Origin of the sequence: uncultured Croceicoccus sp., from assembly GCF_947496385.1 — a bacterium.
Taxonomy (GTDB): Bacteria; Pseudomonadota; Alphaproteobacteria; order Sphingomonadales; family Sphingomonadaceae; genus Croceicoccus.
The window spans coordinates 282,670-340,340 of sequence record NZ_CANMCP010000003.1 but is presented as its reverse complement, the minus strand read 5'-3'; the positions used below and the strand labels follow the sequence as shown (position 1 = coordinate 340,340).

Sequence of the window (57,671 nt, the reverse complement as noted above, 5' to 3'; positions counted from 1 at the left end):
CCGACCGTCTCGAGCGCCTTTTGCGTGTCGGCAACCCAGCCGCGCGCGTGCAGCCACGGATCGAACCCGATGCGCGCACCCTTCGCGACATTCTTCGCCAGCCATTGCCCGTGGCTGGTCGCCGGCACGTTTTCATAGTCCCAGAACTTGCCATCGACCTGTTCGCGCACCTGGAGCGTATAGCGCCCGTCGACGAACATCGCGGCCTTGTCGCGCAGCACGATGGCGCTGCCCGCGCTTCCGCCGAACCCGGTGAGCCAGGCGAGCCGCTGGGCATAATCGCCGACATATTCGCTCATGTGCTCATCGCTGATCGGCACGACGAAGCCGTCGAGATCGCGGCGTTTCAATTCCTCGCGCAGGGCGGAGAGGCGGGCTTCGTGGGTGTGCATCAACATGGGCGTTACCTTGTCGGAATATCGGGCCGAGGTTCAATCGGCGGTTTAATCGGCGGGCGCGCTTGCAGGGGCAGGGGCGCGACCATAGATGCCCAACATAGACACGCCGGCCCGCGCTTTAAAGCGCAGTCGGCACGCCGCCTGTGCGCATGAACGTCGCACCGGGCCGGATACCGCCATTGGAAAGGCATTTTCTTGACCGACACCACCCCCGCGACGCAGCCCCCCATCGCTCGGAAACAGGACAATCAAACGACCCATCACGGCATTGCGATCACCGACGAATATGCCTGGCTGCGCGATGCCGGCTATCCCAAGGTGGAGAACGCGGACATCCTCGCGCATCTCAACGAAGAGAACCGCTGGTTCGAAACGCGCATGAAACCGCACGAAGCGCTGGTCGAGGATCTGTTCAAGGAGATGCGCGCCCGGATCAAGGAAGCCGACGCCTCCGTCCCGCAGAAGGATGGCGACTGGTATTACTGGATCGAATATCTCGACGGCGCGGAGTACAAGCAATGGTGGCGCAAGCCCGCCGCTGGCGGCCGCGATGGCGAGGAGGGCAAGCAGCTCATCCTCGACGAGGCGGCCCTCGCCGAAGGGCACGAATATTTCAGCCTCGGCGCCTTTTCGGTGAGCGCGGACGGCACGATGCTCGCCTATGCGACCGATACCGACGGGTCGGAACGCTATGAGGCGCGGTTCCGCGATCTTTCCACCGGCGCCGACCTGCCCGATGTCATTCCCGGCACGCTGGGGTCGCTGGTCTGGGTGAAGGGCGACAGCGGCATCGTCTATTCGCTGGCCAATGAAAACTGGCGCACGGACAATGCGCGGCTCCATTGGTTGGGCCGGCCGGTTGCGGAGGATACCGAGCTCCTCCACGAGGATGACGAAGGTTTTCGCGTCGGTTCGGGCCTCTCCGCGACGGAGGAATGGCTGATCATTTCGACGAGCGATCATGAAACGAGCGAGGCGTGGATCGTGCCCGCCGACGATCCGGAGGCCGAACCCGTGCTGATCCGCGCGCGGGAGAAGGGCGTCGAATATGATATCGACATGCGCGGTGACACGATCTTCGTCCATACGAACGACACCCACGAAAATTTCCGCCTCGCCACGGCGCCGCTGTCCGATCCCGCCGCATGGACCACGCTGATCGCAGGGTCGGACGATTTCTACCTGACCGGTTTTGAACTGTTCCGCGATTTTCTGGTGATCGAGGGGCGCCGCGACGGGCTCGACCAGATCGAGATCCGCTCCTACGACGATCCGGCGGACGTGCGGCCCATCGCCTTTCCCGAGGCCAGCTTTGTCGCCAGCCTCGGCAATAATCCCGAATATGCCGTCGATACGCTCCGCCTGTCGTATAATTCGATGGTCACGCCGGGCACCGCCTATGATTATCACCTCGCCGACCGGCGGCTGGAGGTGTTGAAGGTGCAGGAGATCCCGTCGGGCTACGATCCTGCCCAATATCGTACCGAACGCGTGACGATCACCGCGCGCGACGGGACCGAGGTTCCCGTATCGCTGGTGATGCGGGCCGATACGCCGAAGGACGGTTCCGCGCCACTGCATCTCTATGGCTATGGCGCCTATGGCATCGCGATCCCGCCCGGTTTTTCGACCACGCGGCTCAGCCTCGTCGATCGCGGTTTCATCTATGCCATCGCGCATATCCGCGGGGGCGACGATCTGGGCCGGCGCTGGTATCTCGATGGGAAGCTGGAGCGGCGGACCAACGCGTTCACCGATTTCGTCGATGCGGCGAACGGGCTGATCGACCTCGGCTATACGCGCAAGGGCCGGGTGACCGCCTCGGGCGGATCGGCGGGCGGCGAGCTGATGGGCGCGATCGTCAACACCGATCCCGACATCTGGGGCGCGGTGGTGGCGCATGTGCCCTTCGTCGACGTGCTCAACACCATGCTGGACGCATCCCTGCCGCTGACGCCGGGCGAATGGCCCGAATGGGGCAACCCGATCGAGGACAAGGCCGCCTTCGAACTCATCCGCAGCTACAGCCCCTATGATAATGTCACGGCACAGGATTACCCGCCGATGCTGGTCACCGCCGGGCTGAACGATCCGCGCGTGACATACTGGGAGCCGGCCAAATGGGTCGCCCGCCTGCGCGATCGCAAGACCGACGACCATGAATTGCTGCTCAAGGTGAACATGGGCGCCGGGCACGGGGGCAAGTCGGGCCGGTTCGATTCGCTGCGCGAAGTGGCGGAGGAATTCGCCTTCATCCTGTGGCAGATGGGCATGACGAAGGCGGCGTGATGCGAAAACTTCTTGCCTTGCTGCTGTTTGCCGGGCTGCTTTTCGGCGGCTGGTACTATGCCTCGCCCCGCTATGCGCTGCATCGGCTGGAGCAGGCGGCGCGCGATGGCGATGCCGCCGCGTTGGAGGAGCGGGTCGATTTCGCTGCGCTGCGCGGCTCACTCGTAAGCGAACTCGATGAAGAGATCGATGCACGCGGGGGCTCGCCGCTCGAACGGCTGGGCGCAAGGATCGCCGGCGTTGCGGCGGGGCCGGTGGTGGACCGGTTGGTCACGCCGGAGGGTGTCGCCCGGCTCCTGCGCGAAGGGCGCGCCGGGCCGGTCGTGATGCGTCCCGAGCGCGGCGACGATGGCCGCGAGGCGGAAGCGCCCGACCTGCGCATTCTTCGGCGCGGCCTCGACGAATTTCGCGTGACCGGGGCGGCGACGCAGGGTGCGCCGGCGCTGATCTTTGCGCGGGACGGGCTGGGATGGACGCTGGTCGGGGTGGATCTGTGAGCCGTTTTACCATGCGCTTTACTGCGCGGGCCGAACATATCGACATCATGGGCCATGTGAACAATGCCGTGTGGCTGCAATGGGTGCAGGACATCGCGGGCGCGCACTGGCACGAAATCGCCACGGCGGAGGAGAACGCGGCGGCGATCTGGCTCGTGACGCGGCACGAGATCGACTATCGCGGCAATATTGCACAAGGGGAGAGCGTCATCGCCGAAACCTGGGTGCCGGATCGCCCCGCCGGTGCGCGGTTCGACCGCATGGTCGCATTCCGGCGCGAGGCGGACGACGATGCCGCAGGCGGACGGGCGCGGCCCATCGTGTCGGCGCGCTCGACCTGGGCCATGCTGGACCGCGAAACGCGCCGTCCCATGCGTGTGCCGGCCACGCTTGCGGACCGGGTGCTGACGGCGGATTAGGCGCCGGCGGGGCCGTTGTCCTCCGCGCGGCGCCCGCGACTTGTCTGCGGATTGCGGCGGTCCGCCGTGCGGCCGGGCGCCGAGAAGAATTGCATGCGTTCGCTGATCATCCGGTCGCGGCCGCTGTTCTTCGCTTCGTACAAAAGCCGGTCGGCATGGGCGTAGAGCTGCCGCATGCTCGTCCTCGTGCCCGGCGGCGTATCGACCAGTCCCATGCTCGCGGTGACGACGAGGTCGATGCCGGGCATCTGATTGGCGACGCGGATGGGAATGGCGCTGCGGATGCGTTCGCAGCGTTCCTGCATCGCATTGCCCCGCACGAGCAGGACGAATTCCTCGCCCCCCATGCGGAAGGGAAGGGCCTCGTCGTCGCTGCTCAACACCTTGGCGACTTCCTGCAGGACGCGGTCGCCGGCGGAATGGCCGAAGCGGTCATTGACCTGCTTGAAGAAATCGAGGTCCAGCACCGCGAGGCCGGTAAACCCCTCGGCCCTGAGTTCGGCGAATTTCTGCTCCAGCGCGCGGCGGTTGAAGATCCCGGTGAGCGCATCGCGGTCGACGAGGCCGGACAGCATTTCGAGCCGGGAGCGGGCCTGGTCGTGATCGCGGCGCAGGATGTCGAAACGATCGACCACGCCCAGCGACGTCATCAGCACCTCGAACGCGAGGGTCAGGAAAAACAGCTGCCCGACCCATGGCGGGCTTTCGGAAAGGCCGACGCCCTTGGCGATGCGTTCGAGGCCGAGCAGCAGCAACGGGGTCCAGCCGATGATCTGAAACCACACCGCGCGCGAACCGCGGCGGCGCGCCTGCATCATGGCGGCGACGTAAACGAAGGTGAGGGGGAGGAACCCCGCGCTGAACATGGTGAGCGAAACCGTGCGGAACATGGGCAGCGGCAGCAGGATCGTGCCCAGCACGGCAAACGTGGTCCACCCCGTGACGACGAGCGCGCGGCGCATGCCGGGGCCGAGCATGCCGGGCTCCAGAAAGCGGACCGTGAATTGCGTGCCGAGAAACGCGGCGGTCAGGAAGCTGAACGGGTAGAGGAACAACAGCACATGGATATTGGGCGTGAGGAGATAATTGCCGAGCCCGCTCGCGATCTTGATGTAGATCAGCATGCTGATGACGGCGGCACTGTGCCAGATGATGAAGGTCTTGCGCAGCACGCGGTAGAACGCGAGATTGTAGATCAGCGGCACGAGCATCAGCCCGCACAGAAACGCCATCAGCAGCATGGACCCGCGGCCCCGGCCGAGCGACATCGCGCCGTCGTTTTGCGCCTGTTCCAGCATCGCGTCGGATGCGATGGCCCGGTTCCACGGTTTGGTGACCGTCACGATCAAGGCGTCCGCGCCGCGCAGATCGGGCAGCGGAAGGGCAAAATTCGGCCCGTTCACGAACATGTCGATATCGTCGAGCGTGTAGCGCGCAACCTCCTTCGTCCTATCGCCGCGCCGCACCGCCATCGATAGCGTGTCGAAACGGGCGACGTGGCTGACGAAATGGGTGGCATGCGCCGCGGCGGCGAGGTCGTCCGAATCGAACAATATCCGGACCGGCCCGGTGACCGACCCGTGACCGACGGGTTCGCATAGCCATTCGCCCCCGTTGGTACGGGCCGTGCCGGGACCGCCCCCATCGGGACTGCCTACGCCGGGACTGGCCGCCCCGGCATCGACCGGACCGAATGCAAAACACGAAGCCCTCACCGAATCCACCGGAAGCGGATGCGCCAGCGCGAGGCCCACGACGCCGATCCCGCCGGTTACCGCAGCGAGAAAAGCAAAGAGAACGAATATCAGCCGAATCGACATCGGACGGGCGTATAGGACAAATTTACAGCCTTCGAGTTAACGCATTCCCCGAAAAGACCGTTAGCGGGGGATCAGCCGATAGCCTGTGAAACCGGCAAATATTCGTATCCCAGTTCTTCGGCCACGGCGCGATAGGTAACATGTCCATTATGGACGTTAATACCCTGCGCGAGATGCGGATCGGCCTTTGCCGCGGCTTTCCACCCGTCTCGCGCGATGGCGAGCGCATGGGGCAGCGTCACGTTGTTCAGCGCATAGGTGCTGGTCCGGGCGACCGCGCCGGGCATGTTCGCGACGCAGTAATGCACGATGCCGTCCACGATATAGGTCGGGTCGTCATGGGTGGTGGCATGGCTGGTTTCGAAACAGCCGCCCTGGTCGATCGCGACATCGACGAGCACCGCGCCCGTCTTCATCGACGACAGCATGTCGCGCGTGACAAGCTTGGGCGCCGCCGCACCGGGAATGAGCACGGCGCCGATAACGAGATCCGCCTCGCAGACCGATTCGAACAGGTTCGCCTTGTTCGAAAAACGGGTCTTGGCCCGGCTTTCGAAATGATTGCCCAGCCGTTCGAGCTGCTCCGGGCTGCGGTCGAGGATGGTGACATCCGCGCCGAGGCCGACCGCCATCTGCGCCGCGTTGAAACCCACGACCCCGCCGCCGATCACCGCGACCTTGCCCGGCATGACGCCCGGCACCCCGCCGAGCAGCGTGCCGCGCCCGCCGTGCCGCTTTTCAAGCGCGGTGGCGCCGGCCTGGATCGACATGCGGCCGGCGACCTGGCTCATGGGTTTGAGCAGGGGGAGCTGCCCGTTCGGTCCCGTCACCGTTTCATACGCAATGGCGGTGACGCCCGACTTGACCAGATCGGCGGTCTGCGCCGCATCGGGCGCGAGGTGGAGATAGGTGTAGAGAATCTGGTCGCCGTGCAGCTTCGCGCGTTCTTCGGCCTGCGGTTCCTTGACCTTCACCACCATGTCGCAATCGGCAAAGATCGGGTCCGGGCCATCAACGATCTTCGCGCCCGCATCGACATATTGCCGGTCATCCGCGCCGATGCCGTTGCCCGCCCCGCTTTCGACCCAAAGCTCGTGGCCCGCGGCGACGAGTTCGTGCACGCTCTCGGGCGTCAGGCCGACGCGATATTCGTGGTTCTTGATTTCGCGGGGGGTGCCGATGCGCATGGGGGAGTGTCCTGTCGATGAATTGTCCTGTCATGCCATCATACGCGGCATGGGGCGTAATGTTTCGCCTATTTCGCCTTGCTACACGGCATGAAGTGGGAATAATTCCCGTTCGCCACACAAAACACGGGAAGATCATGCATGGACCGCCACGATGTTGCCCTGATCGAAGCGTTGCAGCGCGATTCATCGCGGCCCATCGCGCAGCTTGCCGAAACGCTCGGCCTCTCCGCCTCGGCGTGTCACCGGCGGATTCGTGCACTGGAATCGCGGGGATTGATCGCGGGCTATATCGCACGGGTGAATCCGCGCGCGCTCGGCCTCGCGATCGAGGCGTTCGTCGAAATCACGCTGGTCAGCCAGAGCCGCGAGACGATGGACCGGTTCGAGACGGCCGTGGGCGATTTCGACGATATTCTCGAATGCCACCTGATGAGCGGCGCGCATGATTACCAGCTGCGCGTGGCGGCGGCGGATCTGTCCCAATATGACCGGATCCACCGCGAATGCCTGTCACGCCTGCCGGGCGTGTCGTCGATGCGGTCGAGCTTCTCCATCCGCCGGATCAAGCGGATGCGCGCCTATCCGGTCCCGGACGGGGCGGGCGGTTAAAGCACCTGCCCGTCCTTGTCGCGGTAGATTTCGCGGCGCCCGACATGGTTCGCCGGCCCGACCAGGCCGTCCTTTTCCATCCGCTCCACCCATTTGGACGCGGTGTTGTAGCCGACGCCCATCTGCCGCTGGATCCAGCTGGCGGAGACTTTCTGTGCCTCGAACACCATCTGGCACACCTGCATGTACTTGCGGTCGTCGGGATTGTCCGCCGCCCCGTCGAGATCGTCGAAGCTGAAACCGCCGCCGTCCTCCGGCTCCTCGGTGACCGAATCGACATATTCGGGTGCCCCCTGCGCGCGCCAGTGATCGGCGACCGCCTCGACCTCCTCGTCCGATACGAACGGGCCATGCACGCGGGTCAGCGGTTTGGAGCTCGCCTTGTACAGCATGTCGCCCTTGCCGAGCAGCTGTTCCGCGCCCTGATCGCCGAGGATGGTGCGGCTGTCGATGCGGCTGGTCACGTGGAACGAGATGCGGGTCGGCATGTTCGCCTTGATCACGCCGGTGATGACGTCGACCGAAGGACGCTGCGTCGCCATGATGAGGTGGATGCCCGCCGCGCGCGATTTCTGGGACAGGCGCTGGATCAGCACCTCGATCTCCTTGCCCACCGTGATCATGAGGTCGGCAAGCTCGTCCACGATCAGCACGATCTGCGGCAGCACCTCGTAATCGAGCTGCTCCTCCTCGAACAGTTCCTCGCCCGTTTCGGGGTCGAAGCCGGTCTGTACCCGGCGGCCGAGCGGCTTGCCCTTGGCGGCGGCGGCCTTCACCCGCTCGTTGAAGCCGGTGAGGTTGCGCGCGCCGATGCTGCTCATCATCCGATAGCGGCGCTCCATCTCCTCCACCGCCCATTTCAGTGCGCGCACCGATTTCGCAGGTTCGGTGACGACGGGCGACAGGAGATGCGGAATATCGTCGTAGCTTTTGAGCTCCAGCACCTTCGGATCGATCAGGATGAGCCGGCATTCCGCCGGCGTCAGGCGATAGAGCAGCGACAAAAGGATGCAGTTCAGCCCCACCGACTTGCCCGAACCGGTCGTGCCCGCGACCAGCAGGTGCGGCATCGCGGCAAGGTCGGCGACGATGGGTTCGCCCGCGATATCCTTGCCCAGGATGATCGGCAGCATGCCCGAATGGTCGGCAAAGGCGGCGCTGGTGATCAATTCGCGAAAGGCGACCATCTGCCGGTCCGCATTGGGAAGCTCGATCCCCATGACGGTCTTGCCAGGAATGGGCGACACGCGGGCGGAAATCGCGCTCATGTTGCGGGCGATGTCGTCGGCGAGGCCGATCACGCGCGCGGCCTTCACGCCGGGGGCGGGTTCCAGCTCGTACATGGTGACGACGGGGCCGGTGCGCACGGCGGTGATCTCGCCCTTCACCTTGAAATCGTCGAGCACGTTTTCGAGCAGGCGTGCGTTGCGCTCCAACGCCATCTTGTCGAGCTTCGGCACGCTGTGTTCGGGCGGCTCGGCGAGGAGTTCGGGGCTGGGGAGCGCGAAATTGCTGTTGAAGAAATCGCCCTGGCTTGGCCGGGTGCGCATCTCGGCGGGTTTGGGCGGCGCGGTGGGGTCGGAGATTTCGGGCGCGCGGCGGGGCGGGCGCGGCGCGGTGTCGGCCTCGTCACTGGTGAAATCATCGTCGCCCGATGGGGCAGCGGGCGCGGCGCGGCGGCGTTCCGTCTTCGGTTCGTGCGCAATATCCTCGCGCGGCGCATTGTCGCGCGCGGGGCGCAGGCGGTGCAGCATCGCGGGCAGCGTCATCAGCCCGCGCCAGTCGATCGCGAACACCCGCCCGGCAAGGACCACCCCCGCCGCCAGTGCCGCAATCGCCAGCGCCAGGATGATCCACCCCGCATAGGCCGCCCCGGCCAGCCCCGCGACCCCGGTGATCAGCATCGCGCCGCCCAGCCCCGCGATCCCGCCCATCCCGGCAGGAAGCCCGCCGACGGGATTGTCGAACACAAGTGCCATCACGGCCGACAGCAGCACCATCGACAGCAGCAAAAGGCCGAGCGGCCGCCACCAGCGCGGGCGCGCGCCATCATCCTCCGGATCCGCCAATTGCCACAGCCGCCGTGCGAACACGTAGAGCAGCGGCAGCAGCAGCGCCGCGACCGGCCCGAACAGCACGAGCAGCCGTTCCGCGGCAAAGGCGCCGGCCTGCCCCATCCAGTTGGCGACATCGGTGCCCGCCGCCGTGCTGGGCGAGGGATCGGTCTGGCTATAGCTGAGCAGCGCGAGCGCCAGGAACAGCGCGAGCGCGAAGAGCGCGGCGGCCCCTGCCATTTCCAGAGTGCGGCTTACGCTGCGCTGCCATGCCGCGCGCCAGTCGGGCGCGCCCCGTGCCGTGGTCGCCATGCGGCCCCCCATTGAACGAACGATCGAACGAAATCGCCGCGATTATGCGCCGCGCCGGGACTCCGCGTCAAGAAAGCGGCGCCCGCTTGCGACGAATGTGCAAAACTCGCCCCGCCGCCCGCCCGCTCAGCCCGTCGATCGCGGCCCAGCCATGCGGGACGAGCCGGCCCGCCCGCGCCGCCGTCATCCCGCCCAGAAATGCGACCGGCATCGCCGCCCGGCGCGCCAGCAACAGCGCCCGCGCCGGGCCGAGCGTCGCGCCGCCCGGATGCGAGCGGGTGGCGAACACGGGGGACACGAAAACCATGTCCGCGCCCGCCCGCCGCGCCATGCCCAGTTCGCTCAGCGAATGCACCGTCGCGAGCCGAAGCAGGCCGGGCGCCGGGCGCAGGGCCGACGGCGGCCCGTACATCGCATCCGCCCCCCACGCCCGCGCCAGCGCCGCATCGCCCGACAGCGCCACGACATGCCCCCGCGCGCGTGCCAGCTTCTGCAGCACCCCGAACCGCCGCCGGCGTTCTTCGGGTGCGAGATGATAGTGCCGGAACACGAACCCGCTGCCGCGCGGCAGGCGGCGCAGGCTGTCGGCAAGCGCAGCATCGTTGCGCACATCGGACAGCAGCCAGACGCGCGGCAGCTTCCCGCGTTGCAAAGGGTTTCGCCATGTCACCCATCCGCTATAGCATTGCGGCATGACGACACCACTCACCGAAACGAAGGCGCGCATCGCCGCCGCCGCCCAACTGTCCCGCCGAAAGCCGGACGATGTCACGCTCATCGCCGTGTCCAAGACGCATCCCGTCGATGCGATCCGCCCGCTCCTCGACGCGGGCCACCGGGTGTTCGGCGAAAACCGGGTGCAGGAAGCGGCGGAGAAATGGGACGTGCTGCGCCGCGAATACGATGGCGTGGAACTGCACCTCGTCGGGCAGTTGCAGTCGAAGAAGGCGGACGATGCCGTCGCGGTTTTCGACATGATCCATTCGCTCGATCGGGAAAGCCTCGTGAAGGCACTGGGCAAGGCGATGGCAAAGGCGGAGCGCACGGTGCCCTGTTTCGTGCAGGTGAACATCGGCGACGAGGATCAGAAGGGCGGCTGCGCGATTGCCGACCTGCCGGCGCTTCTCGCCATGGCGCGGGACGAAGGCGTGCCGGTCGCGGGGTTGATGTGCCTCCCGCCGCAGGGGATCGAACCCGCGCCGTTCTTTGCGCTGCTCGCCAAGCTGGCACAGGATCACGGGCTCGATGCGCTGTCCATGGGGATGAGCGCGGATTTCGAGACGGCCGTGACGCTGGGCGCGACGCATGTGCGGGTGGGGACGGCGCTGTTCGGGGCGCGCGACTGAGCGGCGCGGCACAGGCCATGCTGGAACGCTGCTCCGCCCGGTCGGTTGATCGGGCAAAGGAGCATTGCACCATGGCCAATACCACGATTACCCACCACCCGGCTGCCGATGGCGGCGAATATCACGCCGCGGTCGAAGGCGCCGACGCGATCGGGCGCCTGACCTATAAAAAGCGCGGGGAGGATGTGCGCGTTGCCGATCACACGCTGGTCCCCCCGGCGATCGGCGGGCAGGGCGTTGCCGCGCAGCTGGTCGAGGCGCTCATCGCCGATGCGAAGGAAGAGGGTTTTCGCATCGTACCCCAATGCAGCTATGTCGAGGCGGCGTTTCGCAAGCATCCCGAATGGAGCGATCTGCGCGCCTGATTCGCTGGACGCACGATTTCGCCGGGCGCGCGATCCGGCCCGCTTCCGCATATTCCGCATGGGCGGGGCGGGGCGGTTGGGCGCCGGATTGCGATTTCGGGGGAAATGGTGCTGCTGGGGAGGATTGAACTCCCGACCTCGTCATTACCAATGACGCGCTCTACCACTGAGCTACAGCAGCACGTGCCGACCGCCGGGCCTTGCGTCCGCCCGGTGTCGAGGGCGCGCTATTGGCGGGCGGCTGCGTCATTGTCAAGGCGCTTGCGATGTGCGGACAGGCTTGCCATCACATACGCATGAACGATGCTCCCGTTTCCCATGGCGAAAAACCCGAAGCCGAGCCCCGGCCCGACACCCTTTCGCGCGAAGAACGCCTCGCCGCGCAATTGCGGGCGAACCTGCGGCGAAGAAAGGCGCAATCGCGCGCCATCGACGCATCGAAGCCGCAGACGCCGCCCGACTGACCGTGCCGTGCGTGCCGCTGGCGTTATCGTTCAGCTTTTCAACATGCGGGATGCTTTAATTGCAGCGCCCATGATTTCAGGAAATTCAATGATCCGTAAAGCAACGCTTGCCTTTTCTGTCGCCGCCATCGCGATGGTGCCCGCCCTTTCCGCCCATGCACAGGAGCGGCAGGCGCCCGCCCCCGTCCTGACCACGCCAGAGGCGCAGGATGCGTGGACCTATGCCGAACCGGCCGAGGCGCGGGTGAGCCATGTCTCGCTCGACCTCGTCACCGATTTCGACCATCGCCGCATTTACGGCACCGCGACGCTCGACATTACCGCCGCCGACGATGCCGATACGCTGGTGCTCGACGATGCGGGTTTGCAGATCGGCGCCGTGACCGATGGCGAAGGCCGGGCATTGCCCTACGAACTCGGCGCGGCAAAGAATGTCGACGCCATGGGCGAGGCGCTGGGCCGTCCGCTCACCATCGCGATCGGCGATGCGCGGCAGGTGCGGATCGACTATGTATCGGCGCTCGATGCGAGCGCGCTTCAATGGCTCCCGCCCGAGGCCACGGCAGGCGGCGAGAAGCCGTTCCTCTTCAGCCAGGGCCAGCCGATCAGCAACCGCAGCTGGATCCCGACGCAGGACAGCCCCGGCATCCGGCAAAGCTGGGACGCGCGCATCACGGTGCCAGAGGGGCTCGTGCCCGTGATGAGCGGCGTGCGGCAGGCCGATGACATGCACGAATGGGGCAATGGCTGGACCAGCTATCGCTTCGTCATGGACAATCCGGTGCCGCCCTATCTCATCGCGCTGGCGGTGGGCGATCTTACCCATCGCGATCTCGGCCCACGGTCGGGCGTGTGGGCCGAGCCGTCGATGGTGGATGCCGCGGCCGAGGAATTCGGCGATGTCGAGGCGATGATCGACGCGGCGGAGGATCTTTACGGGCCGTATCGCTGGGGCCGGTACGACATGCTGCTACTCCCGCCGTCCTTCCCCTATGGGGGCATGGAAAACCCGGTGATGACGTTCCTGACGCCCACGCTGCTGACCGGCGACCGGTCGAATACCGATGTCGTCGCGCACGAGCTTGCGCATAGCTGGTCGGGCAATCTGGTCACTAATGCGAGCTGGCGCGACAGCTGGCTCAACGAAGGGTTCACCACCTATTTCGAAAACCGCATCATGGAATCGCTCTATGGTGCGGAGCGGGCGGCGATGTATGCCGATCTCGACCGGGGCGCGATGATCGCGGACATCGACGATGCGGGCGGCATGGATGCGCCCTCGACCCGCCTGCATGGCGAACCGGGCGAAACCGCCGGGCAGCTCGATTATTTCAAGGGCAGCACCTTCCTGCGCACCGTGGAAAAGGCGGTGGGGCGTGACCGTTTCGACGCCTGGCTGCGGTCCTATTTCGACCGCTTCGCGTTTCAGCCGCAGACGAGTGCGGGGCTGATCGCGGACATGCGCGCCAATCTTTTGACCGATGCGGAATTCGCGGCCATCGGGGTCGAGGACTGGATCTACGGACCCGGCCTTCCCGACAATGCCGTGCATCCCGAATCGGAAACATTGAAGGCCGTCGATGCGCAGCTTGCCGCGTTCAACGCGGGCGGTCCGGCCTCCGCGGTCGATACCGAAGGCTGGGCGACGCAGCAATGGCTGCGCTTCCTGCGCGGGATCGACCGGACGCAGGATGCCGCGCGCCTTGCGGAGCTCGATGAGGCTTTGAACCTTTCGAACAGCGGCAATGCCTATGTGCAATCGGCGTGGTTCGAACTGGCCATCGCCAATCGTTACGAACCTGCGGTGCCGGCGATGCGCGCGTTCCTCGACAATGTGGGGCGGATGCTGCTCATCCGGCCGATCTATGCCGGGCTTGTGGAGCAGGGCGATTGGGGCATGGAAATCGCGCGCTCCGCCTTTACGCAATCGCGGTCTGGCTACCACCCCATCGCCGCCAATATGGTGGAGGGGATCCTGGCCTCCGAATGACGGCATGAAACGGGCGCGGCGGGGGCTTTACCATTTCGCCGCGCCCGTTAATCTTTGGGCGCGTTAATCTTTGGCCCCGTTAATCTTTGGCCAACGCTCACCATGCTATCGGGGAAGACATGCTGGGACTGAACCTTACGAACATCCGGCGGACGGCGATGTCCGCACTTGCCGCAATGGGCCTTGGCGCCGCCGGTCTCGCAATGACCGCCGGCGCCGCGCAGGCGCAGAGCTTCGAGGAATTCTTGAAGAGCGAGAACGGTGCCGTTCTCGACGGGCGCGAACGGGTGCGCGACGTGCCGCCCGCGCTGCGTCAGGCGCTCTTTGCCGTGGCGCAGCCGGACAATGGGCGCATCGGTGTCGCCGCGCTCGATCTCAACACCGGGGCGGAGGTTTCCATCCTGGGTGAGCAGGCCTTTCCCATGGCCAGCACGTCGAAAATCGCGATCGCGGCGACGTTCCTCGCCGGTGTGGATGCCGGGCGTTACAGCCTTCAGCATAAATACCCGTTGATGATCCCGGTCGCGTCGAAGGCATTCTCGACGCCCGTCGCCCCGGTGAAGCCGGGCATGATGCTTACCGCGCAAAGCCTGATCGAGCTGATGATCACGCGCAGCGACAACACCGCGACCGATGCGATGCTGGCCGCGGTCGGCGGGCCGAAGGCGGTGACCGCCTGGCTGCGCAGCGCCGGCATCGATCGGCAGCGTATCGACCGCGACATCGCGACATTGGTGCGCGACGATGGCGAGTTCGACCCTGCATTGGTGGTGGATGAGCGCGACAGCACGCCGCCCGCTGAAATGGTCGAGCTTATCGCCGGACTGTATCAGGGCAAATGGCTCAGCCCCAAGAGCCGCGACGTGGTGATCGGCGCGATGACCCGCACCGTGACCGGGCGCAGCCGGATCAAGGCGGGTCTGCCTTCCGGCGTGGAATTCGGGCACAAGACCGGCACGCTTAACAATACGGCGAGCGATGTCGGTTTTGTCGAAATGCCCGACGGGCGCGTGATCGTCATGGCGATCTACGTCACCGGGCAGGGCGGTCGGGCACAGCGCAGTCAGAAGATCGCGTCCATCGCGCGCACGCTCTACAACGGGTTTGCCCAAAATCGCTATGCCGGGAACGAGGCGGGCCGACGCGCCCCTTGATCCACCTGTGCATCATGGGGCCGAGCGGTTGCGGCAAGTCCACGCTCGGCCGCACGCTTGCCGGAAGGCTTGCGGTCCCTTTTATCGAGGGGGACGATCTGCACGGGCCGGCCAATGTTGCGAAAATGGCGGCGGGTCGCGCGCTCGACGATGCGGACCGGATGCCGTGGCTCCGCGCGCTGGGGCATGCGCTCGCGGCGTCGGATGGCGCGGTGGCGAGCTGTTCCGCGCTCAAACGTGAATATCGGGACGGGTTGCGGGCGGCTTGCCCGGATGTGCGGTTCGTCTTGCCAGAGCTGACCATGGCGCAATTGCATGCGCGGATGACCGGGCGCGAGGGGCATTTCATGCCGCCGGCGCTGCTCGACGATCAATGCGCGGTGCTGGAACGGCCCGATGCGGACGAAAACGCGATTCTGGTTAAGGGCGACATGCCGGTGGAGCGTCAGGTCGAGGCCGTCCTGTGCGCGCTTTGCCCAGAGCCGGAATAGGGCGCGAACAGGCCGTAATCGTGCGATCGGCGCGGTGCCTGGCCGGAATGCCGGCACGAAAAAGGGCGCGAAGGATATCCCTCGCGCCCCAATTCTTTACGCGAATGCGTAAGGATTAGTCGGCCTGCGCTTCGGCAACCGTCTCGTCCTGCATGTCGGCTTCGGCTTCGGCAGCAGCCTGGTCGACGTCGGTGGCGACATCGTCAGCCATCATCTCGGTCTCGGTGCCCAGCTCTTCCATCTCGGCGCCAGCGGCGTCCAGATTGGCTTCGGTGTCAGCAGCCATCGAGTCAGCGGTCATTTCCGCGTTGTCTTCCGTGCCTTCCGAGCAAGCGGTCAGGGTCAGAGCGGAACCGGCGATGGCAGCGGCGAGAATGATCTTACGCATAGATATGCATCCTTATTTCGTTGAACATGGGCCGCGATGGCGGACCGCATGCGAACCGACCTTCACGGGCGGGCTCTGCAACCGTAAATAAGGGCGAAAATAAGGCAGCGCAAGCGATATTTCACGAGACGCCAGATTTTCTTAACCCCACAATGTGACAGGAATAGGGCGAACCGTCATTTTTCGCATAGGGCGCGCGCCGCCCGGCAATGCGGTTCGCCAAGAATGGATGACCTTGGCCGCGCCCGGTGCTACTCGGGCGGGCATGAACGATCTTTCCCAAAGGGCCGGCGATGACGCGGCGGGCCGAAAACCGCATCTCTACCTCGTCGATGGCTCGGCCTATATCTTTCGCGCCTATCATCGCCTCCCGCCGCTGACCAATCCGGAGGGTACGCCGGTCGGCGCGGTCTATGGCTACACCACCATGCTGTGGAAGCTGGCGCAGGATCTCGACGAGGCGGACGGGCCGACGCATCTCGCCGTGATTCTCGACAAGGCGTCGCATTCGTTCCGCAACGATCTCTATCCCGATTACAAGGCGCATCGCCCGCCCCCGCCGGAGGATCTGAAACCGCAATTCCCGCTCATCCGCGATGCGACGCGGGCCTTTTCGCTCGCCTGTATCGAAGAGGACGATCTGGAGGCGGACGACCTCATCGCGTCCTATGCCCGCGCGGCGACGCGGCGGGGGTGGGACGTGACGATTGTGTCCTCGGACAAGGATCTGATGCAGCTCGTCGGCGCGTGTTCCGGCGCGGACGACGGCGTGGAGGGCGGATGCATCGACATGCTCGACACGATGAAGAACGCGCGGATCGAAACCGCCGAGGTGGTCGAGAAATTCGGCGTGCCGCCCGAAAAGCTGGGCGATGTGCTCGCGTTGATGGGCGATGCGGTCGACAATATTCCCGGCGTGAAAGGGATCGGGCCGAAAACCGCCGAAAAGCTCATCAACGAATATGGCGACCTCGAAAACGTGCTGGCCGCCGCGCCGGACATGAAGAAGTCCAAGATGCGCGAAAACCTGATCGAGCATACCGAGATGGCGCGCCTGTCCCGCCGCCTCGTGGCTTTGCGGGAGGATTGCGACCTGCCGACGCCGATCGAGGATTTCGCGCTTAACGGCATTCCGCCCGAACCGCTGGCGCAATTTCTCGAAACCCACGGCTTCCACAGCCTGCTGAAACGGCTGGGCAACGGGGCGGGGAGCCCGTCGCGCCCGACCGATCTCAACCCGGCGAAACCGCAGACCGCGGGCGAGAAAACCGGCACGCGCCAGCCGCTCGCCGACATGCCGAAGCCCGATCTCGACAGCTATGAATGCGTGCAGAGCGTCGAACGGCTCGACGCGTGGATCGAGCGTGCCCTTGCCGCGCGTGCCGTCGCCATCGATACGGAAACCAGCGCGCTCGACGCGATGCGGGCGGAGCTGACGGGGATCAGCCTGGCGCTGGGCCCCAATGATGCATGCTACATCCCGCTCGGCCACGGCAGCGACGACATGTTCGAGGAACGGCCCGAGCAGATCGACCGCGAGGTGGCGCTCGACCGGTTGCGCCCGCTGCTCATCAGCGATGCGGTGCTGAAAATCGGGCAGAACATCAAATATGATCTCAACGTGCTGGCGCGGCATGGGGTCGAGGTGGCGCCCATCGACGACACGATGATCCTGTCCTTCGCGCTGGATGCCGGGCGCGGCGGGGGCGGGATCGGCAATGCGCACGGGATGGATTCGCTGTCCGAAACGCATCTCGGTCACACCACGCTGACGTTCAAGGACATCTGCGGCACGGGGAAGAAACAGATCCCCTTCGGCGCCGTCCCGCTGGACAAGGCGACCCGCTATGCCGCCGAGGATGCCGATGTGACATGGCGCCTGCAACGCGTGTTGCGCCACCGTCTGGCCGAAGAGGGCGGCACGAAGATCTACGAGAACGTCGATCGCCCGCTCGTCCCCGTGGTCGCCGCGATGGAGCGTAAGGGCATCAAGGTGGACCGGGTCGAACTCGCCGCCATGTCAGAGGAATTCGCCGGGCAGATGGCCACGTTCGAGGCGGAAATCCACACGCTTGCCGGCGAGGAATTCGCCGTCGGCAGCCCGAAACAGCTGGGCGAGATCCTGTTCGACAAGATGGGTCTCAAGGGCGGGAAAAAGGGCAAGAGCGGGCAATATTCCACGGATCAGTCGGTGCTGGAATCGCTGGCCGGGGAGGGGGTCGACATGGCCGCGCGCGTGCTCGACTGGCGGCAATTGTCGAAATTGCGCTCCACCTATACCGAGGCGCTGCAACAGGCGATCAACCCCGACACCGGGCGCGTGCATACCAGCTACAGCCTCGTCGGTGCGCAGACCGGGCGGTTGTCGTCGACCGATCCCAACCTGCAGAACATTCCTATCCGCACGGAAACCGGCCGCCGGATCCGGGATGCCTTCGTCGCGGAGGAGGGGCACGTCCTGCTCGCCGCCGATTACAGCCAGATCGAATTGCGCCTCGCCGCGCACATGGCCGACGTGCCCGCGTTGAAGGAAGCCTTTGCACAAGGGCAGGACATCCACAGCCGCACGGCGGAGGAGATGTTCGGCACCGTCGATCGGGACACGCGCGCCCGGGCCAAGACGATCAATTTCGCCATTCTCTACGGCATATCGCGCTGGGGTCTGGCCGGGCGGCTCGGCGTGGGACAGGACGAGGCGCAGGCGATGATCGACACCTATTTCGAGCGCTTTCCCGGCGTTCAGCGCTATATCGTCCACACGCTGGAGCAGGTGCGGGCGCGCGGCTATTCCGAGACATTGTTCGGGCGCAAGACGTGGTTCCCGCGGATCAATTCCAAGAACCAGGCCGAACGTTCGGGAAGCGAGCGCGCCGCCATCAACGCCCCGATTCAGGGGACCAGCGCCGACATCATCAAGCGGGCGATGGTGCGCATGCTGCCCGCGCTGCGCGAGGCGGGCCTCCCCCACGTGCGCATGCTGCTGCAGGTGCATGACGAGCTGGTCTTCGAACTGCCCGAAGGCGACGTGGCCGCCGCCGCGCCCGTGATCGAGCGTGTCATGGCCGAGGCGGCGGGACCGTCGGTCACGCTGGACGTTCCGCTGGGTGTCGATATAGGATCGGGGACGAGCTGGGGCGCGGCGCATTGATCCATCCGCGCCGGCGAAGGGGAGGGACGCCATGAGCAGGCTGGCCGCACCGGCGGAACAAGGCGACGCGCCGCCCTCGCCACGCGGGGGAAAGATCGCGTCGCGCGTGGTGTTCCTGCTCGTCGCGATCGGGTTGATGGGCGCGCTGTTCCTGGTGTGGAACACGATCACGAGCGAGCGCGAGGAACGCGCGCAGGCCGAACGCACGATGCAGGTGATGAGCGCGCTGCGCGATCTCGACCGGGCGGCGCTCAACGCCGAAACGGGGCAGCGTGGCTATTTCATCACGCTCGACCGGGATTACCTTGCCTCCTACGAAATGGGGCGGGCGCTTTATCCCCGTGCGCTGCGCAGGCTGCGGAGGCTGGTCCTCGCCGAAGGCAGCACGGAGCAGCGCAACCTGCTGTCCCGGATCGAGGAGCATGGCGCGGCCAAGTTCGCCGAGCTCGACCAGACGATCGGCATGATACGCGAGGGCCGCATCCTCGACGCGCAGCAGGTCATCCTGTCGAAGGCGGGCATGCAGGAGATGAAGGCGCTCCGCCAGGCGCTGAGCGAGATGGAAGCGACCGAGCAGGCCATCCTGTCGCGGGCGACCGATGAGGCCGCGGTCAACGAGAATCGGGTCCTGCCGCTGCTTTCGGCGCTGATGCTGGGAATCGTGGCGGCGTTGGTGCTCGGCTTTGCGCAGTCGATCCGCGCGGCGCAGAGCGAGGAGCGTGCCTCCCGCGCGGAGGAACTGGCCGAGGCGAAGGACCGCGCCGACCTGCTCGCCCACGAACTGAATCACCGGGTCAAGAATCTGTTCGCGGTCATCCTCGCCATCGTGCAGATGAGCGCGCGCGGCCAGACCGGCGCGCAGCAGACCGCCGAAATCATCGCCGCCCGCATCCGCGCGCTGCTCGACGCGCATGAGGCGACGCAGGGCGGCGACGACAGCGAGGCGGAGCTCGTCACGTTGATCGAGAAGGTGCTGGCCCCCTATCGCTCCGACGAAAATCCGGTGGAGGTCACCGGCCCGCCGGTGCGGCTGACCATGCGGCAGGCGACGCCGATCGGGCTCGTCCTGCACGAACTTGCCACCAATGCCGTCAAATATGGCGCCTGGTCGCAGGAGGGCGGGCGGATCGAGATCGACTGGTCCCTGGACGATACGGGCGCGGGTGCCGACACGCGCGAACTGCATCTCAAATGGCGCGAAATCTGTCCGCAACCCGCCGAACCGGGCGAGCGGCGCGGTTTCGGCAGCATGCTGATGGAAAGCAGCGCCCGGCAGCTCAACGGCAGTATCGAGCGTCATTTCGACGAACGCGGCGCCGAGGTGAACATGCGGATCCCGCACGGCTGAACCGCCCCATATTGCATTGCAGCAAAGCCATGCGTAGCATCGCGCGCATGGATTTCGAAACCATGCGCGCACCGTTTGCAAACCTGCCGCCCCATGTCGTCGAATGGGGGCAGGACCTCATCATACTGGTGCTGGCCGTGGCGGGCGTGCTGGTGCTGCACCGGCTGGCGTTCGGCCTGCTGGGCAAGGTGGTCCGCTCCAGCCGGAGCGCCGCCGACAATCTCGTGCTCGAAAAAATGCGCAGGCCCACGCGCTATGCCGCGGTGGCGGTGGCGCTGGTATTCGTCGCGGGGGAAATTCCCGAACTCGCGCTTTTATGGGAGGCGATCGCCGGGTTCGTATTGCCGGCGCTGCTCGGCTGGATCGCGCTGTCGCTGTTTCATGCGCTGATCGCGGCGATGATCCTGCGCACCGATATTTCGGTGGAGGACAATCTGAGTGCGCGGCGCCGGCGCACGCGATTGCAGATTTTTTCGCGGCTGGGCACCGCGCTCATCGTGTTCATCACGGCGGGGCTGGTGCTGTTGTCGATTCCCGTCGTCCGCGACATCGGGGTGACGCTGGTCGCATCGGCGGGGCTTGCCGGGCTGGCCGTGGGTGCGGCGGCGCAACCCGCGCTCAAATCGCTGATCGGGGGGCTGCAACTCGCCCTGACCGAGCCGATCCGCATTGGCGATGCCGTCATCATCGGCGGCGAGTGGGGGTGGATCGAGGAGATCCGCACGACCTATGTGGTGGTGAAGGTGTGGGACGAGAGGCGGCTCGTCGTGCCGACATCGAAATTCCTCGACGAGATTTTCCAAAACTGGACCAAGACCACCTCCCAATTGCTGGGCACGGTGATGTTCTACGTCGATCCGATGACGAAGCTCGATCCGATCCGCGAAAAATTCATGGAACTGGTCGAAAGCAACGCGCGCTGGGACAAGCGCGTCCGGCATATGCAGGTGACGGAATTGACCCGCGACGCGATCGAGGTTCGGTTCTTGATGACGGCGAAGGATTCGCCGACCCTGTTCGACCTGCGCTGCGACATACGCGAGGCCCTGATTCAGTGGATCGCCGCCGAAATGCCGGATGCGATCGTGCGCAATCGCCTGCTCGCCGCCGAACCGCTGCGCATCGACGGCGCGAGCGGGCCGCCCTCTGCCGCGGCCATGCCCACGGCGGGGTAGGGAAAAGGGGCAGCCGCAGGCGACCGCCCCTCCTCCATCGTATCAATCCTCGTGCTTGTTTTCCCGCGTCGGGGTCAACATGCCGGGCGAGATAAATCCGATGGGGCCGGTTTCCGCCGCGCGCCGTTTCAATTCGCCGCGCATCTTGGCGTATTCCTGCTCCATCTTCTGCGTCACCGTGGCGCGCGAATCCTTCAGCGCCTCGCGGAAATCCTCCATCCCGACGGTGCGAACCTCGCCCCCATCGCGGCGAATCGCGTTGAGGCCGGCCCGCCGCACCACATCCTCCAGATCGGCGCCGGTGAACCGCTCGGTTTCCGCCGCCACATGGGTGAGGTCGACATCATCGGCCAGAGGCATGTTCGCCGTGTGAATCTTGAGGATATGCAGGCGCCCCTCCTCGCTCGGCGCGCCGACATAGACGAGCTCGTCGAAACGACCGGGACGCAGCAGGGCCGGATCGACCAGCGTCGGGCGATTGGTGGCGCCAATGACGACGACCGACTGCAATTCCTCCAGCCCGTCCATTTCGGCGAGGATGGTGTTGACCACCCGGCTCGTCACCTGCGGCTCGCTGCCGCCGGATCCGCGTGCGGGCACGAGGCTGTCGATCTCGTCGATGAACACGACGCAGGGGGCGACCTGCCGCGCGCGCGCGAACAGCCGGCTGATCTGCTGCTCGCTCTCGCCAAACCATTTTGAGAGGAGATCCGACGATTTCATCGAGATGAAATTCGCCTCCGCTTCCTTTGCCACGGCCTTGGCCAGCAAGGTCTTGCCGGTGCCGGGCGGGCCGTAGAGGAGGAACCCCTGCGCCGGGCGGATGCCGAGCTGCTTGAACGCCTGCGGGTTTTTCAGCGGCAGCTCGACCCCTTCGCGCAATTTCTCCGTCGCTTCGTCCACGCCGCCGATGTCGGCCCAGCCCACGGTGGGCGCCTGCACCATGACTTCGCGCATGGCGGACGGCTGCACGCGTTTCAGCGCATTGGAGAAATCGCGGCGCTCCACAGACAGGTTGTCCAGCACCTCGGGCGGGATGGTTCGCGCGTCGAGATCGAGTTTCGGCATGATGCGGCGCACCGCCTCGATCGCGGCCTCACGCGCCAGGGCGGCGATATCCGCCCCGACGAAGCCATGCGTGGTGCGGGCCAGTTCCTTGAGATCGACATCCTCGGCCAGCGGCATGCCGCGGGTGTGGATGACGATGATTTCCTCGCGCCCGGTCTGATCCGGCACGCCGACGATAATCTCGCGATCGAAGCGTCCCGGCCGGCGCAGCGCCTCGTCCAGCGCATCGGGGCGATTGGTGGCGGCGATTACGACGAGATTCGACCGCGCCTCCAGCCCGTCCATCAGCGTCAGCAATTGCGCGACGAGCCGCTTTTCCGCCTCGCCCGGTGTATTGTTCCGCTTGGGCGCAATGGAATCGAGTTCGTCGATGAAGACGATGGCGGGCGCGTTCTTCTGCGCTTCCTCGAACACCTGGCGCAGGCGCTTCTCGCTCTCACCATAGGCGGACCCCATGATCTCGGGACCGTTGATGGTGAAGAAATTCGCATCGCTTTCACTGGCCACCGCGCGGGCGAGCCGCGTCTTGCCCGTACCCGGCGGGCCGTGCAGCAAAACGCCCTTGGGCGGATCGACGCCGAGTCGCGTGAATAGTTCGGGGTAGCGCAGCGGCAATTCGACCATTTCACGCAGCTGGCGAATGGTTTCCTCCATCCCGCCGACGTCGTCGTAATTGACCTCGGCGCGGCCATCGCGCGGGGCCTCAAACTCCGCCTTCAACTCGACCTCGGTATTCTCGTCGATGTGCACGATCCCCTTGGGCGTGGTGCTGACGACGGTGAGGCGGATCTGCGTGAGGGCGAAGGCGGGCGCATTGAACATGCGCGCGATTTCGGGCGGCATGTCCTTCACCCGCTTCTGTCCCCGCGTCGCGACCAGATCGCCGGAAACCAGCGGCCGACCGAAGAAATTGCGCTTCAATGCCTGTCCCGGCCCCTGAAGCCGCATTTCCTTTTGCGCGGGGGCGAACACCACGCGGGTTGCCGGACGCGATTCGGCCTTTTTCACCACGACATGCTCGCCCGAGCCAGCCTCGGCATTGCCGCGTTCGAGACCGTCGAGACGGATCACGTTCAGCCCCTCATCCTCGGGGTAGGGCTGCAATGCGCGGGCAGGCGTCGTCCGCTTGCCCGTGATCTCGATGATGTCGCCCTCGGTCACGCCAAGCGCCGCCATCGCATCGCGGGGAATGCGGGCGATGCCGTGGCCCGATTCCTCCTGCCGTGCCGCCGCGACCTGTAATTTCACTTCGCGGGGTTCGGTGCCCGCGTCTGCATCCGCCATGAAAGGCTCCTTGTCGTTGAGGGCGCGCCGCGCAAGGCGTCGCCCGGCACCCGTTACCGGGTTCAAAGGATCAGATGGGGATGGGTTCCGCCCTTGCAATCCGCAGAGGTCACGAATCGCTGCCCGATGACGGCGCACCGGACCGAATGCGGCGCGAACCGGCGTCAGGACAAAAAAAGGCCCGGGCGGACAAGCCGACCGGGCCATTAAGTTTTGGGAGAGGATGCCTGTAAGGCCATTTCGAGATAGGCCAGAGCCTCCCTTTGTGCAAATGCGAAATGATCGAGCGATGTTGCAAATTATGCATCCCACCGCAAAACCAATCGGTTAAAATGGAATTGCAGTTCTCATCATCCTGTCGACTTCGCTTGCGCGACATGGATTGCTGCACCGCGTCATAGGCTGTCGGTCGGGCGGGCGCAGCCGGCCATGGTTTCGTCGTCCATCTGCAACGTGACGCCATAGGGGTATTCGCGGTCCGAAAGCCCGTCACTGCACGGTTCGATCCTCCCGCTGAGCGTGAAGGGGATCTCGCCGATCGTCCCGCTGAGCTCGATCACGTCGAGCTTGTCCGCCGGCGAAATCTGCGTCACGTCCACGGTCACGCCCTCCTGGTCCTCCGGCGTGACGTAGCGCAGCCGTCCGTCCGTCACATGCGCGGCCCAGTAGGGATCGGTCCCGATCGCGCGAAAATTCCGGGCAAAGATCGCGGCGTTTTCGTGCGCAGCTTCGTCCGCAGCGGTTTGCGCGGGGTCGGCGGCGGCTGGCGCGGTGGCGGCCTCCTCCGGCGCGGAGCAGGCAAAGAGCAGGGGCGCGGCGGGCACGATTGCGGCGAGGATCGCGATCTGGCGAATGACGGTGGCTTTCATGATGCGCGATATAGCACCGGGCATGACGGGGCGCGACATGCTTGCCCGGTGCGGCCTGCTCTGCCACTCTCGGTCGAGGATTTATGAGGATCGGTATCGACATGGCAATGATTTCGCGGACGAACTTCGGGCAAGCGGCGTGGGCGCGACTGGGTCGGCGCGCCGGGCGATGGGCGGCATCGACCGCGCTTGCCGCCTCGCTCGCCGCCTGCGCCACGATGGAGAGTGGATCGCCCCCCGCGATGGCCGGCAATGGCGTGCCCGAAATCTCGATCGACACGATGAAGGAGGTCACGCGCACCCTCTCCAGCGATGCGTTCGAGGGGCGCGCGCCCGGTACCGAGGGGGAGCGCAAGACCATCGCGCTGCTGGAGGACCGCTTTGCGAAGGCGGGTCTGCAACCCGGTAACAATGGCAGCTGGGTTCAGAAAGTGCCGCTCGTCGAGATGACCGGCGCCGATTATTCGCCGATGATCGTGGAGCGCGGCGGGCAGTCCATCCGGCTTGCCCCCGGCGACGATTACGTGGCGGTCAGCTACCGCGTGACCCCCGAAACGCGGATCGAGGATAGCGAGATCGTGTTCGTGGGATACGGCATCAACGCGCCCGAAAAGGGGTGGAACGATTATGCCGGCATCGACATGACCGGCAAGACCGCGCTGATCCTCGTCAACGATCCCGATTATGACGCGGACACGCTCGACGGGCCGTTCGGCGGGCGGGCGATGACCTATTACGGGCGCTGGACCTATAAATTCGAGGAAGCCGCGCGGCAGGGTGCGACGGCCGCGCTCATCGTGCACGACACCTTCCCCGCGGCCTATGGCTGGAACGTGGTCGAATCGAGCTGGACCGGCGCGCAGGCCTATGCGCAGACCGCCGACGACGGCGCGAGCCAGACCCGGGCGAACGGCTGGATCCAGAAGCCCATGGCGGAGCGGTTCATGACCATGGCGGGGCAGGATCTCGCCGCGATGACCGCCGCGGCCAAGCGCAAGGGCTTTGCCGCCGTGCCGCTCGGCGTCACGACCAGCTTCGGTTTCGACAGCGCGATCCGGCGCTTCGAATCGAACAATGTCATCGGCGTCCTTCCGGGGAGCGAGCGCCCGGACGAGGTCGTGCTCTATACCGCGCACTGGGACCATCTGGGCCGGTGCAAGGCGGATGAAACGGGCGACGACATCTGCAACGGCGCGATCGACAATGCCACCGGCACCGCCGCGCTCGTCGCACTGGCCGAGGCGCATGTGCAGGCGGGCGCGCCCGAACGTTCCATCGCCTTCGTCGCGGTCACGGCGGAGGAATCGGGCCTTTTGGGGAGCGAATATTACGCCGCGAATCCTGTCTTTCCGCTCGATCATACGGTGGGCGGGGTGAACATGGATGCGCTGTCGCTGGCGGGCCCTGCGAACGATGTCGTGGTCGTGGGCGGGGGCAAGTCCGAGCTCGATGCGTATCTGGACGATGCGCTCGGCGAACTGGGCCGGACGGCGACGCCCGAACCCACCCCGGAAAAGGGCTTTTACTATCGCTCCGACCATTTCAGCCTCGCAAAGCGCGGCGTTCCGATGTTCTACGTCGAATCGGGCGAGGATTTGATCGAGGGCGGCACGGCGGCGGGTGCGGCGGCCGCGGCCGACTATACCGAGAACCGCTATCACGGGCCGCAGGACGAATATGATCCCGACTGGAACTGGGACGGGGCGGAGCAGGATCTGCGCCTGTTCTACCGGCTCGGTCGGTCGCTGGCGAATACCGGCGCGTGGCCGAACTGGCTCGACGGGGACGAGTTTCGCCGTATCCGCGATGAAAGCTGCGCCGCGTCCGACGCCGGTTGCTGAGCCGCGCCGCGATGAGGGATGACACGCACCGGATGCCGCCCGAATGGCATCCGCAGGACTGGTTGTGGATCGGCTTTCCCCATGATGCGGGGGAGTGGCCGGCCGCCTTCGCCCGCGCGCAGGAGGAAATCGCCGCCTTCGCCAATGCCGTCGCCGAAAGCGGGCAGGCCGTGCGCCTGCTCGTCCGCGACGCGGCGAACGAAGCGCGCGCGCGCAGCCTGGTGTCCGCCGCCGTTACGCTGGAGCGGCGCGAATATGGCGATATATGGCTGCGCGATACAGGCCCGCTCATCGTGTCGGACGGCGCGGGCGGGCGCGGGGCACGGCGGTTCGGCTTCAATGGCTGGGGCGGCAAATATCGCATGGCGGGCGACGAAACCGTCGGCGCGGCGCTTGCGCGCGACGCCGGGATGGAGCCGGTGGTGGCCGACTGGATCCTGGAGGGAGGGGCCATCGACACCGACGGCACCGGGCTTGTCGTCACGACGGAGCAATGCCTGCTCAACCCCAATCGCAACCCGCAATTGTCGCGCGGTGACATAGAGGACCGGCTGCACCGCGACCTCGGTTTCGATCGTGTGCTCTGGCTCGGGGACGGGCTGCTGAACGATCATACCGATGGGCATGTCGACAATCTGGCCCGCTTCGTCGCGCCGGGGCGGTTGGCCTTGCCCGTGCCGACGGGGGCAGACGATCCCAATCGCGCGATTTACGAGGATGCGCGGGACCGCGCCCGCGCCTTCGGGCTGGACATTGCCGACGTCCCGTCGCCGGGTCTGATCAGCGACGGCGATTTCGTCGAACCGGCCAGCTACATGAATTTCTGCATCACCACCCATCTCGTCGTCGTGCCGACCTTCGGCAGCGTGCACGATGCCGACGGGGTGGCCGCGGTTGCCGCGCTGTTCCCGGATCGCGCGACGGTCGGCCTGCCCGGCGGCGCCGTGCTTTCGGGCGGCGGCGGTTTCCACTGCGCCAGCCAGCAAATGCCCACCCCATGACGGAGACGCCCATGCCACGCCCGGTTCGATCCATGCTGTTCGTGCCCGCCGACAGCGAGAAGAAGATCGCCAAGTCACAATCGGTGGGTGCCGACGCGATCATCCTCGATCTCGAGGATTCGGTCTCGCCCGCGCGCAAGGATACGGCCCGCGCGATGGCGGCCGAAGTGCTCCGCGATGCGCGCGGCGGCGGCGGTGCGGCGGTGTGGGTGCGCATCAACCCGTTCGACAGCGAACACGCGCTCGCCGATCTGGCCGCCGTGGTGCGGGGCGGGCCGGCGGGCATCATGCTGCCAAAGGCCGCGGGGCCGGACGACCTTGTCCGCCTGTCCCATTGCCTCGACGTGCTGGAACTTCGCGATTCGCTGGCGCCGGGGTCGATCCGGACCCTGCCGGTGGCGACGGAAACGGCGGGGGCTGCGCTGCGTCTTCCGCTCTATGCGGAGCGGGCCGTGCCGCGTCTCTTCGGGCTGACCTGGGGGGCGGAGGATTTGAGCGCGGATCTCGGTGCGGCGGGCAATCGCGGCGATGATGGGCGGCTGGCGCTGACCTATCGGACGGTGCGGGCGATGATGCTGCTCGCGGCGAAGGCGGCGGGGGTCGCCGCGATCGACGCGATCTGGCCCGATTTTCGCGATCTGGAAGGTTTGCGGGCCGATTCGCTTTCCTCCCGGCGTGAGGGGTTTGCGGGCCGGATGGCGATCCATCCCGCGCAGGTGGAGCCGATCAACGAGGCCTACAGCCCGTCTGCCGACGAAATCTCCCATGCCGAGGCGGTCGTGGCGGCCTTCGATGCGGAGCCAGATGCCGGGGTCGTCGCGCTCGATGGAAAGATGCTCGACATGCCGCATCTGAAACAGGCGCGGCATATCATCGCCATGCGGGACGCCTTCGGACCGCGATAGGCGGCGCGCACGCCCCCCGTTAAGGTTCAGTCGAACTGACGCCCGTGCAATTGCGGATTGCGCGCGACCACGCGGTTGAGCCACGCCCTCGGCCTGCGCAGGAGGCTGGACGGATAGTCCACGTCGGCGCCCACGATCCGCGCGATCGCACCGACGAAATGGATGCAATTGCGGCGGTTGAGGTCGTATCCGTCGCCCTCGATATTGCGCCACGCATCGACTTCGCGGCGGATGCGCCAATAGGTCGCATCGTCCACCGTGATGGAGATATGCCGGTTCGTCTCCTCGACATATTTCTGCTTCTCGACATAGATCATATGCTCGACCGGCCCGCGCAGGACAGCCGGCGTGACCGATCTTGCGGTAAAGCCGTAATTCTCGTTGATCCGCTCCCCCGTGGCGTCGAGCGTGCCTTCCATGACGACGAAGGTGTGCGGATAGCGCCCGAAAAGCACCGATCCGTCGAAACTTTGAAAATGGACCGTCACCGCCGCGAACGCCGGAAAGGCGAACGTGGCGAAAAAGACGGCGAATGCCGCCGCCCATGCGCGGCGCAGTCTATTCATCGTTGGAGCCAAGCTGTGCGAATCCCTGCAATATCTGATCGGCGGCATAGGGTTTGACGACCATCGGAACGCCGCGAAACTCGACCGGCACCGTGTCCTCTCCGCCGTAACCCGAGGCAAAGATGAAGGGAATCTTCGCATCGCGCAAGCGTTCCGCCGTCGGCGTGCTGGTTTCCCGGCCAAGGTTGAAGTCCAGCATGGCGATGTCGATGTCATCCGCCTCGATCGCGCGCAACGCGGCCTTGTTGCTCGCGGCGAGGACGACCTCGCTTGCGCCGAGGTCGATGAGCTTGTCCTCCGCGTCGAGCGCGATCAGCGCGCTATCCTCGACCAGGAGGATACGCTTGCCCGCGATATTCGCCCTGCCCGCATCGCTGGAATAGGACGGTCGCGCCGGACCCTGGCGCGAGGGTTCGGCATTGTCGACGTAGCGGGCGGGAATGCGGAACTGCGCCTCCAGCCCGGCGGTGCGATAATGCACCTCGGCGTCGCCGCCGAGCTCGTGCGGAATCGAATCGCAAATGATGGTCGTGCCGAAACCGCGCCGTTTGGGCGGCATGACCGCCGGCCCGCCCTTTTCGACCCAGTCGACGAGCAGCGCGCCGTCATCCTCGATCCGCCATTCGACGCACACCTTGCCGCTGTCGCTCAACGCGCCATATTTCGTCGAATTGGTGGTCAACTCGTGCACGACGAGCGCCATGACCGTGAATCCGTCCGGCGTGATCGTCACCTCCGGGCCGACCATCTCGATACGCTCCGCCTGGCCGTGGAGATAGGCCGAGGCCTCCGTCGTGATCAGGTCGCGCAAATGGGCCGGACCCCACTGATCCGCGGTCAGCTGATCGTGCGCACGGGCGAGCGACTGAATCCGCGAATCGAGCGTGCGGGTGAAGCTGTGAATATCGTCCGCCTCGCGCCCGGTCTGCCCGACGAGCGCGCGGATAAGCGCGAGGATATTGCGCACCCGGTGGTTGAGTTCGGCGATGAGCAGGTTCTTCTGCTCGCCCGCCTGCCGGCGTTCCTCGCTCGCCGCTTCGGTGAGGCGGAGCACGACTTCCAGCAATGTCGTGCGCAGCGAATTGGCGATGCGGATCTGCGCCGGGGTGAACGGGCGCGCCTCGCCCCGGACCAGTTCGGACCATTCCTCGAAACTCTTGCGCGGGGTGAGGCGTGGGCCGTTGGGTCCGTATTCGACGCTTTTTTCCGCATTGCCGGCCCAGCGGACCGAGCGCAGCTGCTCCGCCCGGAACATCACGACATAGTCCCGCGGCCGGCGCGAGATCGGCACGGCGAGCATGCCGGCCGCGCGCCCTTCGTATTCGCGCGCCTCGTCGAGGATTTCGGAAATGCGCGTGGTGGTGATCACCTCGCTCTTGGAATTCTGGTTGAGTGCGCCGATCAGCTGCCTGAACTGCTCCTCGCTCGGTGTCATCCCGCTTATCGAGACTTCGCCGTCGACCATCACGCCGACACCATCGGCGGGGATCGCGTCCAGCATGATCTCGCCGATCCAGTCGGCGTCGTAAAGCCGGTCATTGTCGCGCGCGGCGGCGGACATCAACCGGTTGGAAACCTTGCGGGCCTCGTCCTCATACGCCATTTCCTCGGCGCGCAGCTTGCGTTCAAGGACGAGGGAGAACATCAGCCCGAACAGCTCGGCGGCGCTGCGTTCGGCAAAGCTGGGCAGGCGCGGTTCGTGATGGTGACAGGCGAACAGACCCCATAGCCTGCCGTCGACGATGATCGAGATCGACAGCGAGGCGGACACGCCCATGTTCTTGAGATATTCGATGTGGATCGGCGACACCGCACGCAGCAGCGACAGCGAAAGATCGACCGATGGTTGATCGCGCGGTTCGATGGCGACGGACGGCTCGTTCACGTCGCAGATGATCCGGAACGTGTTGCGCACGTAAAGGCGGCGGGCCTGTTGCGGGATGTCGGTCGCCGGGAAATTCAACCCCATGAAGCTGTCGATCCCGTTTTCGAGCGCCTCGGCCACGACCTCGCCGCTGCCGCTTTCGGCAAAGCGGTACACCATGACCCGGTCGAAACCGGTCAGCATCCGGCACTGCCGCGCGCCATCGCGCAGCAGGGCGTTGAGCGTCGGCGCCCCGTCGATCCGCTGAATCATGCTGCGCACGGTGGAGGAGACTTCGAGCTCGTCGCCTGTTGCCGGTTCGCATTCGATGATGAGCTGGTCGCCGGAGAAGTGCACCGCGACGTCGAACTTGCGGTCATCCTCGCGCAGTTGCAGCGAGAAGATGCGCTCCACCGCGTCCTCGGTGCGCAGCATCACGACCCGGCGGCGAATCTGCTTGATCGCGAAGGGCATGAAGATGTCGGTCAGCGTTTCGCCGATGAGCGCGTCCGTATCCTTGCCGAGGAAGGGAGCGGTGTTGGCGGCGCGCTGCACGATCCAGTCGGCGCTGGTCGCGAGGAGGAATCCGAAGGGCTGAATCGCCCCCAGGATGTGGATCGGTTCGCGGTCGCAATTGGTAAGATCGACCTCGGCCAGATCCATAGTCATCTCATTCAAGAAAGGTCCTCCGACAGGGCCTGCGCGGCTCGCCGAAAATGTTGAAATGTTTCTATAGCAGAATCAGACGCTTCGTCCAACCAATCCGGCCCATGCTGCGACGCTTCGGCATCGAACGCGTCGCAGAACGCGCGCCAGCGGGCGCCGTGGTCGACAGGCGGCGAAAGGTAGCGCGTCGGCAGCCCGTCCGGAACCTGCCGGACGAGCAATTGGCCGCCCAGCCGCGAGCCTTCGATGACATATTGCACGCCCCATGCCGCGGCGCCGCGCGCATCCGACGCGATGATCGGCATGGGCAGGAACGCGCCCAGCGCGGCGAGATCGTCGGCCAGTTGCGGAAAGCGCGGCGTCCATTGCGGCCAGCCGCGCCCCGTCACCGCCAGTTCCAGCCCCGGCAGCGCCATCGCATGCGCCGCGAGGAAGGCGCGGTAATGATCCTCGCGCGAAAGATCGAAGGGGGCAAAGGCCGCCTCGGTCGCCTCGTGCTGCGCCATGGTGCGGTCGCGCAGGGCGAAACGGGCGGGCCGGTGCTCGCCGTGCGCGTCCGCGCGGTCCTTGTCCCCTGGCGCATCGCGACGCGTGGCGAGGGGCTTGCCCTTGCTGCCAAGCGGGCGGGGGCGATAGACGGCATAGCCTATCGCGGGCAGATCGAGCCGCATGGTGTCGTCTTTCTGGGTCAAGCGGAAAGGAGCGTCTTCTCGATGCGCTCCGTCGTTTCGCCGGTCAGCGTCTTGGCTTCCTCGCCAATGATGATCGCCTCCAGCGATTTGTGATAATGGCGGCGCATCTCGCCGAGCGTCTTGGGGTCGGCGGCAATGGCCAGCGTCTCGATCGTTTTGTCGAGCGCGGCGCGGTTCAGCCAGTCGGCAACGGCGGCGGCATGGGCCAGCTCGTTGAGATCGGTCGCGCCGGTGCGCTGCCCGGCATCGTCCTGATGCTTGACCCCGGCGCTGAAATTGGTCGGGTCGAGATCGGGCTTCGCCTGCTCGCTGAGCTTGGGCTCGTCGGGCGAACCATCATTGCGCATCAGCACGAAACGAGTCCCGTCGACAATGGCAAGATGAGCTTTGTGAGGAAGGCGCATATTCTTGAATCCCGGTGTTCGTGTTCTGTCTTCTACTGCCTCAACGCGCGAGACCCGCTTCGGGTCCGGGCCCGGCGCTCTGAATGCGGGTCGCTCCTGCGCAAGGAAAAGGGGCCGGAAGGCGAATGCCCCCGGCCCCCGTTCGCAACGTCGCGTGGACGGTGCGGAATGGCAGGCTTTAGAAGCCGCCCATGCCGCCCATGCCGCCCATTCCGCCCATGCCGCCCATGTCGGGCATGCCGCCGCCGGCCGCGCCCTTGTCCTCGGGCGTGTCGGCAATGGCTGCCTCGGTGGTGATGAGCAGGCCGGCCACCGATGCCGCATCCTGAAGCGCGGTGCGCACGACCTTGGTCGGGTCGATCACGCCGGCCTGGACCAGGTTTTCATAGGTGTCGGTCGCGGCGTTGAAGCCCTGCGTCTCATCGTTTTCGCGCAGGAGGTTGCCCGAAACCACGGCGCCGTCGTGACCAGCGTTGGTCGCGATCTGACGCACGGGGGCGAGGATCGCCTGACGCACGATGTCGATGCCGCGGGTCTGGTCGTCGTTCTCGCCCTTGAGCCCTTCGAGAGCCTTCGTGGCGTAGAGCAGCGCGGTACCGCCGCCCGGGACGATGCCTTCCTCGACCGCGGCGCGGGTGGCGTGGAGCGCGTCGTCGACACGGTCCTTGCGTTCCTTCACCTCGACCTCGGACGCGCCGCCGACCTTGATGACCGCAACACCGCCGGCGAGCTTGGCCAGACGTTCCTGCAGCTTTTCACGGTCGTAATCGCTCGACGTGGATTCGATCTGCGCGCGGATCTGCTCGACCCGTGCCTTGATCGACGCTTCGTCGCCTTCGCCATCGACGATGGTGGTGTTGTCCTTGTCGATGGTGACGCGCTTGGCACTGCCCAGCATGTTGAGCGTGACGTTCTCAAGCTTGATGCCCAGATCCTCGGACACCATCTCGCCATTGGTCAGCGTGGCGATGTCGCCCAGCATGGCCTTGCGGCGATCGCCGAAGCCCGGTGCCTTGACGGCCGCGACCTTGAGCCCGCCGCGCAGCTTGTTGACGACCAGCGTTGCGAGCGCTTCGCCCTCGATGTCCTCGGCGATGATGAGGAGGGGACGCCCCGCCTGCACGACCGCTTCGAGAATGGGGAGCATCGCCTGCAGGTTCGACAGCTTCTTTTCGAAGATGAGGATGTAGGGATTGTCCAGCTCGACCGTCATCTTGTCGGGGTTGGTGATGAAGTAGGGCGACAGGTAGCCGCGATCGAACTGCATGCCTTCGACGACATCGAGTTCGAATTCGAGACCCTTGGCCTCCTCGACGGTGATGACGCCTTCCTTGCCGACCTTGTCCATGGCTTCGGCGATCTTCTCGCCGACTTCACGGTCGCCATTGGCGGAGATGACGCCGACCTGGGCGATCTCGCTCGACCCCGAAACGTCCTTCGAACGGTTCTTGAGGTTCTCGGTGACCTTGCCGACCGCGGTGTCGATGCCGCGCTTCAGGTCCATCGGGTTCATGCCCGCGGCGACCGACTTCATGCCTTCGCGCACGATCGCCTGCGCCAGGACGGTGGCGGTGGTGGTGCCGTCGCCGGCCAGATCGTTGGTCTTGGAGGCGACCTCCTTGATCATCTGCGCGCCCATGTTCTCGAACTTGTCCTTGAGTTCGATTTCCTTGGCGACGGTGACGCCGTCCTTGGTGATGCGCGGCGCGCCAAAGCTCTTGTCGATGACGACGTTGCGGCCCTTGGGGCCCAGCGTGACCTTGACGGCGTTGGCGAGCGTGTCGACGCCCTTGACGATGCGTTCGCGTGCATCACGCGAGAATTTCACATCCTTGGCTGCCATGAGATTATCTCCTCTTGGGAATTATGATGGGGTGCAGGAAAGCGGCGGCGTGGATCAGCCGATCACGCCCAGAACGTCGCTTTCCTTCATGATGAGCAGGTCTTCGCCGTCGACCTTGACCTCGGTGCCCGACCATTTGCCGAACAATACGCGGTCGCCTGCCTTCAGGTCCATCGGCGTGACGGTGCCGTTTTCCGAACGCGCGCCCGAACCGACGGAGACGACTTCGCCCTCGCTCGGCTTTTCCTTGGCGCTGTCGGGGATGATGATGCCGCCGGCGGTCTTTTCGTCGGCTTCGATGCGACGGACCAGAACGCGGTCGTGCAGCGGACGGAATGCCATAGTTGTGCCCTCTTCCATTATGGATGAAACATGGATTGGCACTCTGTTATGCTGAGTGCCAGTGCCGCGCATATGGTTCGGACGACGGCACGCGTCAAGGGACGAGAACACGCAAATTTTCACAAATTTCAGCCGGCCCGACGCAGGCCACGTCTCGTCACGTCCGGCCCCGATTTCCGGGCGATTTTTTCAGCCCGCCGCCGGTCGATCGAGGATGAGCCGGTCGCGCGCATGCCAGCGCCAAAGCATCATCACCCCCGTCACCGAAAGCCCGACCGCCAGCCCGATCCACACCCCCGTACCCCGCAGCGGCGTGTGAAAGCCCAGCACCCATGCCGTCCCGAACCCGAATGGCCAGTACCCGATGAGCGCGAACAGGAACGGCACGCGCGTATCGGCCAGCCCGCGCAGCAGTCCCGCGCCCATCGCCTGGTATCCGTCGGCAAGCTGAAACGCGGCGGCCACCGCCATGTATCCGATGGCGAGCGACACGATGCCCGCATTCGCCGGATCGTTCACGTCGATATAGGCGGACAGCAGCAGCCGCGGGATGGTCAGCATGGCCAGCACGAACACCGCCGCAAACCCGGTGACGAGGATCAGCCCTGCCCACCCGGCCAGCGCGATTCCGCCGCGATTGTCCCGGCCGTGATGCAGGCCAACGCGGATCGTGGCGGCCTGCGAGATGCCGAACGGCACCTGGAACGCGAGCGCCGCAATTTGAAGCGCGACCGTATGCGCCGCCAGCTCCAGCTCGCCCAGCGCGCCCATGAGGAACGCGGCGCTCGAGAACAGGCCCGCCTCCGCCATGGTGATCGCCGCAATGGGCAGCCCGATCCGCCAGATGTCGAGCAGCCGCACCACGTCCGCCCGCCACAGACGCCCGAACAAATAATAGCGCCGCATGCGCCGGTCCGTCTGGATGATGAGGACATAGGCGATGAGCGTGGCGAGCGCGGTGATGACGCTGGCCAGCGCCGCGCCGCGCAGGCCGAGTTCCGGAAAGCCCCAGTTCCCGAAGATCAGCAGCCAGTTGCCCAGCCCGTTCACGAACAAGGCAAACACCGTGACCCATGTCGCGATCGCCGCACGGCCCAGCGTCGACACGAAGATGCGCAGCACCGCGGCCGCCACCGCGGGCACCGCGCCGAACGCCACCACGGTGAGATATTCGCCGGCGAAGGCCGTGACCGCCGCCGGCTGCCCGGTGACGCGCATGATCGGCTGTCCCGCAAAGGACAGCGCCATGATGAACAGCCCGGCGAGCGTCGCCACCCAGAGCGCCATGCGGATCGAACGGCGCACCTCGCGCACCGCGTGCCGCCCCCGGCCCAGCGCCGACGCGGCCAGCGGCGCGACCGCCCCGACAAGCCCCATCGCGCACCACAGCGACAGCCCGTAAATGCTGGTCGACAAGGTGATGGCGGCAAGCTGTTCGGTGCCGAGCCGGGCGACGAAGATGACGTCGATGGCATAGACGGCCATCTGCAACAGATTCGCCGCGGCCAGCGGCGCGGCGAGCCGGGTCGATTCGCGCAATTCGTCGCGCATGGGAGGGGAGAGCAGTGCGGCCATGGATGCGCGCCGCCTATGGCAAAGCGCCGCCGAGCGAAAGGGGGCGTTTCCCCCATCTCGCTCTTTCCGCCGCGCCGGGCCGTTTCGGACACCAAGGGGCCGTATGGTCGCCTCGGACAGTCAGACAGGCGAAAGCATTGCCGATCTAGGGAGCAACGCATGGATATTGCCCGCATCACTCCGACAGCCTTCGTGCGCCGCACCGCCCTCGCGCTCGCGGCACTGACCGCGGCGCAGCCCGCCATGGCGCAGGAACTCTACGCCGGGGTGTACGCCCATGCGGTCGACACGCCCTTCACTCTCGAAACGGGGGAGGGCGGGGTCGATATCGCCGGTGGATACCGTTTCGCGCGCGAAGAGGCCCTGTCCTTCATCGGGAGCCCGTCGCCCTATGTCGTGGCGTCGGTCAATCTCGATGGCGACACCAGCTTTGCCGGCGGCGGGCTGAGCTGGAAGATCGGCAAGGGGCCGGTCTATGTGCGGCCCGGCATCGGCCTCGTCGTGCACGATGGACCGGAACGCCGGGTGCGGGCCGATGGTCGCCGGCTCGATCTCGGCAGCAGGGTGCTGTTCGAGCCGGAGATCGCGGTCGGCACGCAACTCAATGACGCGCTCTCGATCGAGGCGAGCTGGATGCATGTCAGCCATGCCCGCCTTTTCGACAGGGAGCAGAACCCCGGCATCGACATGATCGGCGCCCGGCTCAACTGGCGGATCTAGGCGCGCGGCGTTCCCTTTGGGCGCAGGGCTTCAGGCGTAGGCGTAAGGGCCGCCCTTCTGAAGCGCGGTGCGATAGGCCGGGCGGGCGTGGATCTTGTCCAGCCATGCCATCGTATGCGGCCGGCCATTGTCGAGCCCCGCCCGCGATGCCGCCGCCTCCAGCGGAAAGCTCATCATGATGTCGGCGCCGGTGATCTCCTCGCCCGCGAACCAGGGCGATTTGCCCAGCTCGTCCTCGATATAGTCGAGGTGCACGTCGATCATCGGCTGAAGCCGCTTCATCGCGATCTTGCCCATGATCGGGATTTTCGACACCACCAGCTTCAGGAACAGCGGCGGCATCAGCGACCCCTCGGCATAATGCATCCAGAAGCGGTATCGCAGGCGCTGATCCTCATCCGCCGGGGCGCGCAGCCGGCCATCCGCCTTCTCGATCAAATATTCGACGATCGCGCCGGTTTCGGCAATCGTGCGGCCATTGTCTGCATCAGTGATGACCGGCGATTTGCCGAGCGGGTGCACTTTCTTGAGTGCGCGCGGGGCGAGCATCGTTTTCGGATCGCGCTCGTATCGCGCGATGTCATAGGCGAGGCCGAGCTCCTCCAGCATCCAGAGGATGCGCTGCGAACGCGAGTTTTCGAGATGGTGCACGGTAATCATCGGCTCTTCCCCTTTGCGGCCCGTTCCGGCCCTTTGCCCATGGCGTAACCGGTTTGGCGCCGCGCGTCACCCGCAATTGACGTATGCGTGAGGGGCCGGGTGCGTGAGCTGGCGCATTGCCCGCAAAACCGCGCACGAAAAAAGGCGACCTCTTGCGAGGCCGCCCTTTCCCTTGGTGATCCGGTGAAGGATCGATCCGTAAGCGGTGAGGCTTACTTCAGCTCGACGGTGCCGCCGGCTTCCTCGATCTTCTTCTTGATCTCTTCGGCTTCCGCCTTGTTCACGCCTTCCTTGATGGGCTTGGGCGCGCCTTCGACGAGACCCTTGGCATCCGCGAGGCCCAGGCCGGTGATGGCGCGGACTTCCTTGATGACCTGGATCTTCTTGCCGCCGTCGCCGGTCAGGATGACGTCGAATTCGTCCTTCTCTTCGGCGGCCGGGGCATCGCCACCGGCGGCGGGGCCGGCAACCGCAACGGCGGCAGCGGCGGAAACGCCCCATGCGTCTTCAAGAGCGGTCGCCAGTTCGGCGGCTTCGAGGACGGTCAGCTTCGACAGTTCGTCGACGAGATTCTGGATATCGGCCATTTCAAATCACTCCAATTTTCATCTGTCGCCGGGCCGGGGCCGCGGCGCTTTATACGGTTTCGAAAACGTCTTACGCGGCGTCCTTGGCGGCATATGCGCCGAACACGCGGGCGAGCTTCGCTGCTGGCGCATTGGCCAGCTGGGCGATCTTCGTCGCCGGGGCGTTGACCAGCCCGACAAGCTTTGCACGCAGTTCGTCGAGGCTCGGCATCGAGGCCAGCGACCTCACGCCTGCTTCGTCGAGAACCTGCGAACCCATCGAACCGCCGACGATTTCCAACTTGTCGTTGGTCTTGGCGAATTCGACGGCGACCTTTGCCGCCGCAACCGGATCGACCGAGGTCGCCAGCGCGGTGGGGCCGGTCAGGTAATCGGCGATACCGGTATAATCGGTATCCTCGATGGCCCGCTTGGCAAGACGGTTCTTCGCCACCTGATAGGTTGCGCCGGCTTCGCGCATCTTCTGCCGCAGGTCGGTCGACTGTGCGACCGTGAGGCCGAGATTGCGGGTGACGACCACCACGCCCACCTCGTTGAAGGTTGCGTTGAGCTGCGCGACCGCATCGGTTTTTTGCGAACGATCCATGCTTACTCCTTCACAATGGCCGCGACCGGGCAAACCCGAATACGCGACCGGCTACGTTTGTCCGCATCGCCGAAACGACGCGGGCGAGTCCGTTGAGGGGGGAAGGAGCGCGCCGGAGCGCGAAATGGCGCTTTCGAAAAGGAAAGGCCGAAAGAAACTCTTTTCCCCGTCTAGGCCGGAAATTAAGAGGGGAACCCTCACCAGCTGTCTCGGACGGATGAACGGCGCCACCCGGGTTGCGGGCGCGTCGCTCTGCCGCAGCCCTCTAACGATCCGGCGGCCGATGTCAAGCCGCATGCGGACGGCGATCGAGCGGGCCGGGCCGGATCGCCACGACATAGACCACGGCCGCGAGCACCGGCGTCAACCAGCCCACGATCAGCGCATCGGCAATCAGCAACGCCCATTTGCCGAGCGATCCCGCGATGAAAGCCGCCCCGATCCCCAGCGCATAATGCACCCCCATCAACGGCAGGATCGCCAGCATCGAAAACCCGACCGCGAACATGAAATGCGGGAGCATCGTGCGGATCGAGGTTACCGGCGCAATCCAGATGCCGAGCGGCGCACCTGCAACGAATCGCGAGGCCAGCGGCGCGAAGATCAGCGAAAAGACGAAGAAACCGGTCCCCACCGGCGTATCGGCGGTGAACACGAACAATCCCAGCGCGGCAAGAAGCATCTGCAGACCGAGGACGACGGCAAACAGGCGGATGGCGCGCGGGTCCAGCGTGCGGGCCGCCCGTGCATCGCGCCCGCCGGCCAGGAAACGGATAACCCAATAGGTCGAGAGATTGAGCGCGAACACTTTCACGAAGGCGAGGCCGACCGGCAGGGCGTCGTCCTCCATCGTGCGGAAACGCGCCATGCTGTCATACAGGCCGCCCTGCATTTCGGCGGCATGCTGAACCATTTCCGCCGCGACGGGGATCAGGGTGAGCAACGGGCAGGCGGCGACGAACGCGAGGCTTTCGCGATGCGCGAAGCGAAAGCCCTCGATGAAACGCATGGCCACTCTCCCGAATGCCCGCCAATCGCCGGGCGGCGGGTGTATGGGTTTGCGCCGCGGCATAGTCAATCGGAGCGCGGTTGCGGCTTTGACAGGGCGGCGGCGTTCGCCTATAGGGGGCGCTGTCCGCACGCTTCGAGCAAGGCGGCCCTTGCGCGGGGGCCGACCCGGGATGGAGGCGGCGGGACATCTGCATCGACGCGGCGGCTGCAAGCCGGGGAAACGCCGAAAGGGCGCATTCCCTGAGGTTTTGCGGCCATTTGTCGTTTGCGGATATCTCCCCCGTGCATCGAAATTTCCGACCGGTCGCGCGGCAAATCTGCCCTTGCGCGACTCGGCTAAACTCGAAGCGACAAAGGCACGATCCTTCATGGCGACTCAGGCTTCTTCCCCGAACGGGGCGGCGAATGGCGACATCCGTCCGACCGCGAAAAAGCGCATCCGCAAGATCTTCGGCGACATCCACGAAGTCGTGGAAATGCCGAACCTGATCGAGGTGCAGCGCGAAAGCTACGAACAGTTCCTGCGGTCCGACCCGTCGATCGACTATGTCTCCGGCCTTGAAAAGACGCTGCGTTCGGTGTTCCCGATCCGCGATTTCGCCGGCACGGCCGAGCTGGACTTCGTGCATTACGAGCTGGAACCGCCCAAGTACGACGTGACCGAATGCCGCCAGCGCGGCATCACCTATGCCGCGCCGATGAAGGTGACGCTGCGCCTCATCGTGTTCGAGGTGGACCCCGATACCGAGGCGCGCAGCGTGCTCGATATCAAGGAGCAGGACGTGTACATGGGCGACATGCCGCTCATGACCGGCAACGGCACGTTCTTCATCAACGGGACCGAGCGTGTCATCGTGTCGCAGATGCACCGTTCGCCGGGCGTCCTGTTCGACCATGACCGCGGCAAGACGCACAGCTCGGGCAAGTATCTGTTTGCCGCGCGCGTCATTCCCTATCGCGGGTCGTGGCTCGATTTCGAGTTCGATGCCAAGGACGTCGTCAATGTCCGCATCGACCGCAAGCGCAAGCTTCCGGTGTCCTCGCTGCTCTACGCACTCGGCATGGATGCGGAGGAAATCCTCCATCATTTCTATGAAACCGTGACCTGGGAACGCGGCAGCAGCGACGTCGAGGGTGGCGGCTGGAAAATTCCGTTCGTCGCCGAAAACTGGCGCGGGCAGAAGCCGGCCTTCGACATCGTCGATGCCAGCAGCGGCGAAGTCGTGTTCCCCGCCGGGCAGAAGATCAGCCCGCGCGGCGCCAACAAGGCGGCGAAGGACGGCCTGACGCATCTGCTCATCCCGACCGAGGAAATCTTCGGCCGCTATGCCGCCAATGACATGATCGACGAGGGCACCGGCCGCATCTGGATCGAGGCGGGTGAGGAAGTCAGCCCCGAAAATCTCGAGGTGCTGGACGCAGCCGGCGTCGACCGGCTCGAACTGCTCGACATCGACCACGTCAACACCGGCCCGTGGATCCGCAACACCATGCAGGTCGACAAGGCCGAGAACCGCGACATGGGGCTCGAGGCGATCTACAAGGTGATGCGTCCCGGCGAGCCGCCGACGAAGGAAACCGCCGAAGCGCTGTTCGAAGGGCTGTTCTTCGACGGCGAACGCTATGACCTGTCGGCCGTGGGCCGCGTCAAGCTGAACATGCGTCTCGGCCTCGATGCCGAGGATACGATCACGACGCTGCGCCGCGAGGATATCCTCGCCGTGGTGAAGGAGCTCGTCGATCTCAAGGACGGCAAGGGCGAAGTCGACGACATCGACAACCTCGCTAACCGCCGCGTGCGTTCGGTGGGCGAACTGCTCGAGAACCAGTACCGCGTCGGCCTGCTGCGCATGGAACGCGCGGTGAAGGAGCGCATGTCGAGCGTCGATGTGTCCACCGTGATGCCGAACGACCTCATTAATGCAAAGCCGGCAGTGGCCGCGGTGCGCGAATTCTTCGGCTCGTCGCAGCTGTCGCAGTTCATGGATCAGACCAACCCGCTCTCCGAAGTGACGCACAAGCGCCGCGTTTCGGCGCTCGGGCCCGGCGGTCTGACCCGCGAACGCGCAGGCTTCGAAGTGCGCGACGTTCACCCGACCCACTATGGCCGCATCTGCCCGATCGAGACGCCCGAAGGTCCGAACATCGGCCTGATCAACTCGCTCTCGACCTTTGCGCGGGTGAACAAGTACGGCTTCATCGAGACGCCCTACCGCAAGGTCGTGGACGGCAAGGTCACCGGCGAGGTGCAGTATCTCTCCGCCATGGAGGAGCAGAAGAACACCGTCGCGCAGGCATCGGCCGAGCTGAGCAGCGAAGGCACCTTCGTCGAGGAGCTCGTCTCCGCCCGTCAGAACGGCGAATTCGTGATGAGCCCGAACGAGCAGGTCACGCTCATGGACGTGTCGCCGAAACAGCTCGTTTCGGTCGCGGCGTCGCTCATCCCGTTCCTGGAAAACGATGACGCCAACCGCGCGCTCATGGGCTCCAACATGCAGCGTCAGGCCGTGCCGCTGGTCAAGGCCGAGGCGCCGTTCGTCGGCACCGGCATGGAAGAGACCGTGGCCCGCGATTCGGGTGCGGCCATCGCGGCGACCCGCGGCGGCATCGTCGATCAGGTCGACGCGACCCGTATCGTCATCCGCGCGCAGGGCGATGTGGAGGCCGGGCAGTCCGGCGTCGACATCTACACGCTGCAGAAGTTCCAGCGTTCGAACCAGGACACCTGCATCAATCAGCGTCCGCTGGTGAAGGTGGGCGAGGTCGTGCAAACCGGCGACATCATCGCCGACGGTCCCTCGACCGATCTGGGCGAGCTGGCGCTGGGCCGGAACAGCCTCGTCGCGTTCATGCCCTGGAACGGGTATAACTACGAGGATTCGATCCTGATCTCCGAGCGCATCGTGAAGGACGACGTGTTCACCTCGATCCATATCGAGGAATTCGAGGTCATGGCCCGCGACACCAAGCTCGGGCCCGAAGACATCACGCGCGACATCCCGAACGTCGGCGAGGAAGCGCTGCGCAGCCTCGACGAGGCGGGCATCGTCTACATCGGCGCCGAAGTGCATCCGGGCGACATCCTGGTCGGCAAGATCACGCCCAAGGGCGAATCGCCGATGACGCCAGAAGAAAAGCTGCTCCGCGCGATCTTCGGCGAAAAGGCGAGCGACGTGCGCGATACCTCGCTCAAGCTGCCGCCGGGCGTCGCCGGCACGGTGGTCGAGGTGCGCGTGTTCAACCGCCACGGCATCGAGATCGACGACCGTACCCGCGCGATCCAGAACGAGGAAATCGAACGCCTCGCCAAGGACCGCGAGGACGAGCGTGCGATCCTCAACCGCGCGACCTACAACCGCCTGCGCGACATGCTCATCGGCCAGACCGCTTCGGCAGCGCCCAAGGGCGTGAAGAAGGGGCAGGAAATCACCGAGGAGCTGCTGGACGAGGTGGAACGCCACGACTGGTTCAAGTTCGCGGTGGCCGACGATGGCCGCCAGGCGCAGCTCGAGGCGATCAAGGGGCAGTACGACGACAGCGTCAAGGCGATCACCGCCAAGTTCGAGGACCGCAAGGAAAAGCTCGAACGCGGGGACGAACTCGCACCGGGCGTGCTCAAGATGGTCAAGGTCTTCGTCGCGGTGAAGCGCAAGCTGCAGCCGGGCGACAAGATGGCCGGCCGTCACGGCAACAAGGGTGTCATTTCGCGCATCCTGCCGCAGGAGGACATGCCGTTCCTCAAGGACGGAACCCCGGTCGACATCGTGCTCAACCCGCTGGGCGTGCCGAGCCGCATGAACGTGGGGCAGATCTTCGAGACGCACCTCGGCATGGCGGCGCGAGGCCTGGGGCAGCAGATCACCGCTGCGCTCAACGACTGGCGCGAGGCCAATCCCGATATCGAGGCGTCCGAGCCGCCCTCCGCCGTGGTGGAGAAGCTCAAGGACGTCTATGGCGAGCAGTATCATGACGATATCGAGAACCGGACGACCGCCGAAGTGGTCGAGCTGGCATCGAACCTGAAGAACGGTGTCCCGATGGGCACGCCGGTCTTCGACGGTGCGCGCGAAGGCGACGTGACCGCGATGCTGGAAAAGGCGGGCCTGCCGGGGTCGGGCCAGGTTACGCTCTATGACGGGCGGACGGGCGATCCCTTCGACCGGCAGGTGACGGTGGGCTATATCTACATGCTCAAGCTGCACCACCTCGTCGACGACAAGATCCATGCGCGGTCCATCGGTCCCTACAGCCTCGTCACGCAGCAGCCGCTGGGTGGTAAGGCGCAGTTCGGCGGCCAGCGTTTCGGCGAAATGGAGGTCTGGGCGCTGCAGGCCTATGGCGCGGCCTATACGCTTCAGGAAATGCTGACGGTGAAATCGGACGACGTGGTCGGACGCACCAAGGTCTACGAGGCGATCGTCAAGGGCGACGACACGTTCGAGGCCGGCATTCCCGAAAGCTTCAACGTGCTGGTCAAGGAAATGCGGTCGCTGGGTCTCAACGTCGAACTGTCCTCGCTCAACGAAGGCGGGGATGACGAGGACGACGACGGCCTGTCGATCGCGGCGGAGTAAAAGCGCGGTGCGATACGGGGCGGGTCGGCGGACCTGCCCCAAGGCACCCCGATCCTTATCGCTGCCGCCACGGATTTTTCCCCTCAAGGGATTTGAAACATGAACGAACTGACAAAATTCGCCAATCCGGTCGCCAAGACCGAGACCTTCGACCAGATTCAGATCGGTCTGGCCTCGCCCGAACGCATCCGTTCGTGGTCGTTCGGCGAGATCAAGAAGCCGGAAACCATCAACTACCGTACGTTCAAGCCCGAACGCGACGGCCTGTTCTGTGCCCGCATCTTCGGTCCGGTGAAGGATTACGAGTGCCTGTGCGGCAAGTACAAGCGCATGAAATACAAGGGCGTCGTCTGCGAGAAGTGCGGCGTCGAGGTGACGGTGACCAAGGTCCGCCGCGAGCGCATGGGCCATATCGAACTGGCCGCGCCGGTCGCGCATATCTGGTTCCTGAAATCGCTGCCCTCGCGCATCGGCCTGCTGCTCGACATGCAGCTGAAGCAGCTCGAGCGCGTGCTGTATTTCGAAAGCTATATCGTCGTCGAACCCGGCCTGACGCCGCTCGAAAAGTTCCAGCTGCTGACCGAGGATGAACTCCTCGACGCGCAGGACGAATATGGCGAGGACGCGTTCAGCGCCGACATCGGTGCCGCCGCGGTCAAGACCATGCTCATGGAGCTCGACCTCGAGCAGGAACGCGCCGATCTCATGGAAGAGCTGCGGACGACGAAGTCCGAGCTGAAGCCGAAGAAGATCATCAAGCGGCTGAAGGTCGTGGAAAGCTTCATCGATTCGGGCAACCGCCCCGAATGGATGATCCTCGAGGTCGTGCCCGTCATTCCGCCCGAACTGCGCCCGCTGGTGCCGCTCGACGGGGGCCGGTTTGCGACGTCGGACATGAACGACCTCTATCGCCGGGTCATCAACCGCAACAACCGCCTGAAGCGGCTCATCGAGCTGCGCGCGCCGGACATCATCGTCCGCAATGAAAAGCGCATGTTGCAGGAAGCCGTCGACGCATTGTTCGACAATGGCCGCCGCGGCCGCGTCATCACGGGTGCGAACAAGCGTCCTTTGAAATCGCTGTCCGACATGCTCAAGGGCAAGCAGGGCCGCTTCCGTCAGAACCTGCTTGGCAAGCGCGTCGACTATTCGGGCCGTTCGGTCATCGTGACCGGCCCGGAGCTGAAGCTGCATCAGTGCGGCCTGCCGAAGAAGATGGCGCTCGAGCTGTTCAAGCCGTTCATCTACGCCCGCCTCGACGCCAAGGGTCTGTCCATGACGCTGAAGCAGGCGAAGAAATGGGTGGAGAAGGAGCGCAAGGAAGTCTGGGACATCCTCGACGAGGTGATCCGCGAGCATCCCGTGCTGCTGAACCGTGCGCCGACGCTTCACCGCCTCGGCATTCAGGCGTTCGAGCCCGTGCTCATCGAGGGCAAGGCGATCCAGCTGCACCCGCTCGTCTGCTCGGCCTTCAACGCCGACTTCGACGGTGACCAGATGGCCGTGCACGTGCCGCTCAGCCTCGAGGCGCAGCTCGAAGCGCGCGTGCTGATGATGTCGACCAACAACATCCTCAGCCCCGCGAACGGCAAGCCGATCATCGTGCCGTCGCAGGACATGGTGCTGGGCCTTTATTACCTGTCCATGGACCGCGAGGGCGAGCCGGGCGAGGGCATGAAGTTCGCCGACATGGCCGAGGTGCATCAGGCGCTTCAGGTGAAGGCGGTGACGCTGCACACCAAGATCGAGGCCCGCGTTCCGCAGACCGACGAGAAGGGCAAGCAGTACATGAAGCGGGTGGAAACCACGCCCGGCCGCATGCTCATCGGCGAGTGCCTGCCCAAGAAGCACACCGTCCCGTTCGAGGTCGTCAACCGCCTTCTCACCAAGAAGGAAATCGGCGACGTCATCGACCAGGTCTATCGCCACACCGGTCAGAAGGACACGGTGCTGTTCGCCGACGCCATCATGACGCTCGGTTTCTCCAACGCGTTCAAGGCCGGCATCTCGTTCGGCAAGGACGACATGATCATTCCCGAGACCAAGGAAGGCATGATCGAGGAGACCAAGGCGCAGGTCGCCGAATATGAGCAGCAGTACCAGGACGGCCTGATCACCTGGCAGGAAAAGTACAACAAGGCGATCGACGCCTGGTCGCAGTGCGGCGACAAGGTCGCGGCCGAGATGATGGACCGCATCAAGGCCACGCCCAAGGACGAGAACGGGCGCGAGGCGCAGATCAACTCGATCTACATGATGAGCCACTCCGGCGCGCGTGGTTCGCCGGCACAGATGAAGCAGCTTGCCGGCATGCGCGGCCTCATGGCCAAGCCGTCGGGCGAGATCATCGAGACGCCGATCATCTCGAACTTCAAGGAAGGCCTGACCGTCCTTGAATACTTCAACTCCACCCACGGCGCCCGCAAGGGTCTCGCCGATACGGCGTTGAAGACGGCGAACTCCGGCTATCTCACGCGTCGTCTCGTCGACGTGTCGCAGGATTGCGTCATCGTCGAGGAAGACTGCAAGACCGAGAAGGCGCTCGAAATGCGCGCGATCATTCAGGGCGGTTCCACGATCGCCTCGCTGGGTGAACGTATCCTGGGCCGGACGCTGGCCGAGGATCTGGTCAATGCGAAGACGAACGAGGTCATCGTCAAGAAGGGCACGCTGATCGACGAGCCGATGGTGACCGAGATCGAGGCCGCCGAAGTGCAGGTCGCCAAGATCCGCTCGCCGCTCGTCTGCGAGGCGCAGATGGGCGTGTGCGGCACGTGCTATGGCCGTGATCTTGCGCGCGGTACGCCGGTGAACATCGGCGAGGCTGTCGGCGTCATCGCCGCACAGTCCATCGGCGAGCCGGGCACGCAGCTGACCATGCGTACGTTCCACATCGGCGGCGCGGCGCAGCTCAACGAAACCAGCCATCTCGAGGCGGTTTCGGCGGGCACGGTGCATCACCGCGACATGCCGTCCATCGTGGACAAGCGCGGCAAGCGCCTGTCGCTTGCCCGCAGCGGCGAAATCGTCGTCATCGATGCCGAAGGGCGCGAGCGCGAAATGCACCGCGTGCCCTACGGCACCACGCTGATGCACGAGGACGGCGCCAAGGTGGAGCAGGGCGATCGCCTTGCCGAATGGGATCCGTTCACGCTTCCCATCATCACCGAGCAGTCGGGCGTGGTGAAGTTCCAGGATCTCGTCGATGGCAAGACCATGGCCGAGCAGGTCGACGACGCGACGGGCATCGCCCAGCGCGTGGTCACCGAATATCGTGCCCAGGGCCGGTCGAAGAAGGAGGACATGCGTCCGCGCCTGACGCTACTCGGCGAAGGGTCGGACGAGACGGAGGCCGCGCGCTACATGCTGGCGCCGGGCACCTCGCTCTCGGTCGATGACGGTCAGCAGGTGGAGGCAGGCGACATCCTCGCCCGCGCCAGCCGCGAAGCCGCCAAGACCCGCGACATCACCGGCGGTCTGCCGCGCGTTGCCGAACTGTTCGAGGCCCGCAAGCCGAAGGACAATTCGATCATCGCCAAGATCGCGGGCCGCATCGAATTCGTCCGCGACTACAAGGCGAAGCGCAAGATCGCCATCGTTCCGGAGGAGGGCGATCCGGTCGAGTACCTGATCCCCAAGACGCGCGTGATCGACGTGCAGGAAGGCGATTTCGTCAAGAAGGGCGACAACCTGATTTCCGGTTCGCCCGACCCGCATGACATCCTGGAGGTTCTCGGCATCGAGCCGCTGGCCGAATATCTCGTCAACGAAATTCAGGAAGTCTATCGCTTGCAGGGCGTGAAGATCAACGACAAGCACATCGAGGTGATCGTTCGCCAGATGCTGCAGAAGGTCGAGATCACCAATGGCGGCGACACCACGCTGCTTCCGGGCGAGCAGGTCGATTACGAGGAAATGCTGGAGTACAACGCCAAGCTGACCAAGAATCAGGCCAAGGCCGAGGGCAAGCCGATCCTTCTCGGCATCACCAAGGCCTCGTTGCAGACGCGTTCGTTCATCTCGGCCGCCTCGTTCCAGGAAACCACCCGCGTGCTGACGCAGGCGGCGGTCGAGGGGAAGAAGGACTCGCTGATCGGGCTGAAGGAAAACGTGATCGTGGGCCGTCTCATCCCCGCCGGCACCGGCGCGGGCATGAACCGGATGCGCGTTGCGGCCACCAGCCGCGATGTCGCCCTGCGCGCTCAGTATCGCAAGATGCAGGAAGCGCTGGTCGCAGCGGAAACCGCCGCCGAGGAACACGAGGCCGAGCTGGCCCAGACCGAGGATGCGGCGATCGGCGACGATCCGCTTGCCACGGTCGAAGGTGAGACCCACGGCACCGACGCGGATGCGGGCGACTACCTCAATGTCGAGGAAGCCGACCACGACGGCACGGTGTCCGAGGCCGAGCTGGACGAGAAGGAAGACGACGCGGAATAATCCCCGCGCCCGTTCCTGAAACACGAGACCCCCGCCGGCCGGTCCGGCGGGGGTTTCGTTTTGCCCGCATCTTGCCAAGCCAGGTTCCGCCTCCAAGATAGGAGGGATGGAACGATACACGATAGACGACATTCCCGGTGACCAGCCGGCCACGATGATCGACCTCGAAGGGCGCACGCCGATCATCGGGGTGATCTACGAATGTGCGAAGCATTATTCGCTCTATAAACCGCACGCGCGCGAGAATGCGCGGATCCTGTTGACGAAGCCGGTGTTTCGCGAAGGGCGCGCGACGCGGACCTGGATCCTGGAACCGGACGAGATCGGCAGCCTTGCGGAGCGGTTGTTGCAGGACTGATGCCGGTGCGGACCCGGCGGACGCGAGCGATGCCTCTCTTGCTGGCGGCCGCGATCAGCGCCTGCGGTCCCGGCGCAGGCGAGACGAATGGCGGCGGAGGCGACACGACCCGCACCAGCGAAGCAATCCCGACGCTCGCCGGACATTGGCGCCTTGCGGCGATCGACGGCCGCGCGGTCGCGTCCGGAGCCGTCATGGTGGGCGATGGTGCGAGCATTGGCTGGGGCCCGGCCTGCGCGGGTTATGCGTGGGGCTATGTCGTATCTGGCCGACGTTTTCGGACGCAGCGCCGCGCCTACCCGCCCATTGCGGCCACGAACCTTCCTTCCCCGGGGGTGCCCGCGCCCCACCCATGCCCGATCGGCCTTCCCCCCGGCGTGGCGGATGCCGCAAACGTGCTCGACGCGGCGCGTAGCATCGAGCCGTCGGGAACAGGCGCCGTGCGGATTTCAGGCGGCGGGCATACGGTCACGCTCCGCTCGCAATAAGCGGCGAACGGCGCTAACGCAGCGGCCATGACCACGATCACCCGTTTCGCCCCCTCGCCGACCGGCCGGCTGCATGTGGGCAATATTCGCACCGCCCTGCACAATTTCCTGCTGGCCAGGAAGGACGGCGGGCGCTTCCTGCTGCGCATCGACGACACCGATGCGCAGCGTTCGGAGGAACGCCACGTCGATGCCATCCGTGCCGATCTTGCCTGGCTCGGCCTCGCCGCCGATGGCGAGGCGCGGCAGTCGCAGCGGCTGGAGATATACGAGGCGGCGTTCGAACGGCTCCGCGCCGAGGGGCGGATCTACGCCGCCTATGAAACGGCGCAGGAGCTGGAGCTCAAGCGCAAGATCCTGCTCGGCCGCGGGCTTCCGCCGATTTACGACCGCGCCGCGCTCGACCTCACGCAGCAGGACCATGCCGATTATGCGGCGAAGGGCATCGCCCCGCACTGGCGGTTCCGGCTCGATCACGACACGCCGATCGCGTGGGATGACGCGATTCGTGGTGCCCAGCATTTTGACCCCGCCGCCCTGTCCGACCCGGTGATTCGCCGTGCCGACGGATCCTGGCTCTATATGTTGCCGAGCGCGGTGGATGATGTCGAAATGGGCATTACCGACGTGCTGCGCGGGGAGGATCACGTGTCTAATACCGCGGTGCAGGTGCAGATGTTTGCTGCGCTGGGCGCCGCGCCGCCGCGTTTCGCGCATGAGGCGCTGCTCACCGGGGCGGAGGGCAAGCTGTCGAAGCGTCTGGGCTCGACCGGGGTGGACGAAATGCGCGAGGAGGGCGTGGAACCCGAAGCGTTGCTGTCCGTGCTGGCACGCATCGGCACGTCGCAGGCGGTCATTGCGATGCGTTCGCTGGACGCGATGGCGGCGGGCTTCGACCTTGCCACGTTCGGCCGTGCCCCTGCCCGTTTCGACGAGGCGGAAATGATGCGCATCAATGCACAGCTCCTGCACGAAACGGACTATGCCGCCATCGCGCATCGCCTGCCCACAGGAATGGACGAGGCCGCATGGGCCGCGATCCGCCCGAATCTCGAAACGCTGAACGATGCAGGGGACTGGTGGCAGGTGGTGACCGGGCCGGTGCCCGCGCCCGATCTCGACGCCGAGGATCGCGCCTTTATCGCCGCAGCGGCGCAGGATGCGCAGGGAATCGAATGGGGCGAGGATGCGTGGAAGACGCTCACTGGCAGGCTCAAGGCCGCGACCGGGCGCAAGGGCAAGGCGCTGTTTCTGCCGCTGCGCCTCGCGCTCACTGGGCGGGGGCACGGGCCGGACATGGCCGCGCTGCTGCCGCTGATCGGGCAGGAGCGGGCGCTGGAACGCTTGCGCGCGGCGGGTTGAACCGGGGCGCCCGCGCTAGCCCGCGGCCTCCTCCGTCGCCTCCACCGCCTCGAGCAGCCGTTTTTCGAGCGCGTCCAGCCGCGCCTTCGCCGTGATCTTGTCGCCGAGCAGGTCGGTGACGTAGAACGTATCGGCTGCGCGCTCCCCGTAATGGGTGACATGCGCCGAATTGATGAGCAGCTTCGCCTCGAACATGGCGCGGGCGAGCCGGTTGAGCAGGGCCGGGCGGTCGCGGGCGTTCACCTCCACCACGGTAAAGCGATTCGACGCGTCATTGTCGAAGGTCACGCGCGGCTGCACCTCGAACGCATCGGCGCGCGGGCGCGACATCGGCCGCGCGGCGAGCTGCGGCACTAGCTTCACCTTGTTGGCGAGCGTGTCGCGGATCGACTGGGTCAGCCGGGCGATCTGCGATTCCTCGCGAAACGGGCGGCACATCGGGTCCTGCACCAGGAAATTGTCCACCGCCCGCCCGTTGCGATTGGTGTGGATGCGCGCGTCGATGATGTTCCCGCCGGCAAGGTGGATGCCGCCGGCGATGCGCGAAAAGAGGCCCGGATGGTCGGGCGTGACGACCGTGACCATGGTGGCACCGCGCTCTTCCCAGTAATGGCATTCGATGGAGAGCTGATCCTCGCCCATCGCGTCCATCTGGCGCAGATTGCGGGCGATCACCTCCTCGCTCTCCGCGATCCAGTAGGATTCGTGCATCGCCGCGCCGACCGTGTCGACCAGCTCCGCATCGTCGGCGAGCAATTCGCGGGCGGCGTCCTTGCGCGCCTCGATCTTGTGCATGCGCCCGTTCGACTTGAAGCCGAGGCGCAGGCGTTCCTCCGCCGCGAAGAACAATTCGCCGAGCAATTGTCCTTTCCAGCTGTTCCAGACGCCCGGTCCCACCGCACCGATGTCCACCACGGTCAGCACGAGCAATTGCCGCAGCCGTTCGAGCGATTGCACCTCGGTGACGAAATCGTTGATCGTCTTCGGGTCGGACAGGTCGCGCTTGAACGCGGTCGCGCTCATCAGCAAATGATAGCGCACGAGCCAGGACACGAGCCCCGTCTCCTCCGCACTCAGCCCCAGGCGCGGGCCGACCTTCTTCGCGATTTCCGCGCCCAGCACCGAATGATCGCCGCCGCGCCCCTTGGCAATATCGTGCAGGAGCGTCGCGACATAAAGCGCGCGGCGATGCTGAAGCTTGGGAATGATCGCGGTGGAAACGGGATGCGCCTCCTCCACCTCCCCGCTCTCGATCTCGGCGAGCTTTCCGATGGCGCGGATCGTGTGTTCGTCGACGGTGTAATGGTGGTACATGTCGAACTGCATCTGTGCGACGACGCGGCCGAATTCGGGCATGATGCGCCCGAACACGCCCGCCTCGTTCATCCAGCGCAGCGCGAGTTCGGGATTGTCCTCGCTCGACAACAAATCGAGGAACAGCGCATTGGCGCGCTTGTCGCGGCGGATCTTGCCGGTGATGAGGCCCGAATCGCGGTCGGCCATGCGCATCGCGTCGGGATGGACCTCCACCCCCTCCTTGTTCGCGAGGGTGAATATCTCGATCAGCCGCACCGGGTCTTCGGCAAAGAAATCGTCGTCCGGCACGGTGATGCGCCCGCCCGCGATGACGAAGCCGCGAACCTTGCGCCGCTTTTCGGTCAGCTTCGCCATGAGCCTTGCCGACTGGCTCTTCGCGAACTGCTCCTCCATCTGGGCGAGGAACACGCCGGTCAGCCCGCCGACGCGCTTTGCCTGCAGGAAATAGTAATGCATGAAGCGTTCGACCGCGCTCTTGCCCGGGCGGTCGGCGAAATTCATGCGGGCGGCAACCTCGCGTTGAAGGTCGAAGGTCAGCCTGTCCTCCTCGCGCCCGGTGATCGTGTGCAGATGGCAGCGCACCGCCCAGAAGAAATTCTCCGCCCGGCGAAAGGCGCGGAATTCGGCCGGGGTGAGCAGGCCCGCATCGACCAGCTCGCGCGGTTCGCGGACCTGGTGGATATATTTCCCGATCCAGTAGAGCGTGTGCAGGTCGCGCAGGCCGCCCTTGCCCTCCTTCACGTTGGGTTCCACGACATAGCGGCTGTCGCCCATGCGCTTGTGCCGCGCCTCGCGCTCGGCCAGTTTTTCCGAAACGAACTGACGCTCCGACCCTGTCACCACGTCGTTCCAGAACCGCTGCTTCGCGACGTCGTAAAGCGCCTGCTCCCCCCACAGGAAGCGCCCTTCGAGCAGGGCGGTGCGGATGGTGAGGTCCTGTTTCGCCATGCGGACCATGTCGTCGATCGACCGGCTCGAATGGCCGACCTGCAGCCCCAGATCCCACAGGTAATAGAGCATCGCCTCGATCACCTGCTCGCACCAGGGCGTGTTGCGCATGGGGGTGAGGAACGCGATGTCGACGTCCGATTGCGGCGCCATTTCGCCGCGCCCGTATCCGCCCACCGCCATGATGGCGAGATGCTCGCCCTTGCTCCGGTTGGCGGCGGGATAGACATGGGTGATGACGTGGTCGTGGATGATGCGCACGATCTGATCGACGAGGAATGCCTGCGCCGCGGCGGCCTTGTGCCCGGCGGATGGCTCCGTCTCCAGCCGCCGCGCGATTTCGGCCCGCCCGTCCGACAGCGCCGAGCGCAGCAGTGCGATGAGCGGCTGCCGGTCGAGCGTGTCCATGTCGTCGATCAGCGCGTCGAGTTTCGCCACGACGCGGCGGCGGTCGATGATGCGGCGCTGGCTGGGTATCGGGCTGCGGGCCAAGTGTGTTTCCTCGTGCACGAATGGGGCGGGGCGGACAGTCCTGTCCGGGCACATGTGCGGTTTATCCGGGCAGGGATTAACATATCGGTGCGACCGGGGCGAGTTTCCACCCGCCTCGTGCCACGCTGCGCAAATGGGGCGCCAAGCGGCCTATCATCATGGCCCGCGCTGTGCCAAAAGCCGCGCGGCAGGGGCGCCCACAGCGGCGCGGCCGCCACGATTCAAAGAAGGAAACCGCCGTGCCCGTGTTGCAGATATTGGCCAGCGCCGCGAACGATGCGCCGATCTACTGGGAAAATCTCGGCCTGCGTCCGGGCATCGAACTCGGCTGGTTTACCCTGCGCTGGTATTCGCTGGCCTATCTTGCGGGGATTCTCGTCGGGTACTGGCATCTGTCCCGCATGCTGAAGGCGCCGGGCGCGCCCATGGCGCAGCGCCATGCGGAGGATCTGTTCTTCTGGTGTACGCTCGGCATTATCGTGGGCGGCAGGCTCGGCTATGCGGCGTTTTACGACCCCTCGCTCTGGACCGGGTGGACGAGCGGGGAAACGGTGAGCTGGGACCTGCTGCGCCTGTGGGACGGGGGGATGAGCTTTCACGGCGGGGTGGCCGGCGTGCTCGCCGCGATCGCCTGGGTCAGCCATCGAGGGCAGCTGCAGTTCCTGCGCGTGTGCGACTATATCGCGGTCAACGTGCCGTTCGGCATGATGTTCGGGCGGCTGGCGAATTTCGTGAACGGCGAATTGTGGGGCCGCCCCGCCGACGTGCCGTGGGCGATGGTCTTTCCCCGCGCCGGGCCGCTCCCCCGCCATCCGAGCCAGCTTTACGAAGCGGGCCTCGAAGGGTTGCTGCTCATTCTCGTTATGCTTGCGCTGTTCTGGATGACGCGGGCGCGCTGGCGGCCGGGCTTGCTCGTCGGGACGTTTACCGCCGGCATCGCCTTTGCGCGGTTTATCGTGGAGTTCTTCCGCGAACCCGATGCGCAGCTTGCCGAATTCGCCGCCGAAACGGGGCTTTCCATGGGGCAATGGCTGACCCTGCCGCTAATCGCGATCGGGTTGTTCTTCGTGGTGCGGGCCTTGCGCAAGCCTGCGCTCGGACAGCAGCCCGACGCGCGCCGGGATGCCGCAGCCGGGGCGGTTTGAGATGAGCGACAACGCAAATGGCGGCGACCTCACGGCGGGGCTCAGGCGGTTGATCCGTGCGCACGGGCCGATTCCCGTGGCGCAATACATGGCGGAGGCGAACGCGAATTATTATGCGCATCGCGATCCGCTCGGCACCGCGGGCGATTTCATCACCGCGCCGGAAATCAGCCAGATGTTCGGCGAGATGATCGGCGGCTGGATCGCCGACCTCACCATCCGGGCCGAAGCGCGGGATTTCGCCTATGTCGAGCTTGGGCCGGGGCGCGGCACGCTGGCGCGCGATGCGTTGCGCGTGATCCGGGCGGCGGGGCTTTCGCCGACGGTTCACCTTGTCGAGGCGTCGCCGGTTTTGCGCGAAAAGCAGGCCGAGCTTGTGCCCGATGCGCAGTTTCACGAGGATGTCGCCGCGCTGCCGACGGACCGGCCCGTGATCGTCGTGGCCAATGAATTTTTCGACGCGCTCCCCATGCGGCAACTGGTGCGCACGGGGCGGGGGTGGCGCGAACGCATGGTGGGGCTGGACGGCGATGCGTTCGTCACGCTGGCGGGCGACAGGCCGATGGATGCCGCCGTGCCGCCGCGTCATGATGATGCGGAGGAGGGCACGCTGATCGAGACGAATCCCGCTGCGGCCGCGATTCTCGGCGATCTTGCGAACACGATTGCCGAGGCGGGCGGCGCGATGCTGACCATCGATTACGGCCATCTCGCACCCCGCACCGGCTCCACGCTTCAGGCCGTGCGCGCGCATGAAAAGGTGGATGTGCTCGATGCGCCGGGGAGCGCGGACATCACCGCGCATGTCGATTTTCCCGCGCTCATCGAAACGGCGGAGCGGGCGGGATGCGTCCTCCACGGCACGGCGAGCCAGGGTGCGTTCCTGATGGCGCTCGGCATGGGGCAGCGCGCGCAGGCGCTGGCCGAGGCGAATCCGCACGCGCGTGACAGCCTGATGGCCGCGTTGGAGCGTTTGACGGCACCCGATGCGATGGGCGATCTTTTCAAGGTGATGGCCTTTGGCGCGCCCGGCTGGCCCGAAGGGGCGGGGGTGCGGCGGGTTACACCGGCATGATGCGGGTGCGAACAACGCAAATTGGCGGGTGGAAAACCTATTGGAAAATTCGCGCGTCCTGTCTATGAGGCGCCCCATGACGGCGACGGGCCGAATGCGTGTGCATGCGGCCCCACCTGTCACAGGGGGACGTTCCGACAGCCTTCCGATCCACGAATTTTCTTATGTCCGGCGCGCTTGCCGGACGTTCAGAGCAGGGCAGAGTCAGGCATGGCAGACGCGACCGTCGAACATTCCGAACCGGTGACCGCGAAGGTCGAAGGCGACGGAGAAAACGGCGTACGCCGCCGCGATTTCATCGAGATCGCCGCGGTCAGTTTCGGCGGGGTCGGCGCGCTTGCCGTTCTCTATCCGCTCATCAGCCAGATGGCGCCGTCGGCGGACGTGCTTGCCGAATCCTCCACCGAGGTCGATCTTTCCGCGATCGAGCCGGGGCAGTCGATCAAGGCCGTGTTCCGCAAGCAGCCGCTTTTCGTGCGCAACCTGCTGCCGGCTGAAATCGCCGCGGCGGAGGCGGTCGACGCGTCCTCGCTCCGCGATCCCGAAACGCTGGAGGACCGCACCGCGGAAGGGCATCTCAACTGGCTCATCACCATGGGCGTGTGCACCCATCTGGGCTGCGTGCCGCTCGGCGCGGGCGAGGGTGAGAACAAGGGCGAGTTCGGCGGTTATTTCTGCCCCTGCCACGGTTCGCACTACGACACCGCAGGCCGCATCCGCAAAGGCCCCGCCCCCCTGAACCTCGTCGTGCCGGAGTATGAATTCACCTCCGACACCACGGTTGTCATCGGCTGAGGATAGGACACCATGAGTTTTCCCTGGGCAAAGCAGTATCAGCCGAAGACCGGACTGACCCGCTGGATCGACGAGAAGCTGCCGGTTCCGCGCCTCGTCTATAACGCGGTGGGCGCCGGCTATCCGGTGCCGCGCAACCTCAACTATTTCTGGAATTTCGGCGTGCTCGCCGGGTTCTGTCTCATGCTGCAGATCATCACCGGCGTCGTGCTGGCGATGCATTACGGCGCCAATGCGCTGGTGGCGTTCGATTCGGTCGAACACATCATGCGCGACGTCAACTGGGGCTGGATGCTGCGTTATGCGCATGCCAATGGCGCATCCTTCTTCTTCATCGTCGTCTATATCCACATCTTCCGCGGGTTGTTCTTCAGCTCGTATAAGGCGCCGCGCGAGATGATCTGGCTCCTCGGCGTGGTCATCTTCCTGCTGATGATGGCGACCGCTTTCATGGGCTACGTCCTTCCCTGGGGACAGATGTCCTTCTGGGGCGCGAAGGTGATTACCGGGCTTTTCGGCGCGATCCCGCTTGTGGGTGAGCCGTTGCAGATCTGGCTGCTGGGCGGTTTCGCGCCTGACAATGCCGCGCTCAACCGCTTCTTCTCGCTGCACTTCATGCTGCCCTTCGTGATCGCGGGCGTCGTGATCCTGCACATCTGGGCGCTGCATATTCCCGGCTCGTCCAACCCGACCGGCGTCGAGGTGAAGACCGAGAGCGACACCGTGCCGTTCCACC

At 65.5% G+C, this 57,671-nt stretch carries 46 protein-coding genes and 1 tRNA gene (2 of these 47 only partly in view); 26 read left to right on the top strand and 21 right to left on the bottom strand.

Going from position 1 to position 57,671, the window contains the following annotated elements; translation table 11 throughout:
* Positions 1 to 398: the start of an aminopeptidase P family protein gene (locus Q0897_RS07390; RefSeq protein WP_299308581.1), read on the bottom strand. The gene continues 1,417 nt to the left of window position 1, outside the view; 398 of the gene's 1,815 nt are visible here — the first part of the coding sequence; the start codon lies at positions 396 to 398; its stop codon lies beyond the left edge, outside the window.
* Between the two features lie 195 nt (positions 399 to 593).
* On the opposite strand from Q0897_RS07390, the gene Q0897_RS07385 reads away from it, so the two are divergent.
* Genes Q0897_RS07385 through Q0897_RS07375 form a run of 3 tightly spaced genes read left to right on the top strand, consistent with a single transcriptional unit; the run spans position 594 to position 3,603 of the window.
* Positions 594 to 2,687 (top strand): S9 family peptidase, encoded by a 2,094-nt coding sequence (locus tag Q0897_RS07385; RefSeq protein WP_299308580.1) that lies wholly within the window; start codon positions 594 to 596, stop codon positions 2,685 to 2,687.
* The gene (locus Q0897_RS07380; RefSeq protein ID WP_299308578.1) at positions 2,687 to 3,184 is read left to right on the top strand and encodes a DUF2939 domain-containing protein; all 498 of its coding nucleotides are present in this window, start codon (positions 2,687 to 2,689) and stop codon (positions 3,182 to 3,184) included. The genes Q0897_RS07385 and Q0897_RS07380 overlap by 1 nt, the downstream gene beginning before the upstream one ends.
* Complete coding sequence (locus tag Q0897_RS07375; protein WP_239805045.1) at positions 3,181 to 3,603, top strand: acyl-CoA thioesterase; 423 nt, start codon at positions 3,181 to 3,183, stop codon at positions 3,601 to 3,603. Before Q0897_RS07380 ends, Q0897_RS07375 begins: the two co-directional genes overlap by 4 nt.
* Here Q0897_RS07375 and Q0897_RS07370 read toward each other — a convergent pair.
* Entirely contained in the window at positions 3,600 to 5,423 is a 1,824-nt protein-coding gene (locus Q0897_RS07370) for a diguanylate cyclase (protein ID WP_299308577.1), read from the bottom strand. The two genes, Q0897_RS07375 and Q0897_RS07370, sit on opposite strands and share 4 nt — an antisense overlap.
* Positions 5,424 to 5,494: 71 nt before the next feature.
* A complete protein-coding gene (gene ald, locus Q0897_RS07365) occupies positions 5,495 to 6,610 on the bottom strand; it encodes an alanine dehydrogenase (RefSeq protein ID WP_299308576.1) in 1,116 nt (371 codons plus the stop codon).
* 141 nt (positions 6,611 to 6,751) lie between these two features.
* Between ald and Q0897_RS07360 the strand changes: the two genes are divergently transcribed.
* The gene (locus Q0897_RS07360; RefSeq protein ID WP_202082768.1) at positions 6,752 to 7,222 is read left to right on the top strand and encodes an Lrp/AsnC family transcriptional regulator; all 471 of its coding nucleotides are present in this window, start codon (positions 6,752 to 6,754) and stop codon (positions 7,220 to 7,222) included.
* Here the strand turns inward: Q0897_RS07360 and Q0897_RS07355 are convergent.
* Both Q0897_RS07355 and Q0897_RS07350 read right to left on the bottom strand, forming a co-directional pair.
* Positions 7,219 to 9,588, bottom strand: coding sequence for a DNA translocase FtsK 4TM domain-containing protein (locus Q0897_RS07355; RefSeq protein WP_299308575.1), 2,370 nt, complete (start codon positions 9,586 to 9,588; stop codon positions 7,219 to 7,221). The genes Q0897_RS07360 and Q0897_RS07355 overlap by 4 nt on opposite strands.
* A 67-nt stretch (positions 9,589 to 9,655) precedes the next feature.
* A complete protein-coding gene (locus tag Q0897_RS07350) occupies positions 9,656 to 10,240 on the bottom strand; it encodes a thiamine phosphate synthase (RefSeq protein WP_366519911.1) in 585 nt (194 codons plus the stop codon).
* A gap of 40 nt (positions 10,241 to 10,280) precedes the next feature.
* On the opposite strand from Q0897_RS07350, the gene Q0897_RS07345 reads away from it, so the two are divergent.
* Entirely contained in the window at positions 10,281 to 10,934 is a 654-nt protein-coding gene (locus Q0897_RS07345) for a YggS family pyridoxal phosphate-dependent enzyme (protein ID WP_299308573.1), read from the top strand.
* A 71-nt stretch (positions 10,935 to 11,005) separates the two neighbouring features.
* Positions 11,006 to 11,299, top strand: a complete 294-nt coding sequence (locus Q0897_RS07340; RefSeq protein WP_299308572.1) for a GNAT family N-acetyltransferase — start codon at positions 11,006 to 11,008, stop codon at positions 11,297 to 11,299.
* 106 nt (positions 11,300 to 11,405) lie between these two features.
* On the opposite strand, the gene Q0897_RS07335 is transcribed toward Q0897_RS07340, so the two are convergent.
* Positions 11,406 to 11,480, bottom strand: a tRNA-Thr gene (locus Q0897_RS07335).
* Between the two features lie 115 nt (positions 11,481 to 11,595).
* On the opposite strand from Q0897_RS07335, the gene Q0897_RS07330 reads away from it, so the two are divergent.
* The 4 genes from Q0897_RS07330 to Q0897_RS07315 all read left to right on the top strand — a co-directional run bounded on the left by Q0897_RS07330 (position 11,596) and on the right by Q0897_RS07315 (position 15,398).
* Positions 11,596 to 11,763, top strand: coding sequence for a hypothetical protein (locus Q0897_RS07330; RefSeq protein WP_202082776.1), 168 nt, complete (start codon positions 11,596 to 11,598; stop codon positions 11,761 to 11,763).
* An 88-nt stretch (positions 11,764 to 11,851) separates the two neighbouring features.
* Complete coding sequence (locus Q0897_RS07325; RefSeq protein ID WP_299308570.1) at positions 11,852 to 13,753, top strand: M1 family metallopeptidase; 1,902 nt, start codon at positions 11,852 to 11,854, stop codon at positions 13,751 to 13,753.
* A gap of 119 nt (positions 13,754 to 13,872) precedes the next feature.
* Positions 13,873 to 14,907: a serine hydrolase gene (locus tag Q0897_RS07320; RefSeq protein WP_299308568.1), complete on the top strand. Its 1,035-nt coding sequence runs from the start codon at positions 13,873 to 13,875 to the stop codon at positions 14,905 to 14,907.
* A complete protein-coding gene (locus Q0897_RS07315; RefSeq protein ID WP_299308566.1) occupies positions 14,904 to 15,398 on the top strand; it encodes a gluconokinase in 495 nt (164 codons plus the stop codon). The genes Q0897_RS07320 and Q0897_RS07315 overlap by 4 nt, the downstream gene beginning before the upstream one ends.
* A 115-nt stretch (positions 15,399 to 15,513) precedes the next feature.
* On the opposite strand, the gene Q0897_RS07310 is transcribed toward Q0897_RS07315, so the two are convergent.
* Positions 15,514 to 15,786: a hypothetical protein gene (locus Q0897_RS07310; RefSeq protein WP_299308565.1), complete on the bottom strand. Its 273-nt coding sequence runs from the start codon at positions 15,784 to 15,786 to the stop codon at positions 15,514 to 15,516.
* A 265-nt stretch (positions 15,787 to 16,051) separates the two neighbouring features.
* Between Q0897_RS07310 and polA the strand changes: the two genes are divergently transcribed.
* Genes polA through Q0897_RS07295 form a run of 3 tightly spaced genes read left to right on the top strand, consistent with a single transcriptional unit; the run spans position 16,052 to position 21,457 of the window.
* Positions 16,052 to 18,934, top strand: coding sequence for a DNA polymerase I (polA, locus tag Q0897_RS07305; RefSeq protein WP_299308563.1), 2,883 nt, complete (start codon positions 16,052 to 16,054; stop codon positions 18,932 to 18,934).
* Positions 18,935 to 18,965: 31 nt separating this feature from the next.
* Positions 18,966 to 20,282 (top strand): CHASE3 domain-containing protein, encoded by a 1,317-nt coding sequence (locus Q0897_RS07300; protein WP_299308562.1) that lies wholly within the window; start codon positions 18,966 to 18,968, stop codon positions 20,280 to 20,282.
* Positions 20,283 to 20,311: 29 nt separating this feature from the next.
* The gene (locus Q0897_RS07295; protein ID WP_299308561.1) at positions 20,312 to 21,457 is read left to right on the top strand and encodes a mechanosensitive ion channel family protein; all 1,146 of its coding nucleotides are present in this window, start codon (positions 20,312 to 20,314) and stop codon (positions 21,455 to 21,457) included.
* Positions 21,458 to 21,499: 42 nt separating this feature from the next.
* On the opposite strand, the gene Q0897_RS07290 is transcribed toward Q0897_RS07295, so the two are convergent.
* A complete protein-coding gene (locus Q0897_RS07290; RefSeq protein WP_299308560.1) occupies positions 21,500 to 23,809 on the bottom strand; it encodes a CDC48 family AAA ATPase in 2,310 nt (769 codons plus the stop codon).
* Between the two features lie 395 nt (positions 23,810 to 24,204).
* Positions 24,205 to 24,678: a hypothetical protein gene (locus Q0897_RS07285; RefSeq protein WP_299308559.1), complete on the bottom strand. Its 474-nt coding sequence runs from the start codon at positions 24,676 to 24,678 to the stop codon at positions 24,205 to 24,207.
* A gap of 218 nt (positions 24,679 to 24,896) precedes the next feature.
* Between Q0897_RS07285 and Q0897_RS07280 the strand changes: the two genes are divergently transcribed.
* From Q0897_RS07280 to Q0897_RS07270, 3 genes are read left to right on the top strand one after another with little or no spacing between them, the layout of a single operon-like run.
* On the top strand, positions 24,897 to 26,519 hold the full coding sequence (locus Q0897_RS07280; RefSeq protein WP_299308648.1) for a M28 family metallopeptidase: 1,623 nt from the start codon (positions 24,897 to 24,899) through the stop codon (positions 26,517 to 26,519).
* Positions 26,520 to 26,530: 11 nt separating this feature from the next.
* The gene (locus tag Q0897_RS07275) at positions 26,531 to 27,520 is read left to right on the top strand and encodes an agmatine deiminase family protein (RefSeq protein ID WP_299308558.1); all 990 of its coding nucleotides are present in this window, start codon (positions 26,531 to 26,533) and stop codon (positions 27,518 to 27,520) included.
* A complete protein-coding gene (locus Q0897_RS07270) occupies positions 27,517 to 28,425 on the top strand; it encodes a CoA ester lyase (RefSeq protein ID WP_299308557.1) in 909 nt (302 codons plus the stop codon). Before Q0897_RS07275 ends, Q0897_RS07270 begins: the two co-directional genes overlap by 4 nt.
* Positions 28,426 to 28,451: 26 nt before the next feature.
* Here the strand turns inward: Q0897_RS07270 and Q0897_RS07265 are convergent, their stop codons facing one another.
* The 7 genes from Q0897_RS07265 to Q0897_RS07235 all read right to left on the bottom strand — a co-directional run bounded on the left by Q0897_RS07265 (position 28,452) and on the right by Q0897_RS07235 (position 36,377).
* The gene (locus Q0897_RS07265; protein ID WP_299308555.1) at positions 28,452 to 28,991 is read right to left on the bottom strand and encodes a hypothetical protein; all 540 of its coding nucleotides are present in this window, start codon (positions 28,989 to 28,991) and stop codon (positions 28,452 to 28,454) included.
* Positions 28,984 to 31,524: an HWE histidine kinase domain-containing protein gene (locus Q0897_RS07260; protein WP_299308646.1), complete on the bottom strand. Its 2,541-nt coding sequence runs from the start codon at positions 31,522 to 31,524 to the stop codon at positions 28,984 to 28,986. Before Q0897_RS07260 ends, Q0897_RS07265 begins: the two co-directional genes overlap by 8 nt.
* 5 nt (positions 31,525 to 31,529) lie before the next feature.
* A complete protein-coding gene (locus tag Q0897_RS07255) occupies positions 31,530 to 32,213 on the bottom strand; it encodes a biliverdin-producing heme oxygenase (protein ID WP_299308554.1) in 684 nt (227 codons plus the stop codon).
* Positions 32,210 to 32,617: a host attachment protein gene (locus Q0897_RS07250; protein WP_239805023.1), complete on the bottom strand. Its 408-nt coding sequence runs from the start codon at positions 32,615 to 32,617 to the stop codon at positions 32,210 to 32,212. Before Q0897_RS07250 ends, Q0897_RS07255 begins: the two co-directional genes overlap by 4 nt.
* Positions 32,618 to 32,795: 178 nt before the next feature.
* Positions 32,796 to 34,460, bottom strand: a complete 1,665-nt coding sequence (gene groL, locus Q0897_RS07245; RefSeq protein ID WP_299308550.1) for a chaperonin GroEL — start codon at positions 34,458 to 34,460, stop codon at positions 32,796 to 32,798.
* Positions 34,461 to 34,514: 54 nt separating this feature from the next.
* Entirely contained in the window at positions 34,515 to 34,802 is a 288-nt protein-coding gene (gene groES / locus Q0897_RS07240; protein WP_239805021.1) for a co-chaperone GroES, read from the bottom strand.
* Between the two features lie 189 nt (positions 34,803 to 34,991).
* Positions 34,992 to 36,377 (bottom strand): MATE family efflux transporter, encoded by a 1,386-nt coding sequence (locus tag Q0897_RS07235; protein WP_299308548.1) that lies wholly within the window; start codon positions 36,375 to 36,377, stop codon positions 34,992 to 34,994.
* 159 nt (positions 36,378 to 36,536) lie between these two features.
* On the opposite strand from Q0897_RS07235, the gene Q0897_RS07230 reads away from it, so the two are divergent.
* The gene (locus Q0897_RS07230; protein ID WP_299308547.1) at positions 36,537 to 37,097 is read left to right on the top strand and encodes an acyloxyacyl hydrolase; all 561 of its coding nucleotides are present in this window, start codon (positions 36,537 to 36,539) and stop codon (positions 37,095 to 37,097) included.
* Positions 37,098 to 37,127: 30 nt separating this feature from the next.
* Here the strand turns inward: Q0897_RS07230 and Q0897_RS07225 are convergent, their stop codons facing one another.
* The 4 genes from Q0897_RS07225 to Q0897_RS07210 form a co-directional block, all read right to left on the bottom strand.
* Entirely contained in the window at positions 37,128 to 37,757 is a 630-nt protein-coding gene (locus Q0897_RS07225; protein ID WP_299308546.1) for a glutathione S-transferase, read from the bottom strand.
* 212 nt (positions 37,758 to 37,969) lie between these two features.
* Positions 37,970 to 38,344, bottom strand: coding sequence for a 50S ribosomal protein L7/L12 (gene rplL / locus Q0897_RS07220; protein WP_202082810.1), 375 nt, complete (start codon positions 38,342 to 38,344; stop codon positions 37,970 to 37,972).
* A 70-nt stretch (positions 38,345 to 38,414) separates the two neighbouring features.
* Positions 38,415 to 38,930 (bottom strand): 50S ribosomal protein L10, encoded by a 516-nt coding sequence (gene rplJ, locus Q0897_RS07215; protein WP_202082812.1) that lies wholly within the window; start codon positions 38,928 to 38,930, stop codon positions 38,415 to 38,417.
* A gap of 286 nt (positions 38,931 to 39,216) precedes the next feature.
* Positions 39,217 to 39,939: a hypothetical protein gene (locus Q0897_RS07210; RefSeq protein ID WP_299308543.1), complete on the bottom strand. Its 723-nt coding sequence runs from the start codon at positions 39,937 to 39,939 to the stop codon at positions 39,217 to 39,219.
* A gap of 370 nt (positions 39,940 to 40,309) precedes the next feature.
* Here Q0897_RS07210 and rpoB point away from each other — a divergent pair, with 370 nt between their 5' ends.
* The 5 genes from rpoB to gltX all read left to right on the top strand — a co-directional run bounded on the left by rpoB (position 40,310) and on the right by gltX (position 51,163).
* Positions 40,310 to 44,515, top strand: coding sequence for a DNA-directed RNA polymerase subunit beta (gene rpoB / locus Q0897_RS07205; RefSeq protein ID WP_299308541.1), 4,206 nt, complete (start codon positions 40,310 to 40,312; stop codon positions 44,513 to 44,515).
* Positions 44,516 to 44,614: 99 nt separating this feature from the next.
* On the top strand, positions 44,615 to 48,955 hold the full coding sequence (gene rpoC / locus Q0897_RS07200; RefSeq protein ID WP_239805016.1) for a DNA-directed RNA polymerase subunit beta': 4,341 nt from the start codon (positions 44,615 to 44,617) through the stop codon (positions 48,953 to 48,955).
* Between the two features lie 106 nt (positions 48,956 to 49,061).
* Entirely contained in the window at positions 49,062 to 49,313 is a 252-nt protein-coding gene (locus Q0897_RS07195) for a hypothetical protein (protein ID WP_299308538.1), read from the top strand.
* Between the two features lie 29 nt (positions 49,314 to 49,342).
* Positions 49,343 to 49,801 carry a hypothetical protein gene (locus Q0897_RS07190; RefSeq protein WP_299308536.1) on the top strand — a complete coding sequence of 153 codons (459 nt, stop codon included), beginning with the start codon at positions 49,343 to 49,345 and terminating at the stop codon, positions 49,799 to 49,801.
* A 27-nt stretch (positions 49,802 to 49,828) separates the two neighbouring features.
* Positions 49,829 to 51,163 carry a glutamate--tRNA ligase gene (gene gltX, locus Q0897_RS07185; protein WP_299308534.1) on the top strand — a complete coding sequence of 445 codons (1,335 nt, stop codon included), beginning with the start codon at positions 49,829 to 49,831 and terminating at the stop codon, positions 51,161 to 51,163.
* A 15-nt stretch (positions 51,164 to 51,178) separates the two neighbouring features.
* Here gltX and Q0897_RS07180 read toward each other — a convergent pair whose 3' ends face one another.
* Complete coding sequence (locus tag Q0897_RS07180; protein WP_299308532.1) at positions 51,179 to 53,920, bottom strand: [protein-PII] uridylyltransferase; 2,742 nt, start codon at positions 53,918 to 53,920, stop codon at positions 51,179 to 51,181.
* 245 nt (positions 53,921 to 54,165) lie between these two features.
* On the opposite strand from Q0897_RS07180, the gene lgt reads away from it, so the two are divergent.
* The 4 genes from lgt to Q0897_RS07160 form a co-directional block, all read left to right on the top strand.
* On the top strand, positions 54,166 to 55,065 hold the full coding sequence (gene lgt, locus Q0897_RS07175; RefSeq protein WP_239805097.1) for a prolipoprotein diacylglyceryl transferase: 900 nt from the start codon (positions 54,166 to 54,168) through the stop codon (positions 55,063 to 55,065).
* Position 55,066: 1 nt separating this feature from the next.
* Positions 55,067 to 56,140: an SAM-dependent methyltransferase gene (locus Q0897_RS07170; RefSeq protein ID WP_299308531.1), complete on the top strand. Its 1,074-nt coding sequence runs from the start codon at positions 55,067 to 55,069 to the stop codon at positions 56,138 to 56,140.
* 210 nt (positions 56,141 to 56,350) lie between these two features.
* A complete protein-coding gene (petA, locus tag Q0897_RS07165; protein ID WP_299308529.1) occupies positions 56,351 to 56,935 on the top strand; it encodes a ubiquinol-cytochrome c reductase iron-sulfur subunit in 585 nt (194 codons plus the stop codon).
* Between the two features lie 12 nt (positions 56,936 to 56,947).
* On the top strand, positions 56,948 to 57,671 hold the 5' portion of the coding sequence (locus Q0897_RS07160; protein ID WP_239805009.1) for a cytochrome b/b6. 599 nt of this gene lie beyond the right edge of the window; 724 of the gene's 1,323 nt are visible here — the first part of the coding sequence; it begins with the start codon at positions 56,948 to 56,950; its stop codon lies off the right edge, out of view.

Bases quoted from the DNA above. Each gene is read 5' to 3' on its own strand.
- Q0897_RS07380 (WP_299308578.1), top strand. From the start codon at position 2,687: ATGCGAAAACTTCTTGCCTTGCTGCTGTTTGCCGGGCTGCTTTTCGGC.
- Q0897_RS07370 (WP_299308577.1), bottom strand. From the start codon at position 5,423: ATGTCGATTCGGCTGATATTCGTTCTCTTTGCTTTTCTCGCTGCGGTA.
- ald (WP_299308576.1), bottom strand. From the start codon at position 6,610: ATGCGCATCGGCACCCCCCGCGAAATCAAGAACCACGAATATCGCGTC.
- Q0897_RS07360 (WP_202082768.1), top strand. From the start codon at position 6,752: ATGGACCGCCACGATGTTGCCCTGATCGAAGCGTTGCAGCGCGATTCA.
- Q0897_RS07355 (WP_299308575.1), bottom strand. From the start codon at position 9,588: ATGGCGACCACGGCACGGGGCGCGCCCGACTGGCGCGCGGCATGGCAG.
- Q0897_RS07345 (WP_299308573.1), top strand. From the start codon at position 10,281: ATGACGACACCACTCACCGAAACGAAGGCGCGCATCGCCGCCGCCGCC.
- Q0897_RS07340 (WP_299308572.1), top strand. From the start codon at position 11,006: ATGGCCAATACCACGATTACCCACCACCCGGCTGCCGATGGCGGCGAA.
- Q0897_RS07330 (WP_202082776.1), top strand. From the start codon at position 11,596: ATGAACGATGCTCCCGTTTCCCATGGCGAAAAACCCGAAGCCGAGCCC.
- Q0897_RS07325 (WP_299308570.1), top strand. From the start codon at position 11,852: ATGATCCGTAAAGCAACGCTTGCCTTTTCTGTCGCCGCCATCGCGATG.
- Q0897_RS07320 (WP_299308568.1), top strand. From the start codon at position 13,873: ATGCTGGGACTGAACCTTACGAACATCCGGCGGACGGCGATGTCCGCA.
- Q0897_RS07310 (WP_299308565.1), bottom strand. From the start codon at position 15,786: ATGCGTAAGATCATTCTCGCCGCTGCCATCGCCGGTTCCGCTCTGACC.
- polA (WP_299308563.1), top strand. From the start codon at position 16,052: ATGAACGATCTTTCCCAAAGGGCCGGCGATGACGCGGCGGGCCGAAAA.
- Q0897_RS07300 (WP_299308562.1), top strand. From the start codon at position 18,966: ATGAGCAGGCTGGCCGCACCGGCGGAACAAGGCGACGCGCCGCCCTCG.
- Q0897_RS07295 (WP_299308561.1), top strand. From the start codon at position 20,312: ATGCGTAGCATCGCGCGCATGGATTTCGAAACCATGCGCGCACCGTTT.
- Q0897_RS07290 (WP_299308560.1), bottom strand. From the start codon at position 23,809: ATGGCGGATGCAGACGCGGGCACCGAACCCCGCGAAGTGAAATTACAG.
- Q0897_RS07285 (WP_299308559.1), bottom strand. From the start codon at position 24,678: ATGAAAGCCACCGTCATTCGCCAGATCGCGATCCTCGCCGCAATCGTG.
- Q0897_RS07280 (WP_299308648.1), top strand. From the start codon at position 24,897: ATGGAGAGTGGATCGCCCCCCGCGATGGCCGGCAATGGCGTGCCCGAA.
- Q0897_RS07275 (WP_299308558.1), top strand. From the start codon at position 26,531: ATGAGGGATGACACGCACCGGATGCCGCCCGAATGGCATCCGCAGGAC.
- Q0897_RS07270 (WP_299308557.1), top strand. From the start codon at position 27,517: ATGACGGAGACGCCCATGCCACGCCCGGTTCGATCCATGCTGTTCGTG.
- Q0897_RS07265 (WP_299308555.1), bottom strand. From the start codon at position 28,991: ATGAATAGACTGCGCCGCGCATGGGCGGCGGCATTCGCCGTCTTTTTC.
- Q0897_RS07260 (WP_299308646.1), bottom strand. From the start codon at position 31,524: ATGACTATGGATCTGGCCGAGGTCGATCTTACCAATTGCGACCGCGAA.
- Q0897_RS07250 (WP_239805023.1), bottom strand. From the start codon at position 32,617: ATGCGCCTTCCTCACAAAGCTCATCTTGCCATTGTCGACGGGACTCGT.
- groL (WP_299308550.1), bottom strand. From the start codon at position 34,460: ATGGCAGCCAAGGATGTGAAATTCTCGCGTGATGCACGCGAACGCATC.
- groES (WP_239805021.1), bottom strand. From the start codon at position 34,802: ATGGCATTCCGTCCGCTGCACGACCGCGTTCTGGTCCGTCGCATCGAA.
- Q0897_RS07235 (WP_299308548.1), bottom strand. From the start codon at position 36,377: ATGGCCGCACTGCTCTCCCCTCCCATGCGCGACGAATTGCGCGAATCG.
- Q0897_RS07230 (WP_299308547.1), top strand. From the start codon at position 36,537: ATGGATATTGCCCGCATCACTCCGACAGCCTTCGTGCGCCGCACCGCC.
- Q0897_RS07225 (WP_299308546.1), bottom strand. From the start codon at position 37,757: ATGATTACCGTGCACCATCTCGAAAACTCGCGTTCGCAGCGCATCCTC.
- rplL (WP_202082810.1), bottom strand. From the start codon at position 38,344: ATGGCCGATATCCAGAATCTCGTCGACGAACTGTCGAAGCTGACCGTC.
- rplJ (WP_202082812.1), bottom strand. From the start codon at position 38,930: ATGGATCGTTCGCAAAAAACCGATGCGGTCGCGCAGCTCAACGCAACC.
- Q0897_RS07210 (WP_299308543.1), bottom strand. From the start codon at position 39,939: ATGCGTTTCATCGAGGGCTTTCGCTTCGCGCATCGCGAAAGCCTCGCG.
- rpoB (WP_299308541.1), top strand. From the start codon at position 40,310: ATGGCGACTCAGGCTTCTTCCCCGAACGGGGCGGCGAATGGCGACATC.
- rpoC (WP_239805016.1), top strand. From the start codon at position 44,615: ATGAACGAACTGACAAAATTCGCCAATCCGGTCGCCAAGACCGAGACC.
- Q0897_RS07195 (WP_299308538.1), top strand. From the start codon at position 49,062: ATGGAACGATACACGATAGACGACATTCCCGGTGACCAGCCGGCCACG.
- Q0897_RS07190 (WP_299308536.1), top strand. From the start codon at position 49,343: ATGCCTCTCTTGCTGGCGGCCGCGATCAGCGCCTGCGGTCCCGGCGCA.
- gltX (WP_299308534.1), top strand. From the start codon at position 49,829: ATGACCACGATCACCCGTTTCGCCCCCTCGCCGACCGGCCGGCTGCAT.
- Q0897_RS07170 (WP_299308531.1), top strand. From the start codon at position 55,067: ATGAGCGACAACGCAAATGGCGGCGACCTCACGGCGGGGCTCAGGCGG.
- petA (WP_299308529.1), top strand. From the start codon at position 56,351: ATGGCAGACGCGACCGTCGAACATTCCGAACCGGTGACCGCGAAGGTC.